49 protein-coding genes, 2 pseudogenes and 1 riboswitch (1 of these 52 only partly in view) are annotated in these 57237 nt (G+C 63.7%); of the genes and pseudogenes, 19 read left to right on the top strand and 32 right to left on the bottom strand.

Annotated elements, in window-relative coordinates:
• The 6 genes from IDM28_RS01655 to IDM28_RS01630 form a co-directional block, all read left to right on the top strand.
• A protein-coding gene (locus IDM28_RS01655) for a class I adenylate-forming enzyme family protein (protein WP_188035226.1) crosses the window boundary here: on the top strand, nucleotides 1-117 show its 3' portion. Its footprint begins 1533 nt before the window's first position; the window shows 117 of its 1650 coding nt (coding positions 1534-1650); its start codon lies beyond the left edge, outside the window; the stop codon is at nucleotides 115-117.
• Nucleotides 118-120: 3 nt separating this feature from the next.
• The gene (locus IDM28_RS01650) at nucleotides 121-1329 is read left to right on the top strand and encodes an acyl-CoA dehydrogenase family protein (protein ID WP_188035225.1); all 1209 of its coding nucleotides are present in this window, start codon (nucleotides 121-123) and stop codon (nucleotides 1327-1329) included.
• Complete coding sequence (locus IDM28_RS01645) at nucleotides 1326-2504, top strand: CynX/NimT family MFS transporter (RefSeq protein ID WP_188035224.1); 1179 nt, start codon at nucleotides 1326-1328, stop codon at nucleotides 2502-2504. The genes IDM28_RS01650 and IDM28_RS01645 overlap by 4 nt, the downstream gene beginning before the upstream one ends.
• Complete coding sequence (locus tag IDM28_RS01640) at nucleotides 2488-3546, top strand: glucuronyl hydrolase (RefSeq protein WP_188035223.1); 1059 nt, start codon at nucleotides 2488-2490, stop codon at nucleotides 3544-3546. The genes IDM28_RS01645 and IDM28_RS01640 overlap by 17 nt, the downstream gene beginning before the upstream one ends.
• 135 nt (nucleotides 3547-3681) lie before the next feature.
• A complete protein-coding gene (locus IDM28_RS01635; RefSeq protein WP_101315923.1) occupies nucleotides 3682-4695 on the top strand; it encodes an extracellular solute-binding protein in 1014 nt (337 codons plus the stop codon).
• Nucleotides 4695-6260 (top strand): ABC transporter permease, encoded by a 1566-nt coding sequence (locus tag IDM28_RS01630; RefSeq protein WP_101315921.1) that lies wholly within the window; start codon nucleotides 4695-4697, stop codon nucleotides 6258-6260. Before IDM28_RS01635 ends, IDM28_RS01630 begins: the two co-directional genes overlap by 1 nt.
• A gap of 103 nt (nucleotides 6261-6363) precedes the next feature.
• Here the strand turns inward: IDM28_RS01630 and IDM28_RS24105 are convergent.
• From IDM28_RS24105 to IDM28_RS01570, 13 genes and pseudogenes are all read right to left on the bottom strand, one after another.
• Nucleotides 6364-6879 (bottom strand): annotated as a pseudogene (locus tag IDM28_RS24105) (methyl-accepting chemotaxis protein); the annotation flags it as partial.
• A 390-nt stretch (nucleotides 6880-7269) separates the two neighbouring features.
• Nucleotides 7270-7482: pseudogene (locus tag IDM28_RS24100) on the bottom strand (methyl-accepting chemotaxis protein); the annotation flags it as partial.
• A 999-nt stretch (nucleotides 7483-8481) separates the two neighbouring features.
• Entirely contained in the window at nucleotides 8482-9774 is a 1293-nt protein-coding gene (locus IDM28_RS01620; RefSeq protein ID WP_101315917.1) for an adenylosuccinate synthase, read from the bottom strand.
• Between the two features lie 62 nt (nucleotides 9775-9836).
• Nucleotides 9837-11024, bottom strand: coding sequence for an ATP phosphoribosyltransferase regulatory subunit (locus IDM28_RS01615; RefSeq protein WP_188035221.1), 1188 nt, complete (start codon nucleotides 11022-11024; stop codon nucleotides 9837-9839).
• A gap of 267 nt (nucleotides 11025-11291) precedes the next feature.
• Nucleotides 11292-12161: a protease modulator HflC gene (gene hflC, locus IDM28_RS01610; RefSeq protein WP_150571120.1), complete on the bottom strand. Its 870-nt coding sequence runs from the start codon at nucleotides 12159-12161 to the stop codon at nucleotides 11292-11294.
• Nucleotides 12161-13354, bottom strand: coding sequence for an FtsH protease activity modulator HflK (gene hflK / locus IDM28_RS01605; protein WP_101315911.1), 1194 nt, complete (start codon nucleotides 13352-13354; stop codon nucleotides 12161-12163). Before hflK ends, hflC begins: the two co-directional genes overlap by 1 nt.
• A 96-nt stretch (nucleotides 13355-13450) precedes the next feature.
• The gene (gene hflX, locus IDM28_RS01600; protein ID WP_188035220.1) at nucleotides 13451-14752 is read right to left on the bottom strand and encodes a ribosome rescue GTPase HflX; all 1302 of its coding nucleotides are present in this window, start codon (nucleotides 14750-14752) and stop codon (nucleotides 13451-13453) included.
• A gap of 13 nt (nucleotides 14753-14765) precedes the next feature.
• Entirely contained in the window at nucleotides 14766-15026 is a 261-nt protein-coding gene (hfq, locus tag IDM28_RS01595) for an RNA chaperone Hfq (RefSeq protein WP_060480687.1), read from the bottom strand.
• A gap of 93 nt (nucleotides 15027-15119) precedes the next feature.
• Entirely contained in the window at nucleotides 15120-16091 is a 972-nt protein-coding gene (gene miaA, locus IDM28_RS01590; protein WP_101315907.1) for a tRNA (adenosine(37)-N6)-dimethylallyltransferase MiaA, read from the bottom strand.
• 1 nt (nucleotide 16092) lies between these two features.
• Entirely contained in the window at nucleotides 16093-17976 is a 1884-nt protein-coding gene (gene mutL / locus IDM28_RS01585) for a DNA mismatch repair endonuclease MutL (protein WP_150571118.1), read from the bottom strand.
• On the bottom strand, nucleotides 17973-19418 hold the full coding sequence (locus tag IDM28_RS01580; protein WP_188035219.1) for an N-acetylmuramoyl-L-alanine amidase: 1446 nt from the start codon (nucleotides 19416-19418) through the stop codon (nucleotides 17973-17975). The genes mutL and IDM28_RS01580 overlap by 4 nt, the downstream gene beginning before the upstream one ends.
• Entirely contained in the window at nucleotides 19419-19892 is a 474-nt protein-coding gene (gene tsaE, locus IDM28_RS01575) for a tRNA (adenosine(37)-N6)-threonylcarbamoyltransferase complex ATPase subunit type 1 TsaE (RefSeq protein WP_101315901.1), read from the bottom strand.
• The gene (locus tag IDM28_RS01570) at nucleotides 19880-20740 is read right to left on the bottom strand and encodes an NAD(P)H-hydrate dehydratase (protein WP_262499955.1); all 861 of its coding nucleotides are present in this window, start codon (nucleotides 20738-20740) and stop codon (nucleotides 19880-19882) included. Before IDM28_RS01570 ends, tsaE begins: the two co-directional genes overlap by 13 nt.
• A 65-nt stretch (nucleotides 20741-20805) precedes the next feature.
• On the opposite strand from IDM28_RS01570, the gene queG reads away from it, so the two are divergent.
• Nucleotides 20806-21888: a tRNA epoxyqueuosine(34) reductase QueG gene (gene queG, locus IDM28_RS01565; RefSeq protein WP_101315897.1), complete on the top strand. Its 1083-nt coding sequence runs from the start codon at nucleotides 20806-20808 to the stop codon at nucleotides 21886-21888.
• Nucleotides 21889-21892: 4 nt separating this feature from the next.
• Here queG and IDM28_RS01560 read toward each other — a convergent pair whose 3' ends face one another.
• Complete coding sequence (locus IDM28_RS01560; protein WP_101315895.1) at nucleotides 21893-22504, bottom strand: trimeric intracellular cation channel family protein; 612 nt, start codon at nucleotides 22502-22504, stop codon at nucleotides 21893-21895.
• Between the two features lie 94 nt (nucleotides 22505-22598).
• The gene (orn, locus tag IDM28_RS01555; protein ID WP_103435846.1) at nucleotides 22599-23141 is read right to left on the bottom strand and encodes an oligoribonuclease; all 543 of its coding nucleotides are present in this window, start codon (nucleotides 23139-23141) and stop codon (nucleotides 22599-22601) included.
• Between the two features lie 186 nt (nucleotides 23142-23327).
• Here orn and rsgA point away from each other — a divergent pair, with 186 nt between their 5' ends.
• Nucleotides 23328-24359 (top strand): small ribosomal subunit biogenesis GTPase RsgA, encoded by a 1032-nt coding sequence (gene rsgA / locus IDM28_RS01550; RefSeq protein WP_101315891.1) that lies wholly within the window; start codon nucleotides 23328-23330, stop codon nucleotides 24357-24359.
• A gap of 59 nt (nucleotides 24360-24418) precedes the next feature.
• Here rsgA and motB read toward each other — a convergent pair whose 3' ends face one another.
• Together motB and motA are read right to left on the bottom strand one after the other, a co-directional pair.
• Nucleotides 24419-25441, bottom strand: a complete 1023-nt coding sequence (gene motB / locus IDM28_RS01545) for a flagellar motor protein MotB (protein ID WP_188035217.1) — start codon at nucleotides 25439-25441, stop codon at nucleotides 24419-24421.
• A gap of 3 nt (nucleotides 25442-25444) precedes the next feature.
• Nucleotides 25445-26296, bottom strand: coding sequence for a flagellar motor stator protein MotA (gene motA / locus IDM28_RS01540; RefSeq protein WP_101315887.1), 852 nt, complete (start codon nucleotides 26294-26296; stop codon nucleotides 25445-25447).
• Between the two features lie 130 nt (nucleotides 26297-26426).
• On the opposite strand from motA, the gene IDM28_RS01535 reads away from it, so the two are divergent.
• The 3 genes from IDM28_RS01535 to asd are packed head-to-tail and all read left to right on the top strand — an operon-like array spanning nucleotide 26427 to nucleotide 29691.
• Nucleotides 26427-27962 (top strand): HDOD domain-containing protein, encoded by a 1536-nt coding sequence (locus tag IDM28_RS01535; protein WP_181107302.1) that lies wholly within the window; start codon nucleotides 26427-26429, stop codon nucleotides 27960-27962.
• 46 nt (nucleotides 27963-28008) lie between these two features.
• Complete coding sequence (locus IDM28_RS23715) at nucleotides 28009-28818, top strand: rhodanese-like domain-containing protein (RefSeq protein ID WP_218195358.1); 810 nt, start codon at nucleotides 28009-28011, stop codon at nucleotides 28816-28818.
• Nucleotides 28819-28827: 9 nt separating this feature from the next.
• Nucleotides 28828-29691: an archaetidylserine decarboxylase gene (asd, locus tag IDM28_RS23710; protein ID WP_186700664.1), complete on the top strand. Its 864-nt coding sequence runs from the start codon at nucleotides 28828-28830 to the stop codon at nucleotides 29689-29691.
• Between the two features lie 91 nt (nucleotides 29692-29782).
• Here the strand turns inward: asd and serB are convergent, their stop codons facing one another.
• Nucleotides 29783-30997, bottom strand: coding sequence for a phosphoserine phosphatase SerB (serB, locus tag IDM28_RS01525; protein WP_101315883.1), 1215 nt, complete (start codon nucleotides 30995-30997; stop codon nucleotides 29783-29785).
• A 135-nt stretch (nucleotides 30998-31132) separates the two neighbouring features.
• Here serB and IDM28_RS01520 point away from each other — a divergent pair, with 135 nt between their 5' ends.
• Nucleotides 31133-32605, top strand: coding sequence for a histidine kinase (locus tag IDM28_RS01520; protein ID WP_188035216.1), 1473 nt, complete (start codon nucleotides 31133-31135; stop codon nucleotides 32603-32605).
• Nucleotides 32606-32719: 114 nt separating this feature from the next.
• On the opposite strand, the gene IDM28_RS01515 is transcribed toward IDM28_RS01520, so the two are convergent.
• The 9 genes from IDM28_RS01515 to IDM28_RS01475 form a co-directional block, all read right to left on the bottom strand.
• A complete protein-coding gene (locus tag IDM28_RS01515; RefSeq protein WP_101315879.1) occupies nucleotides 32720-33430 on the bottom strand; it encodes a membrane integrity-associated transporter subunit PqiC in 711 nt (236 codons plus the stop codon).
• A gap of 173 nt (nucleotides 33431-33603) precedes the next feature.
• On the bottom strand, nucleotides 33604-35862 hold the full coding sequence (parC, locus tag IDM28_RS01510; RefSeq protein ID WP_188035215.1) for a DNA topoisomerase IV subunit A: 2259 nt from the start codon (nucleotides 35860-35862) through the stop codon (nucleotides 33604-33606).
• A 10-nt stretch (nucleotides 35863-35872) separates the two neighbouring features.
• Nucleotides 35873-36391, bottom strand: coding sequence for a TIGR02281 family clan AA aspartic protease (locus IDM28_RS01505; protein WP_103435839.1), 519 nt, complete (start codon nucleotides 36389-36391; stop codon nucleotides 35873-35875).
• Entirely contained in the window at nucleotides 36388-37371 is a 984-nt protein-coding gene (locus IDM28_RS01500) for an esterase-like activity of phytase family protein (protein WP_401181842.1), read from the bottom strand. The genes IDM28_RS01505 and IDM28_RS01500 overlap by 4 nt, the downstream gene beginning before the upstream one ends.
• Nucleotides 37371-39275, bottom strand: coding sequence for a DNA topoisomerase IV subunit B (gene parE, locus IDM28_RS01495; protein ID WP_101315871.1), 1905 nt, complete (start codon nucleotides 39273-39275; stop codon nucleotides 37371-37373). Before parE ends, IDM28_RS01500 begins: the two co-directional genes overlap by 1 nt.
• Nucleotides 39276-39309: 34 nt before the next feature.
• On the bottom strand, nucleotides 39310-39918 hold the full coding sequence (locus IDM28_RS01490) for a YqiA/YcfP family alpha/beta fold hydrolase (protein ID WP_101315869.1): 609 nt from the start codon (nucleotides 39916-39918) through the stop codon (nucleotides 39310-39312).
• A 134-nt stretch (nucleotides 39919-40052) separates the two neighbouring features.
• On the bottom strand, nucleotides 40053-40862 hold the full coding sequence (gene cpdA, locus IDM28_RS01485) for a 3',5'-cyclic-AMP phosphodiesterase (RefSeq protein WP_188035213.1): 810 nt from the start codon (nucleotides 40860-40862) through the stop codon (nucleotides 40053-40055).
• An 85-nt stretch (nucleotides 40863-40947) separates the two neighbouring features.
• The gene (locus IDM28_RS01480; protein ID WP_101315865.1) at nucleotides 40948-41400 is read right to left on the bottom strand and encodes a DUF1249 domain-containing protein; all 453 of its coding nucleotides are present in this window, start codon (nucleotides 41398-41400) and stop codon (nucleotides 40948-40950) included.
• The gene (locus IDM28_RS01475; RefSeq protein WP_101315863.1) at nucleotides 41391-42008 is read right to left on the bottom strand and encodes an NUDIX domain-containing protein; all 618 of its coding nucleotides are present in this window, start codon (nucleotides 42006-42008) and stop codon (nucleotides 41391-41393) included. Before IDM28_RS01475 ends, IDM28_RS01480 begins: the two co-directional genes overlap by 10 nt.
• A gap of 184 nt (nucleotides 42009-42192) precedes the next feature.
• On the opposite strand from IDM28_RS01475, the gene IDM28_RS01470 reads away from it, so the two are divergent.
• Entirely contained in the window at nucleotides 42193-42939 is a 747-nt protein-coding gene (locus tag IDM28_RS01470; RefSeq protein ID WP_150571107.1) for an RsiV family protein, read from the top strand.
• Here IDM28_RS01470 and cytX read toward each other — a convergent pair.
• Nucleotides 42908-44191, bottom strand: a complete 1284-nt coding sequence (gene cytX, locus IDM28_RS01465; RefSeq protein WP_188035212.1) for a putative hydroxymethylpyrimidine transporter CytX — start codon at nucleotides 44189-44191, stop codon at nucleotides 42908-42910. The two genes, IDM28_RS01470 and cytX, sit on opposite strands and share 32 nt — an antisense overlap.
• Nucleotides 44192-44337: 146 nt before the next feature.
• On the bottom strand, nucleotides 44338-46224 hold the full coding sequence (gene thiC, locus IDM28_RS01460) for a phosphomethylpyrimidine synthase ThiC (protein ID WP_101315857.1): 1887 nt from the start codon (nucleotides 46222-46224) through the stop codon (nucleotides 44338-44340).
• A gap of 155 nt (nucleotides 46225-46379) precedes the next feature.
• Nucleotides 46380-46486, bottom strand: a riboswitch (TPP riboswitch).
• 156 nt (nucleotides 46487-46642) lie between these two features.
• Here thiC and IDM28_RS01455 point away from each other — a divergent pair.
• On the top strand, nucleotides 46643-48079 hold the full coding sequence (locus IDM28_RS01455; protein WP_101315855.1) for a TolC family outer membrane protein: 1437 nt from the start codon (nucleotides 46643-46645) through the stop codon (nucleotides 48077-48079).
• Between the two features lie 44 nt (nucleotides 48080-48123).
• Here IDM28_RS01455 and waaA read toward each other — a convergent pair whose 3' ends face one another.
• Entirely contained in the window at nucleotides 48124-49395 is a 1272-nt protein-coding gene (waaA, locus tag IDM28_RS01450) for a lipid IV(A) 3-deoxy-D-manno-octulosonic acid transferase (RefSeq protein WP_188035211.1), read from the bottom strand.
• A 133-nt stretch (nucleotides 49396-49528) separates the two neighbouring features.
• Here waaA and IDM28_RS01445 point away from each other — a divergent pair, with 133 nt between their 5' ends.
• The 4 genes from IDM28_RS01445 (at nucleotide 49529) to IDM28_RS01430 (ending at nucleotide 52924) form a co-directional block, all read left to right on the top strand.
• Complete coding sequence (locus IDM28_RS01445; protein ID WP_103435831.1) at nucleotides 49529-49861, top strand: DMT family transporter; 333 nt, start codon at nucleotides 49529-49531, stop codon at nucleotides 49859-49861.
• Nucleotides 49862-49937: 76 nt separating this feature from the next.
• Nucleotides 49938-51113 (top strand): FAD-dependent oxidoreductase, encoded by a 1176-nt coding sequence (locus IDM28_RS01440; RefSeq protein ID WP_101315849.1) that lies wholly within the window; start codon nucleotides 49938-49940, stop codon nucleotides 51111-51113.
• A complete protein-coding gene (locus tag IDM28_RS01435) occupies nucleotides 51110-51922 on the top strand; it encodes an aldo/keto reductase (RefSeq protein ID WP_188035210.1) in 813 nt (270 codons plus the stop codon). Before IDM28_RS01440 ends, IDM28_RS01435 begins: the two co-directional genes overlap by 4 nt.
• A gap of 39 nt (nucleotides 51923-51961) precedes the next feature.
• Nucleotides 51962-52924 (top strand): metal ABC transporter ATPase, encoded by a 963-nt coding sequence (locus IDM28_RS01430; protein WP_101315845.1) that lies wholly within the window; start codon nucleotides 51962-51964, stop codon nucleotides 52922-52924.
• Nucleotides 52925-53107: 183 nt separating this feature from the next.
• Here IDM28_RS01430 and hldE read toward each other — a convergent pair whose 3' ends face one another.
• Together hldE and msbA are read right to left on the bottom strand one after the other, a co-directional pair.
• Complete coding sequence (gene hldE / locus IDM28_RS01425; protein ID WP_101315843.1) at nucleotides 53108-54529, bottom strand: bifunctional D-glycero-beta-D-manno-heptose-7-phosphate kinase/D-glycero-beta-D-manno-heptose 1-phosphate adenylyltransferase HldE; 1422 nt, start codon at nucleotides 54527-54529, stop codon at nucleotides 53108-53110.
• Between the two features lie 127 nt (nucleotides 54530-54656).
• Nucleotides 54657-56459 carry a lipid A export permease/ATP-binding protein MsbA gene (gene msbA, locus IDM28_RS01420; RefSeq protein WP_103435826.1) on the bottom strand — a complete coding sequence of 601 codons (1803 nt, stop codon included), beginning with the start codon at nucleotides 56457-56459 and terminating at the stop codon, nucleotides 54657-54659.
• Between the two features lie 113 nt (nucleotides 56460-56572).
• On the opposite strand from msbA, the gene IDM28_RS01415 reads away from it, so the two are divergent.
• Nucleotides 56573-57211 (top strand): toluene tolerance protein, encoded by a 639-nt coding sequence (locus IDM28_RS01415; protein WP_150573081.1) that lies wholly within the window; start codon nucleotides 56573-56575, stop codon nucleotides 57209-57211.
• The last annotated feature ends 26 nt before the right edge of the window (nucleotides 57212-57237 follow it).

Here is a 57237-nt window from a genome sequence, read left to right as displayed (position 1 = left end):
CCAGAGTACCTGCGCTTTTACCGCCATCTACCACTGACTCCTGCCGGCAAGATCGACAAGCGCGCGCTTGCCGAAGATGCCGCTGGGCTCACCGAACCCGTACGGCAGGTGGGCTGAGCCATGCCAATCAATCCTGACCAGCTGCAACTCGCGCCGCGCGTACGCAGCTTCGTCGAGCAGCACATTCTGCCGCGCGAGCTTGAACTGGGCGCCTGTAATGCGGCCGCCGCCACGCTCGCAGCCAGCCTGCAGGACCAAGCCAAGGCCGCCGGGGTATTCGGTAATTTCTACCCGCACGCTGATGGTCGACGGTCGCTGACCCTGCGCGAGTATCTGCCCATCGCAGCTGAAGAGGGCCGCAGCGAGTTCGCGCCGGCGATTCTGGGCGGCGATGCCAGCCTCGACGCCTACATGCTCAGCCGCCATGCCAACGCCGAGCTACGCGAACGCTATCTGCTGCCGTTGCTGCGCGGTGAGCGGGTGCCGTGTTACGCCATGTCCGAGCCGGATAGCATCGGCTCGATCCCGGCAACCATGACCAGCCACGCCCAGTGGCAGGGCGATCACTGGACGCTGAACGCCCGCAAGTGGTTCATCTGCCGGGCCGGCCGGGCCGACTTCGCCACTGTTATCGCGCGCACTGGCGATGGCCCGCTGCAGCAGTCGCTGTCGATGCTGCTGGTCGCCACCGACAGCCCAGGCTTCGAGTGGGTGCGCCCGCTGGCCCTGCTTGGGCGTCAGCAAGGCCAGGGCGAATTGCTGTTCAAGGACGTGCGCGTCGAGCCTGAGCATGTGCTCGGGGAAGCCGGCCAGGGCATCGCGCTGATGCAACAGCGGCTCGGCCTTGGCCGCCTGCTGCGCGCTGCGCATTGGCTGGGCCTGGCCCAGCGCTGTTTCGACGACCTGTGCAAGCGGGTGCATTCGCCCCGCGGCGAGCTGGCGCGCTTGGCCGACAAGCAGCTGGTGCGCGCGCGGGTCTACCGGGTGTTTCGCGATATCGCTGCGGCCCGTGGCCTGCTCGAAGATGCTGCCGACAAGTTCGATCGTGGCCAGGCCAATGCCATCGAGGTCAACCTGGCCAAGCTGGCGGCATCCGAGGCACTGTCCGCTGCGGTCGATTCGGCAGTGCAGATCATGGGCGCCGAGGGCCTCAGTGACTTGTCGCCTTTATCCGGGATCTATCGCTGTGCGCGCACGACCCACATCCTTGATGGCACCGACGACGCGCTGATCAGCAACCTCGGCCGCGACCTGCTCAGCGCTACCGCGCCGGGTCGTACTTTCGACTACCGCTCGCCGTCGCTGAGCCTGGACAAGGTGGCGCCATGAGCAAGCACGCGCCACTGGCCGTTCTGTTGATCTGCGCCATGGGCCTGCCGATGATGGTGTTCTACGCCCTCGGCGTGCTCGGACCACAATTGATTGCCGAACTCGGTATCGGCCGTGATCAGTTGGGCTGGCTGACCACCAGTGCCTTTGGCCTGGCGGCAGTACTGTCGCCATGGGCTGGCACGCTGGTGCAGCGGATCGGTTCGCGCGCAGGTTTGATGGCGCTGTTCCTGCTGGTGGCGCTGTCGTTCAGCCTGATGGCGGTGCTGCCTGGCTTCGCTGGCGTGGTCATCGCGCTGCTGTTCTGTGGCATTGCCCAGGCGCTGGCCAACCCCGCTACCAACCAGGCCATCGCCCTCACTGCCAATGCACCCAAGGCCAAGCTGGTGGGCCTCAAGCAGGCTGGCGTCCAGGCATCGGCGCTGATCGCCGGGCTGGCCTTGCCGCCCCTCAGCGCCTGGCTCGGCTGGCGTCTGGCACTGGCCTGCTGGGTGCCGCTGGCCGTATTGCTGGCGATGCTGGTGCCCTTGCGCATCCCGCCGCCGGCGGCAGGGCCAAAACCACCGCTGCGCCTGATCAGAACCAACGGCTGGCTGCTGCGGCTGATGGCGATTCAGGCCTGCGCCGGGCTGTGCCTGTCGGGTTTCATCAGCTATTTCGGGGTGTATGCCAACAGCCTTGGCGTCGATCCTGCCGCCATCGGCCTGATGGTCAGTGTGTTTGGTCTGATGGGCATCCTTTCGCGCTTGCTGTTGACCCCACTGGCCGCTGGCCTGAAGGACGAAACAGTGCTGTTGGGCGGGCTGTTCCTATTTGCCCTGGTTACGCTGCTGGTCATGCAGCAGGCCACAGCGGGGCGCCACTGGCCGCTGTGGGCAGGCGTGAGCGGTATGGGCCTGAGCCTGGTGGCGAGCAATGCGGTGGCGATGAGCATGTTGTTGCGCGAGCCACGTTTCGGCGCTGCAGCGAGCAGCGCAGGCATGCTGTCGCTGGGGTTCTTTGGCGGTATCGCGCTCGGCCCACCGCTATTCGGCCTGCTGCTGCGCCAGCCAGGTGGTTTTTCTGCAGCGTGGTCGTTGCTGCTCGTCGCCCTCTGCGCAGGGGCTGCGCTGTGCCGCAGCCTGTACCGTGCGCGCCGTGCCGAGGAGGCCTGCAAGCATGCCGGAACAGCGTAAACGCCACGCCACGATCAACGCACTGCTCAAGCAGCTGGAGGCGGTTTCACGCCAGTGCGGCGAGCAATTTCCACTGTACCGCCTGGCGCGGGAAAAACAGTGGAAGCTGTCCCGCCGCGGCTCCTGGCTTGGCGGCTTCTGGGCGGCGCTGTGGTGGCGCCGTGCGGCACTCACCGAGCTTAGTGAGGACTTCGACCAGGCCTCGTTCTGGAGCCGGCAACTGGCCGCTCAACTGGACGAACCGAGCGTCAATCGCAGTTTCGTATTCTGGTACGGCGCCGCGCTTGGCGGCCGCCTGAGCGCAGCCAACGACGCACGCCAGTTGGCTTGCCGCGCGGCAAATACCCTGGCCCGGGATTATCGCCCAGACCTCGGCGGCTGGCCGCTGGGCCCCGGCATGGGCGCAGGCGACAAAGGCCAGCTGAGCCTGGATATCGACGCCTTGGCACCAACCCTGGCGCTGATGCACCTGCAGCGCGATCCCGAGCAGATGGCCATGGCCCGCAGCCACCTGCAGTTGTGCCTGCGCACGTTGCGGACCGGGTCTGGCGCGTGGGCCAGCCATGCCCGCTGGCACGCCGAAGGCTGGGTCGTGCAGGGCCCGGCCGGGCAGTGGGCGCGTGGGCAGGCCTGGGCCATGCTAGGTCTGGCAGAAGCGGTCGGCTTATACGGCGGGGCTTATGCCGAGCCGGCACGCGAGGCCTGTGAGTACTGGATCCGGCGCTGGGGCCAGGCTGCCGGCCAGGGCACGCTCAAGGCCGAAGAGGCCGACCCCTGCGCGGTAGCGATTGCGTCGCTGGCGCTGCTGCGCTTGTGGCAGTGCCTGCCGGGGTTGAACCACTGGCGCGAGCAGGCCTGCCGGCAACTTGCCACGCTGCTGTCCGCTCCGGTGCAGCAGGGCTGCTTCGTCGGCCACTTGTACCGAATCGGGCCAGATCAGGAGCAACTGGTCGAATCAGCCTGTGCGAGCTATTTTCTGCTAGAAGCGCTGATCGCTCAGGATCAGGTGTTGGCACTACGCGGCGGCATTGCCGGTTGGTGAGTACCACCGGAGCGGGGCGCGCAGCACTGGTCAGGCGCTAGACCGCCCATGAATTTCTCGTCACTCGGCCACATGAGAAACGATTTCGTTTACCATTGTTTCCAAATATGTAGCCGTAAGCGAGGAAGTACCCGCATGACGATCCGTCCGCAACCGCTGATGCGCACCCTGGCCGCCGCTGTTCTGAGCCTGGTGATTGGCGCACCGGCCGCCATGGCAGACGCGCCGGTCAGCCTGACCCTGTACAACGGTCAGCACAAGGAAATTGGCGAAGCCATCGCCAAGGCCTACGAGGCCAAGACCGGCATCCATATCAATATCCGCAAGGGCAGCAGCAACCAGCTGGCCAGCCAGATCATCGAAGAAGGCGACCGCTCGCCCGCCGATGTCATCTATACCGAAGAGTCGCCACCGCTGAACAACCTCGGCGAGCTCGGCCTGCTGGCCAAGATCGACGACGCCACCCTGAACATGCTGCCCAAGGAATACGTGGCCAGCAACGGCACCTGGATGGGCGTGACTGCGCGCACCCGCGTGGTGGTGTTCAACCCGAAGAAAATCGACGAGAAAGACCTGCCGCAATCGGTCATGGACTTCGCTGACCCTGAGTGGGACGGTCGCGTCGGCTTCGTGCCCACCAGCGGCGCGTTCCAGGAGCAGGCAGTCGCCATCCTGAAAATGCACGGCCGTGAAGCGGCCGAAGAATGGCTGACCGGCCTCAAGGCGTTCGGCAAGACCTACACCAACAACATGGTCGCGCTGAAGGCCGTGGAAAAAGGCGAAGTCGCCGCGGTGCTGGTCAACAACTACTACTGGTACGCGCTTGAGCGCGAGCGCGGCAAGCTCGACTCCAAGCTGTACTACCTGGCCGATGGCGATGCCGGCGGCCTGGTGACCATTTCGGGCGCTGCCGCGGTGAAAGCCAGCAAGCATCCCAAGGAAGCCCAGGCACTGCTGAACTGGATGGCCAGCGAAGAAGGCCAGCGCGTGATCACCCAGACCACCGCCGAATACCCGCTGCACAAAGGCATGGTCTCGGACCGCGGCCTGAAGCCGTTCGAAGAGCTGCGCCCGCCGCAGATCACCCCCGCCGACCTGGGCAATGCCGAGGAAGCGCTGGAGCTGGAACGTGAGGTCGGTCTGCTCTGATGACTGCCGCCCTGCCCCAAGCGGCCCAGGCGCGTTTCGTGCCTCGCCGCAAGCGCCCATCGATCTGGGTGCTGCTGCCGGTTCTGTTTCTGGTGGCGATGAGCTTGCTGCCGTTGCTGTACGTCGCCATGAAAGCCTGGGAAGCCGGCTGGCAGGAGGCATTGCATCTGCTTTGGCGGCCGTTCGTCTGGGGCTTGCTGCGCAATACCCTGCTGCTGATGGTTGGAGTCACCGCCGTGTGCATGGTGCTCGGCCTGGCCCTGGCCTGGCTGCTGGAGCGCAGTGACCTGCCAGGGCGGCGCATGTGGGGCGTGGTGCTGTGCCTGCCGTTTGCCGTGCCGTCGTTTGTCAGCAGCTTTACCTGGGTATCGCTGAGCTCGGACTTCGAGGGCCTGGGCGGGGCAATCATGATCATGGCACTGTCCAAGTACCCGCTGATCTTCTTGCCGGTTGCGGCGACCTTGCGCAATGTCGACAGCTCGCTGGAAGAGTCGGCGAGGACCCTCGGCTGCAGCCGCTGGGGGGTGTATCGCAAGGTCACCCTGCCGCTGCTGTGGCCGGCGATGCTCGGTGGCGCCTTGCTGATCGCGCTGCACATGCTGGTCGAGTTCGGTGCCCTGTCGATTCTTGGCCTGCAGACCTTCACCACGGCGATCTATCAGCAGTTCGAACTGGAGTTCAGCAACGCCAACGCGGCGATGCTCTCGGCAGTGCTGCTGGCGCTGTGCCTGATCATGCTCACGCTGGAGCTGCGCGTGCGCGGCAAGGCGCGCCATGTGCGCATTGGCCAGGGTGTGGCGCGGCGGGCGCAGCCGATCAAGCTGGGCAGCTTCACGGCTGTCGGCCAGTTGTTCTGCCTGGCGTTGGCGGTGCTCGGTAGTGGTATTCCACTGGCGATGCTCGGCTACTGGCTGAGTGTCGGCTCGTCGGCAGCGTTTCCTGTGGGCGAGATCAGCCAGGCGCTGCTCACCTCGCTGTCGGTGTCGCTGGGCGGCGCCGGGTTCTGCGTCGTGCTGGCACTGCCGATCAGTTTCCTGGTGGTGCGCTACAAGGGCCGCCTGGCGATCTGGGCCGAGCGCCTGCCGTACCTGCTGCATGCCCTGCCGGGCCTGGTGATTGCCCTGACGCTGGTATTCTTTGCCCTGCACTACGTACCGGCGCTGTACCAGACTACGGCGTTGTTGTTGCTGGCGTATGCCTTGCTGTTCCTGCCTCTGGCCCAGGCGCCGGTGCGCACGGCGCTGAACAAGGCCTCGCCGACGCTTGAAGAGGCGGCCCGGACCTTGGGTGCGAGCAGCTTCAGCGCGTTTTGCCGGGTGACTCTGCCGATCATCTTCCCGGCGCTGGCAGCGGCCTTTGCGCTGGTGTTCCTGGATGCCATGAAAGAGCTGACCGCGACCCTGTTGCTCAGCCCGACCGGAATGACCACCCTGGCCACCGAGGTGTGGGCGCACACGGCCAACGTCGAGTTCGCCGCGGCAGCGCCCTATGCCGCGCTGTTGATCGTGGTTTCGGGCCTGCCGGTGTATCTGCTGACCACGCGGATGTACCTGAACCGGGCCTGAGGTTTCTGAAATTGCGCTTGTCGTGAGTTTGCTGGGGCCGCGTAGCGGCCCCCGACGATCTCACTACACGTGCAGCTTCAGAACACCTTGAAAGGGATGACTCTTACGCCCGGAACTGACCAAGGCTGGCGCGCAGCTGCGCCGCCAGATCATCCAGCACCTTGCCGCTGGCGGTCGTCTGCATCACCACCTCGGCCGAGCGCTCGGCCTGGGCATGAATCGTCTCGACCCTGCCGCGTACCGCTTGCGCACCGTGTGCCTGCTGCTCGGCAGCACGGGTCGCCAGGCCAATCGCCGCATGCACTTGTTCGACGGCGGCCTGCACCGATTGCTGGCGGCGTTCGTTATCGCGCAGCACCAGCAAGCCTTCGCTGGCCTGGCGCCCTGCCTGGCTGATGGTTGCCACCGCCTGCTTGGCGCCTTGCTGCAGGGCAACGATATGCGCCTGAATGTCCCCGGTCGAACTCTGGGTCTTGCTCGCCAGCGCCCGCACCTCGTCGGCCACCACCGCAAAGCCACGCCCGGTCTCGCCGGCGCGGGCGGCTTCGATTGCCGCGTTGAGGGCGAGCAGGTTGGTTTGCTCGGCAATGCCGTGGATTACCGTCAGCACCACCTCGATCTGTTCGCTCTGCTTGGCCAGCCGCTCGATCACCTGCGAGCCGGCATCGACCTGGCCCGCGAGGTTTTCGATCAAGCCAGCAAGCTGGGTCGAGGTGCGGCTGTTTTCGTCAGTGGCCTGGCGGATGTCGACCACCTGCTGCAAGGCAGCCTGCATCGCATGGCTCTCGGCCTGGGCTTCGTCGGCCATGCCGGACAGGTCGCGCAAGCTGGCCGCCACTGCGTCACGCTGCAAGGCTGCGGCAGCGTCGGCACCGGCGCTGCGCTGGGTCATGACACCGATTTCGACGCCGGTGCGCTGGGCGACTTCACCCGCCTCGCGGACGATCGGCTGCAGCTTGTCGACAAAGCGGTTGACCGCTGCCGCCATGTCGCCGATTTCATCACGGCTGTCGAGGCTGACCCGTTTGGTCAGGTCACCGTCGCCCGCAGCCAGGTCATTGAGTGCCGCAATCAGCAGGCGCAGCTTGTTGACCACGCGCCGGCCGAGTACCACTGCCACTACCAGCAGTACGCCAAGCCCCACCAGCACCAGGCCCAGGCCAATCCGCCAGCGCAGCTCGGCGGCCGCATCGCGGACGGTTTCGGCGGTGTTGGCCTGCATCGCGGTGGCGCTGTTCTGCGCAGCTTCCAGACGCGCACGCAGGGCCTTGCCGCTGTCTGCGGCGGCCGCCCCGAGGCTGTCGCCGACCAACTGCTCGCTGCTGCCGATCAATGCCGCGAAGCGTGCATCGAGGGCCTTCAGTTCCTGTTCGACGGATGCGGTGGAAACGCCCATCAGCACCTTGCCGATCTCGGCACCGTTGGGGCTGATCGGTGCTTCGACGAAGTACACCGCAGGGTCCTTGCGCGCAGCGTTGAGCACTTTGTCCAGCGCCCGCTCACCCTCGCCCTTGTCCATCAGCGCCTGGTTGATCGGGTTTTGCCGGTTGAGGTAGCGCGTCAGGTGCTGGCCCTGAGCATCGTCATAGATCACGAACAATACATTGGGATTGCGCTGGGCACGGCGGGCAAAGTCGGAGAGCACCGGCACGTCGTTGTCCCAGATCGCTCGCGGGGCAACCGAGGCGAGCAACTCGGCCATGTCGTTGGCCGAGTCCTTGAGGTTCTTCTCCAGGGTGGCGCGCAATTGCTGTTGTTCACTTTGCAGGCGCGTCGACAAACCGCTGCTCAAACGCTGCCGAGTGCTGCTGGAGAGGCCTTCAAGGCCGGCGCGGACGTCCTGCCCGGCCAATTCCAGTTCACCCGCAAGCTTGCGGCTATCGCTGCCCAGGCGCTCACCCAGGTTCGCCTCAAGGGCGCTCACTGTGCTCCGGGTCAGCGCAACGGCCACCAGCACCTGCACCAAAAGGGCGATACCCAAGGCAACAAACACAGGCCGCAACAGGCGGCTTCGTAACAATGAAAGAATGGCAGACACGGTGAACCCTCGTGTTTCTGGCGCCACTATTTTGATGGCATCGACAAGGGCATTCTTACAGCAAGGGTTGTGCCGTCGCAGCAGGCATAAACGCCAAGTTTATTCACCGACGATACAACGTGTGCAAAAAAAACGCCGCGCTCCCTTGCGGGAACGCGGCGCTGGATCAGCCTGGCAGGCTAATCAGGCAAACGGATGACGCAGCACGATGGTCTCGTTGCGATCCGGGCCGGTCGAAATGATATCGATCGGCGCGCCGGTCAGCTCCTCGATGCGCTTGATGTAAGCGCGAGCCGCTTCTGGCAACTCTTCGAGGGTCTTAGCGCCCAGGGTCGACTCGCTCCAACCCGGCATTTCTTCGTACACCGGCTCCAGGCCGATGTAGCTGTCGGCGTCGGAAGGCGCTTCGAGCACTGCGCCGTTGGCGTTCTTGTAACCCACACAGATGTTGATGGTTTCAAGACCGTCGAGCACGTCCAGCTTGGTCAGGCAGATGCCCGAGATGCTGTTGACGTCGATGGCGCGACGCAGGATGACCGCATCGAACCAGCCGCAACGACGGGCACGGCCGGTGGTCGAGCCGAACTCGTGGCCACGCTTGGCCAGGGTTGCGCCAGTGTCATCGAACAGTTCGGTCGGGAACGGACCGGAACCGACACGGGTGGTGTACGCCTTGGTGATGCCGAGGATGTAATCCAGGTACATCGGGCCAACGCCGGAACCGGTGGAGATGCCGCCGGCAGTGGTGTTGGAGCTGGTCACGTACGGGTAGGTACCGTGGTCGATGTCCAGCAGCGAGCCCTGGGCGCCTTCGAACATGATGTCCTTGCCAGCGCGACGCAGGTTGTGCAGCTCGGCGGTGACGTCGAGCATCATCGGCTTGAGCTGCTCGGCGTAGGCCATGCACTCGTCCAGGGTCTGCTGGAAGTCGATGGCCGGCTCTTTGTAGTAATTGACCAGCTGGAAGTTGTGGTAGTCCAGCAGCTCACCGAGCTTGGCAGCGAAGCGCTCACGGTGGAACAGGTCACCGATGCGCAGGCCACGACGAGCGACCTTGTCTTCGTAGGCCGGGCCGATACCACGACCGGTGGTACCGATCTTGGCTTCGCCACGGGCCTTCTCGCGAGCCTGGTCCAGTGCTACGTGGTAGGACAGGATCAGCGGTGCAGCCGGGCTGATGCGCAGGCGCTCACGCACCGGTACACCCTTCTCTTCGAGCTTGGTGATTTCCCGCATCAAGGCGTCCGGTGCAACCACTACACCGTTGCCGATCAGGCACTGCACGCCTTCGCGCAGGATGCCCGACGGAATCAGGTGCAGCACGGTTTTTTCACCGTTGATCACCAGCGTGTGGCCGGCGTTGTGACCGCCCTGGTAGCGCACTACGGCGGCAGCATGTTCGGTCAGCAGATCAACGATCTTGCCTTTGCCCTCATCACCCCATTGGGTGCCCAGGACGACGACATTCTTACCCATAACACTTGTCCTCATTCACGCAAACTTGGTTGCCGACCCTGATGCGGGCCGCGCGAGCTGTCTCAATGGGTCAGAGGCAGGATCTGCCAACGCCCTTCTTGCTGAATCAATTGCCGATCACAATCCGCCTCGAGGGCAGCACTCAGCGGCTGGCCAGGCAATGCCTGGACCACTCGCTGGCCCTCGTTGCGCAACTGGCAGACCATCTGCCAGAGGGCCGCGTCGCCGCTGTCGGGCATCCATATGCCGCCAGAAGGCAATACGACCTCCGCTCGCCCCAGTGTGACCAGGGTCTTCAAATCCGTGGAGAAACCAGTGGCCGGACGCGCCCGGCCAAAGTCGGCACCGATGTCATCGTAGCGACCGCCCTGAGCGATCGACTGACCGACCCCAGGCACGAACACCGCGAACACCACACCGGTGTGATAGTTGTAGCCGCGCAGCTCGCCGAGGTCGAAGTACAGCGGCAGCTCCGGGAAGCGCGCTGCCAGCCGATCAGCGATCGCCAGCAAGTCATCCAGTGCAGCCAGGACGCTGGCCGGGGCACGGCCAAGACGCACACGCGCCTGAGCCAGCACTTCACGGCCACCGCACAGCTCAACCAGGGCACGCAACATGCCGCCCAGGTCCTGCGGCAGGTCAGCGGTCAGTGCGAACACTTCATCGCGGGCCTTGCGCTGCAGCGCATCGAACAGCTGCTGCTCGACATCGCCGGACAACCCGGCAGCACGCGCCAGACCACGGTAGATACCGACGTGGCCGAGGTCCATATGCACGTCCGGCACATCGGCCAGGCGCAGCATGGCCAGCATCAGGCTGATGACTTCGACATCGCTGGTCGGGCTGGCATCGCCATACAGCTCGGCGCCGAGCTGGATCGGGCTGCGCGAAGTAGACAGCTGGCGCGGCTGCGCATGCAGCACGCTACCGGCGTAGCACAGGCGGCTCGGACCTTCACGGCGCAGGGTGTGGGCGTCGATGCGCGCTACCTGCGGGGTGAAGTCGGCACGGAAGCCCATCAGCCGCCCGGACTGCGGGTCGACCACCTTGAAGGTATGCAGGTCGAGGTCCTGGCTGGCACCGGTGAGCAGCGATTCCAGGTACTCGATATGCGGAGTAACGACCAGTTCGTAACCCCAACTCTGGAACAGGTCCAACACCTGCCGCCGCGCGACTTCAATGCGCGCAGCTTCAGGTGGCAGTACTTCCTCGATGCCATCTGGCAGCAGCCAGCGGTCTACCGTTGCCATTACGCCTTTTCCCCTTTGGTCCGAGCGGCCAACCCATAGGCAAGCCGTGAATACAGGCATTGGCACACAACAACAGGCAGCACTAATCCCAGCGCTACCGCCGTACCAACACCCTCGAATTACTAGCGCCGGGCTGACCCAATGCGAGCCAATCAACCTTGCAGACGCAAAAAAGCCGGGAAATTTCCCGGCTGACTCATCATACACCCCTTTTCCTTCGGGATGCACCCCGCCGGCAGTTTTACCTGCCAGGCGGGGCCTTGTCGCTTACGGCCGGCTCTTGTCCAGGTACCGGAAGAACTCGTTCTTCGGATCCAGGACCAGCACGTCGCTCTTGCTCGAGAAGCTCGCACGGTACGCTTGCAGGCTACGGTGGAACGAATAGAAATCCGCATCCTGGTTGTAGGCCTTAGCGTAGATGGCGGCCGCCTGGGCGTCACCATCACCGCGGGTTTCCTCGGATTCACGATAGGCTTCGGCCAGCAGTACTCGACGCTGACGGTCGGCATCCGCACGGATACCCTCGGCCAGCTCGTTACCTTTGGCGCGATGCTCACGGGCCTCACGCTCACGCTCGGTGCTCATACGATCGAACACGCTGCGGTTGACTTCCTTCGGCAGGTCGATGGCCTTGACGCGAACGTCGACCACTTCGATACCCAACTCCTTGTTGGCCATGCGATTCAGCGATGCAGTGATGTCAGCCATCAGTGCGTCACGCTCACCGGATACCACTTCGTGCAGGGTGCGTTTACCGAACTGGTCACGCAGGCCGCTTTCCAGACGTCGCGACAGACGCTCGTCGGCGATCTGCTTCATGCCCGAGGTTGCGGTGTAGAAACGGTCGGAATCTTTCACCCGCCATTTGGCATAGGCGTCGACCATTACCGCTTTCTTTTCCAGGGTCAGGAAGCGTTGCGTCGGTGCGTCCAGGGTCATCAGCCGCGCGTCGAACTTGCGCACCTGGTTGACGTACGGGATCTTCACATGCAGGCCGGGCTGAACATCAGCCTGAACCACACGACCGAATTGCAGCAGTACCGCACGTTCGGTCTGGGACACGATGTAGAAGCTGTTCCAGGCCACGACAGCCAGCACGACTGCGGCGATCAGGGCGATCAGCGATTTATTGCTCATCAGCGGCTCTCCCTAGTACGCAGTGCCTGTTGTTGCTGTTGCAGGTCCTGCGCTGCGCGCACGGCTGCGTCGTTGACCGACGGCGACGCGCTGCTGCTGCCGGCAGAAGCCGACGTGTTGCGACCGCCTTCAACCATCTTGTCCAGCGGCAGGTAGAGCAGGTTGTTCTGCCCATCCTTGGTTGCCACCATGACCTTGCTCGAATTGCTGTAGACCTCTTGCATGGTCTCCAGGTACAGACGCTGACGGGTTACGTCCGGCGCCTTGCGGTACTCGGTGACCAGCTTGGTGAAGCGATCGGCTTCACCCTTGGCGCGGGCAATCACTTCATCGCGGTAGCCGTTGGCGTCTTCGATGATGCGCTGCGCCTGACCACGGGCCTCTGGCACCACGCCGTTGGCGTAGGACTCGGCCTGGTTGCGCGCACGCTGCTCGTCTTCACGGGCACGGATCACGTCGTCGAAGGCTTCCTGCACTTCACGCGGGGCTGCCGCGCTCTGTACGTTGACCTGAGTAACGGTGATACCGGTACGGTAAGTGTCGAGGAAACGCTGCAGACGCTCGCGGATGTCCACGGCCATCTGCTCACGACCTTCGGTCAGCACCTGGTCCATCGAGGTCGAGCCGACCACGTGACGCAGGGCACTATCGGTCGCATGCTGCAAGCTCACTTCCGGCTGGTCGACGTTGAGCACGAAGTCCTGCAGGTTGGTGATCTTGTACTGCACGGTCAGCGGCACTTCGACGATGTTCTCGTCTTCGGTGAGCATCTGCCCCTGCTTGGTGTACGCACGCTCACGCGTCACGTTTTCCATGTACTTGCGATCGATCGGCGGGAAATAGATATTCAGGCCTGGACCCACGGTCTCGTAGTACTTGCCGAAGCGCAGCACAACCGCCTGCTCCTGCTCGTCGACCACGTACACGGCACTGTACAGCCAGATCGCAGCCAACACCGCCAGGCCTATGCCCAGCAGGCCGTAGCCGCCACCCTTGCCGATATTGCGGTCACCACCGCCGCGTTTCTTGCCGCCACCGAACATGCCGTTCAGGCTGTCCTGCAGCTTGCGGAAGGCCTCGTCGAGATCAGGTGGGCCTTTTTTGTCGCCACCGCCACCACTGCCGCCGCCGCCACGGCGACCGCCCCAGGGATCCTGGTCTTTCGAGTTGCCACCCGGCTCATTCCAAGCCATAGCGCTCTCCATCTGATAAAGCAAAGACGCGCCCACGGCGCGCCGTCCAATGCTACAGAATGCCTGTCACGGCTGCCCGGCGACCTCGACGGGCATTTATTGCAAAGTGTGTTGCGCGATAAACGTCTGCGGCTCGATCCCGGCACGACTGACCAGGCGATTAAGCTCGATCATCGGCAGGCGCACGCTGAGCAGGCTGCTGCCCTCTTCATCATGTTCCTCGCCCTGCACCGCGCCCAGTTCGAACAGCTGCGCGCGCAAGCGAGCGAAACGCTGATCAAGGCGCAGGGTGGCGACAAACAGATCATCCCCCAGCAACTCGGCAATTGCCTGGCCAACCAGCTCCAGGCCACGTCCATCACGTGCCGACACCCAGACCCGTTCCGGCTTGCCATCGGCATCGCGCTGGATCTGTGGCTCGACATCTTCAAGCAGGTCGAGTTTGTTATAGACCTCGAGGATCGGCAAGCCTTCTGCGCCGATCTCGCCCAATACCGCCAGCACCTGCTCGATCTGCTCCATGCGCTCTGGCTCATGGGCGTCGATCACGTGCAGCAGCAGGTCGGAGTTGCTCGACTCTTCGAGCGTAGCCCGAAATGCCTCGACCAGCTTGTGCGGCAGATGGCGAATGAAGCCCACGGTATCGGCCAGCACGATCGGCCCCAGGTCGTCGAGTTGCAGGCGGCGCAGGGTCGGGTCGAGGGTGGCGAACAGCTGGTCGGCCGCGTACACGTCGGATTGGGTCAGGGCGTTGAACAGGGTCGACTTGCCGGCGTTGGTATAACCCACCAGCGACACCGACGGGATGTCCGCACGTCTGCGCCCGCGCCGCGCTTGCTCACGCTGGCTGCGGACCTTTTCCAGGCGCGCCTTGATCTGCCGCAGGCGGACCCGCAACAGGCGCCGGTCGGTTTCAAGCTGGGTCTCCCCCGGACCGCGCAGGCCGATACCACCTTTTTGCCGCTCAAGGTGAGTCCAGCCGCGCACCAGCCGCGTGCTCATGTGCTCAAGCTGGGCCAGTTCGACCTGCAGCTTGCCTTCATGGGTACGCGCCCGTTGGGCGAAGATATCGAGGATCAGCCCGGTACGGTCAAGCACGCGACACTCGAACACACGTTCGAGGTTACGCTCCTGACTGGGCGTGAGGGTGTGATTGAAAATCACCAGATCGACATGCTCGGCACTGACCAGGTCGCGTAACTCCTCGACCTTGCCACTGCCAATCAGGAATTTGGCGCTGGGCTGATGCCGTGTCACCGTAGACAGCAAGACGATTTCAGCACCGGCCGACAGGGCCAGCTCCTGGAACTCCTGCGGGTCTTCGCGCGCCTCAGGGTTCTGACCTTCCAAGTGAACGAGCAACGCTCGTTCACCACCACCGTGGCGCTCAAAGAACAATGCAGGCTCCTAATCAGGCGTTGCCTGGCTCGCTGTCACCGTTCTCGGAATCGGACGGGCTTGGCAGACGAACCGGACGTGCAGGTACGACAGTCGAAATGGCGTGTTTATAGACCATTTGGCTGACGGTGTTTTTCAGTAGAACTACAAACTGGTCGAAAGATTCGATCGAGCCCTGCAGCTTGATCCCGTTGACCAGATAGATCGAAACCGGGACCTTTTCTTTTCTCAAGGTGTTCAAGTAAGGGTCTTGTAGCGAATGCCCTTTTGACATATGCCGCACTCCTGTAAGGATAAATAATAAAAAACGAGAAAATTCTATGATTACGCCGCCCACTCGCAAGAGTAGACGGCAATTAGCAGGGACTCAGCTCAATATGGAGATGGCCCCAAGGTATTTCAAGGTGCGGGACAGATTGTCGCAGGCCAGGCTGTCCAGCCAGTGCACGTCGGACCAACCGCGCAACCAGGTGAACTGCCGCTTGGCCAGCTGGCGAGTCGCAATGATACCGCGTTCTCGCATCTCATTCTCATCTAGCTTGCCGTCTAGGAAATCCCAGACCTGCCGATAGCCCACTGCCCGTATAGACGGCAGCCCGGCGTGCAAGTCACTTCTGGCTCGCAGCTCTCGGACCTCATCGATGAAGCCCTGTTCCAGCATCTGTGAAAATCGTAACGCAATTCGCTCATGCAGAATGTGACGATCTGCAGGAGCGATCGCCAGACTGGCCACAGTATAGGGCAAATGGCCGGCCGCGCCTGCGTCTGCGCCGCTACTTTCGGCTGATTGGCGCTGGCGGTGGGCAGTCATGCTCTCACCACTCACCCGATACACCTCCAGCGCTCGGATCAAGCGCTGCGGGTCGTTGGGGTGGATGCGCGCCGCCGACACCGGATCGACCTCGGCCAACTGCCGGTGCAATTCGCCCAGGCCCAGTGCGCTGGCCTGGGCTTCCAGCTCGGCGCGCACGGCCGGGTCAGCCGCCGGCATGTCGGCCAGGCCTTCAAGCAAAGCCTTGTAGTAGAGCATGGTGCCGCCGACCAGCAGCGGGATCTTGCCGCGTGCGGTAATCTCGGCCATGGCCGCCAGGGCATCGCTGCGAAACTGCGCCGCGGAGTAGCTCTCGGCGGGGTCGATGATATCGATCAAGCGGTGCGGGTACGCCGCCAGGATGTCTTTCGACGGTTTCGCAGTGCCGATGTCCATGCCGCGATAGACCAGCGCCGAATCGACGCTGACCAGCTCGCAGGGCAGCACTTTGCTCAACTCGATGGCGAGATCGGTCTTGCCCGCCGCAGTCGGGCCCATGAGGAAGATCGCTGGAGGTTTGCTGCTCATGTCACCGACCGCGCAGGAAGAGTTTGTCCAGATCGTCCAGGCCCATCTGGGTCCAGGTCGGTCGGCCGTGGTTGCACTGGCCGCTGCGCTCGGTGTTTTCCATGTCGCGAAGCAAGGCGTTCATCTCGGGGATCGCCAGGCGCCGGTTGGCGCGCACGGCGCCGTGGCAGGCCATGGTCCCGAGCAGCTCGTTGAGGTGCGCCTGGATGCGGTCGCTGGTGCCGTATTCCATCAGGTCAGCAAGCACGTCCTGCACCAGCCGATTGGCTTCGGCCTGTTTCAGCAACGCCGGGATCTGGCGAATCGCGACCGTCTCCGGGCCTAGCCGCTGCAGCTCGAAGCCGAGGCGCTGGAACCACTGTGCATGCTCTTCGGCGCAATCGGCTTCACGCTGGCTCATCGCCAGGGTTTCCGGCACCAGCAGCGGCTGGCCACTGAGGCCTTCGCTGGCCATGGCCACCTTGAGCCGCTCGTACATGATCCGCTCGTGGGCGGCATGCATGTCGACCAGCACCAGGCCTTGGGCGTTTTCGGCAAGGATGTAGATGCCCTTGAGCTGCGCCATGGCGTAGCCCAGCGGCGGTATATCGCCCTGGCCGTCGGGCAGCGCGACCGGCGCGGCGCTGTTCAGCGGCGCATAGAATTCGCGGTAAGCGGCCTGCGCTTCGGCCACCGGCAGTGGCTGCGAGGGGCGCGGCGTGTACTGGTACTGGTAACCCGCACCAGCGCCGGAGCCGGCTGGAGCAGGCTGCTGCTGTTCGAGCACAGGCGTGGCCAGGCGCATCTCGCCCTGAGGGCCGAACTCGCCAGCCAGCTGGCCACCAGCACGCACCAGCTCGGCGGCTGCGGCAGGCGCGGCCACCTGACCTTCCGGGCGCACATCGGCCAGCGCGCGATGCAGAGTGCCGTAGAGAAAATCGTGAACCGTACGCCCTTCACGGAAGCGTACTTCGTGCTTGGTCGGGTGCACGTTGACGTCGACGCCGTTCGGCTCCAGCTCAAGGAACAACACAAAGGTCGGATGGCGGCCGTTGAACAGCACGTCGCGATACGCCTGGCGTACCGCATGGGCCACCAGCTTGTCGCGCACCGCCCGGCCGTTGACGAAGAAGTACTGCAAGTCAGCCTGGCTGCGCGAGAAGGTCGGCAAGCCGACCCAACCCCATAGGCGCAGGCCGTTGCGCTCGACGTCGATCGGCAGCGCCTGCTCAAGAAAGCCCGGGCCACAGATCGCGCCGACTCGCCGCGCCCGCGACACATCATCGGCGGCCTCGTGCAGGCTGAGGATGCTCTTGCCGTTGTGACGCAGGTGGAAGCCGACATCGAAGCGTGCCAGTGCCAGGCGACGGATGACTTCCTGCAGGTGATCGAATTCGGTTTTCTCGGCCTTGAGGAACTTGCGCCGGGCCGGGGTATTGAAGAACAGGTCGCGCACTTCTACCGAGGTGCCGACCGGGTGCGCCGCAGGCTGTACCCGCGGGGTCATGTCGCGGCCTTCGGTCTCGACCTGCCAAGCTTCGCTGGCATCGGCGGTGCGCGAGGTCAGGGTCAGCCGTGCAACCGAACTGATCGACGCCAGTGCTTCACCCCGAAAGCCCAGGCTGAGTACGCCTTCAAGGTCTTCCAGCTCGCGAATCTTGCTGGTGGCGTGCCGTGCCAAGGCCAGCGGCAGGTCATCCGGAGAGATGCCGCTGCCGTCGTCACGCACACGCAGCAGCTTGGTGCCACCCAGCTCGACCTCGACATCGATGCGCCGGGCACCGGAGTCGAGGCTGTTTTCCAGCAGCTCCTTGGCTACCGACGCAGGTCGCTCGACTACTTCGCCGGCAGCAATCTGGTTGGCCAGCCGCGGGCTGAGCAGCTCGATGCGCGAACCACCGGTCATTGCTGCGACGCCAGGGTGGTACCCGGAATATCCAGATGCTGGCCGACCTTCAGCTCATCGGTTTTCAGGCTGTTGCTGCTGCGCAGGGCAGCCACGCTGACCTGGTAACGCACGGCGATCATCGCCAGGGTTTCACCCGGACGCACGGTATGGTCACGCGGGCCTTGGGCAATCTTGCCGCTGTCACGCAGCCAGGCGATGTAGGTGCCAGGCGGCGGGCTCTGTTGGAAGTACTGGCGCAAGCCGGTGTGGATCGAGCGCGCCAGCGCCTGCTGGTGGCTCTTGGTAGCCAGCTTGGCGGCTTCGTTGGCGTTGGAGATAAATCCGGTTTCGACCAGGATCGACGGAATATCCGGCGATTTCAGCACCATGAAGCCCGCTTGCTCGACCCGGCGCTTGTGCAGCGAGGTGATGCGGCCCATGTTGCCCAGCACTTTTTGCCCGACATCCAGACTGGAGCTGAGCGTAGCGGTCATCGACAGGTCGAGCAGAACCCCGGCGAGCATGCGGTCCTTGTCGTCGAGGCTGACGTTGCCGGCACCGCCGATCAGGTCGGAGCGGTTTTCCGTGTCGGCCAGCCAGCGCGCGGTTTCCGAGGTAGCGCCGCGGTCAGACAAGGCGAACACCGAAGCGCCAAAGGCGGCCTTCGACGGCGCGGCGTCGGCATGGATCGAAACGAACAGGTCTGCACCCTTCTTGCGGGCGATCTCGGTGCGTTTGCGCAGCGGGATGAAGTAGTCGCCGGTACGGGTCAGCTCGGCGCGGTAGCCTTTCTCGCTGTTGATCTGGCGCTGCAACTCTTGAGCGATCTGCAACACGATGGTTTTTTCGTGCTGACCGCGCGAGCCGGAAGCGCCCGGGTCTTCGCCGCCGTGACCGGCGTCGATGGCAACCACGATATCGCGCTTGCCACTCGGTGCTGGCGGCAGCTTGATCGCGGGCTGGGTCGGCGTTACCGGGATGGCCGGCGTGGTGGCCGGCGGCTGCACCGGCGTCGGCGCGGGCGTCGGCGTAGTGGCGGCGATGGCGTCGGCTTCCTGATCGTACAGGTCGACCACCAAGCGGTTACCGTACTGGGCATTGGGCGCCAGAACGAAGCTTTTCGGGGTGACGGCCTTTTTCAGGTCGATGACCACGCGCAGGTCGGTCGGCGTGCGTTGCGCCGAGCGGACACTGCTGATCGGGGTGTTGGAGGTGGCCACGTTGAGCGGCGCGCCGAGGGTCGCACCATTGATATCGATAACCAGCCGATCCGGTGCGCTCAGCGTAAACACGCTGTGCTGCACGGGCCCGGAGAGGTCGAACACCAGTCGTGTGTTGTCCGGCGCGCGCCACAGACGCATGCTTTTTACTTGTGTGGCGGCCAGAGCGTTGACAGTCACTGCGCTGAGCAGCAGACCGACAACGGCGACCAGTGCGCGTATGCGCATACCTAACCCCATTTACTGTTGAATTTTGTTGGCCAGCGCGGTGCACCAGGCTTGGCCACGAGCGCCCTGCGGCAACAGGTTAAGCGAGCGTCCGCCCGCTTGCGGGCTTATGGTAATGGTCAGGTCGGGCTTTGGCAAAACGCCCGCACCTTTATCGGGCCATTCGAACAGGCACAGGGCGTCACCTTCGAAGTAATCGCGAATGCCCAGGTACTCCAGCTCTTCCGGATCGACCAGCCGGTACAGGTCGAAGTGAAACGCCCGCACATCGCCGATTTCGTAGGGTTCGACCACGGTAAAGGTCGGGCTCTTGACCGGCCCGGTATGGCCCAGGCCACGGATCAGGCCACGCGACAGGGTGGTCTTGCCGGCGCCGAGGTCACCCTCGAGAAATATCACGCCATGACCGCCGGTCACTTCGGCCAGTCGCGCGCCGAAGGCCACAGTGGCTTCTTCGTCGGGCAGAAACAGGGTTACACCTGACACGCTGAATGCTCCTCCAATAATTCACGAATGACCGGCAGCAGATCACTGGCTGCCAGGCCCCTGCCCTTCACGCCCAGGCGCTCGCCAGCGCAGGCATGCAGCCACACGCCCAGGCATGCCGCCGACCAGCCATCCAGACCCTGCGCCAGCAATGCGCCAAGCACACCAGTGAGCACATCGCCCAGCCCTGCACCGGCCATCGCCGGGTGGCCTCGCTGGCACAGCGCCAACTGTCCGTCCGGATCAGCCACCAGAGTACCCGCGCCTTTAAGCACGCAGATGCTGGCGTACCTGCGCGCCAGCTTGCGCGCAGCGCCGGCACGGTCAGCCTGCACCGCCTCGGTGGAAATCCCCAACAAGCGCGCCGCCTCCCCTGGGTGCGGGGTGAGGATGCTCGCGCCGGGCACGGCCAACGGGCTGCTGGCGAGCATGTTCAACGCATCGGCATCCCACACCTGCGGCACATCGCTGTTGGCCACAGCCGACAGCAGGCTGCGCCCCCATGCGGCCTGGCCAAGCCCGGGGCCGACCACCAGCACGGAAGCGCGGGCCAACACCTCGATCAGCTGATTGGCCGATGACACGCCCAGGCACATGGTCTCGGGCAGCCGGGTCAGCGCCGCTGAAACATGCTCAGGGCGCGTGGCGATGCTGACCAGGCCAGCACCACAGCGCAGCGCGGCCTCGCCACTGAGCAGCGCGGCGCCGCCGGTGCCGAGGTCGCCACCGACCACCAGCACATGGCCGAAGACGGTCTTGTGCGCGTCTGCACGGCGCGCCGGCAGCCGGGCGAGGTTGCCTCGGCTGAGGGTTTTTACCGCGTTGTCGGGGTGTTTGGTCTGGGGCATGGGGTCAAAGGCTCCGATGTCTGGCAGAATTATACGCACCTGAGCCTGTAATGCCTTGCCCATCCATGTCCGTTTGTATTCCTGACCTCGCCGCGCTGGCCCAATCGATCAAGGATTGGGGCCGCGAACTCGGCTTCGCCCACGTCGGTATCGCTGGTGTAGACCTGGGCGAGCATGAACAGCACCTGGAGCGCTGGCTTGCCGCCGGCTATCACGGCGAGCTGGACTATATGGCCGCGCATGGCAGCAAACGTTCCCACCCCGAGCAGTTGATCCCGGGGACACTGCGGGTGATCTCGCTGCGCATGGACTACCTGCCCGGCGATACGCGCATGGCGCAGGTGCTCGCACAGCCGGAAAAAGCCTACGTGTCGCGCTACGCGCTGGGCCGCGACTACCACAAGCTGGTGCGCAAACGCGTGCAGCACCTGGCCGACCGCATTCAGGCAGACATCGGCCCGTTCGGCTTTCGTGCTTTTGTCGACAGCGCGCCGGTGCTGGAGAAAGCCATCGCGCAGGAGGCCGGGCTGGGCTGGATCGGCAAGAACACCCTGCTGCTCAACCGCAAGGCCGGCAGCTACTTCTTTCTGGCTGAGTTGTTCGTCGACCTGCCGCTGCCGGTGGATGAAGCCCAGACCAGCGAGCACTGCGGCCGCTGTCAGGCGTGCCTGGACGTGTGCCCGACCAATGCCTTCGTCGGCCCGTATGTACTCGACGCACGGCGCTGCATTTCCTACCTGACCATCGAGCTGAAGCAGGCGATCCCGGTCGAGCTGCGCGCGATGATCGGCAATCGGGTGTTTGGCTGCGATGACTGCCAGATCGTCTGCCCGTGGAACCGCTTCGCCCGCCCCACCCAGGAAAACGACTTCAAGCCGCGTCACGGCCTGGACAATGCCGGCCTGGCCGAACTGTTCATGTGGGATGAGGCGACCTTTCTGGGCAATACTGAAGGCTCGCCGCTGCGCCGCGCCGGCTACGAACGCTGGCTACGCAATCTGGCCGTCGGGCTGGGCAACGCACCGTCGACCATTCCGGTGCTGGAGGCGCTGCAGGCACGCCGCGAGCACCCGTCCGAACTGGTCCGCGAGCATGTCGAGTGGGCGCTGGCCCAGCACGCAGAACGGCAGGCGCAGCCAGCGAGCTGAGTGACTACTGCTGGTCGTTATAGTGAAACTTGGGCATTTCCCAGTGAAAGCGGATCGCCAGCAAACGCACGAGAAAACCACCAAACAGAGTCAGCAGCGTGGCCTGCTCGGCCGGCAGATTGAAGTGCACGCAGCCCAGATAGAACCACGCCGCCGCAAACGACACGCTGGCATACAGCTCGCGGCGAAACACCAGCGGGATGTCGTTGCAGAAGATATCGCGCAGAATCCCGCCGAACACCCCAGTGATCACCCCACTGATCGACGCCACCAGCAGGCCTTGGCCCATCTCCAGCGCAGTCATGCAGCCAATCAGGGTAAACGCCACCAGCCCCAGCGCATCGAGCACCAGAAACAGCGAGCGCAGATGGCGCATCAGTGGCGCGATAAAGATCGTCAGCAGTGCGGCAAAGCTGGTCAGCACCAGGTACTCGGGGTGTTTCACCCAGGTCAGCGGATAGTGCCCCAGCAGCACGTCGCGCACCGAGCCACCACCCAGCGCCGTCACGCAGGCGATCAGCACCACACCGAACCAGTCCATGCCGCGACGGCCGGCGGACAAGGCCCCGGTCATGGCTTCGGCGGTGATAGCGACGAGGTAGAGCATCAGCAACATGGTGCGAGTCCGTGCGAGAAAGGCGCGCAGTCTACCCAGTTGCACCCCGCACCAGAAGGGGGCGCACCGACTATCGTCAGCCGGCGCAGCACGCTTAAAACTTGATGAAGTGTTCGCGGTAGTGGCGCAGTTCGGCAATCGACTCGCGAATATCGTCCAGCGCCAGGTGGGTGCCACCCTTCTGGAAGCTGTCGCGCACCTCAGGGGCCCAGCGTGCAGCCAGTTCCTTGAGGGTAGAAACGTCGAGGTTGCGGTAGTGGAAGTAGCTTTCCAGCGACTTCATGTGGCGGTACAGGAAGCGCCGGTCCTGGCAGATGCTGTTGCCACAGATCGGCGACTTGCCCTTCGGCACCCACTGCTGCAGAAACGCGATGGTCTGGGCCTCGGCTTCGGCCATGCTGATACGGCTGTCACGCACACGCTGGGTCAAGCCCGAGCCGCCGTGGGTTCGGGTGTTCCACTCATCCATGCGCGCCAGCACTTCATCGCTGTGGTGAATGGCGATCACCGGGCCTTCGGCCAGGGTGTTGAGGTTGCTGTCGGTAACGATGGTCGCCATCTCGATGATGACGTCGCTGTCCGGATCCAGACCGGTCATTTCCAGATCGATCCAGATCAGGTTCTGTGTGTTGTCCATGAAAGGCTCCTGAGATAGGCCGTCATAGTAGCTTAGTGGCCCGACCGGGTAATTGGCTTTGCTCGCTAATTCACTTTGTTCAACGATTCCACAGGCACCGCCCCAACCAAGGTTAACGAATAGGCCACAACAGGAGCATGCTAAACTGTCAGCCGTTTTCCAACCGCAAGCCACCACGGAACATTCATGGCCAAACGCCAGCTCAACCGCCGCCAAAACTGGCGCATCGAAAAAATCCAGGGCGAACGCGCCGAACGCGCCGCCAAACGCGAGCAGCACGTCTTGCAGGAACTGGAAGGCGGCGACCTCGGACCCGAGCAATTCGGCCTGGTCATCGCCCACTTTGGCGTCCAAGTCGAAGTCGAAGCCCAGGACGGCGACACAGTTGGCCAGATCTTCCGCTGCCACCTGCGCGCCAACCTGCCTGCACTGGTCACCGGTGACCGCGTGGTATGGCGAGCAGGCAACCAGGGCATCGGCGTCATCGTCGCGCAACTACCGCGCTCGACCGAGCTGACCCGCCCCAACAACCAGGGCGTGCTCAAGCCGGTAGCCGCCAACGTCGATCTGATCGTGATCGTCTTTGCCCCCGCCCCTGAGCCCCACGCCAACCTGATCGACCGCTACCTGGTCGCCGCCGAGCACGCCGGCATTCGCCCGTTGCTGTTGCTGAACAAGGCCGACCTGATCAACGAGCAAAATGCACCGGCGCTGAATGCCTTGCTCGAGGTCTACCGCGACCTGGGCTACCCCCTGCTGGAGGTGTCGGCGCACCACGGCGACGGCATGCAGCAGCTGCAGAAAATGCTCGATGGCCACGTCAGCGTGTTTGTCGGCCAGTCCGGTGTCGGCAAGTCGTCGCTGGTCAACAGCCTGCTGCCGCAGGCGCACACGCGGGTGGGTGATCTGTCCGAGTGGTCTGGCCAGGGTACCCATACCACCACCACTGCGCGGCTTTATCACTTCCCCAACGGCGGTGACCTGATCGACTCCCCCGGTATCCGTGAATTCGGCCTGGTGCACGTCAGCCGCGATGATGTCGAAGCCGGCTTCATCGAGTTCAGCGAACTGTTCGGCACCTGTCGCTTTCGCGACTGCAAGCACGACCGCGAGCCAGGCTGCGCCTTGCTCAAGGCGCTGGACGAAGGCCGGATCAAGCCACAGCGTATGCACAGCTACCGCTCGATCATCGCCAGCCTGACCGAAGACAGCTATTAACAGCTGGGGCAGGTAAGTCGGGGCTGCTTTGCAGCCCTTTTTTGCTGTGCCGCAGGCGGTTATTCCTTCGGCTCGTCCATCTTCAAGGTACCGTCCTCGAAGAGATTGAGCTTCTGCCGTAGCTCACGCGGCTGCATCGGTGCCTCGCCGGCACCAGCGGGCGCTGCTGCACCTGGCGCTGCCGAGCCTGGCGCCGCGGGTGCGTCAGATGCCGGCGGTGCATCCGGAGTGCCCTGCTCGCCCTCGATATTGCGCTGGGCCTTCTTGGTCAGGACGATGATGTCGATGCGCCGGTTGACCGGGTTGAACGGGTTCTTGCGGTCGAACAGCGACGACGATGCATAACCCACCACCCGCGCCACCTGATCATCCGGATAGCCGCCCGCCACCAGCGCACGTCGCGCGGCGTTGGCACGGTTGGCCGACAGCTCCCAGTTGCCGTAGTCACCGCTGCCGGCATAGGCCTTGGCATCGGTGTGGCCGCTGACGCTGATCTTGTTCGGCACCGCTTTGATGGTGTCGGCCATGGCCAGCAGAATGTCCTCGAAGTACGGCTGCAAACGCGCGCTGCCGATGTCGAACATCGGCCGGTTCTCGGCATCCATGATCTGGATACGCAGGCCGTCCTGGGTGATCTCGAACAGGATCTGATCCTTGAACTTCTGCAGTTGCGGGTTTTCTTCGACCTTGTTCTGCAGCTCCTGCAAGAGCAGGTTCAGGCGTTCCTTTTCAACCTGCTCGGCCATGGTCTCGACCTGATCCTTGTCCAGCTGCACGCTGGTGTCGGGAGTCGGCTCGGACTTCACCTCAGGGTTGATGGTCTTGTCCGGCGCCAGCTCCGGCGAGCCACCCAGGTCAATCACATAGGGCGTACCGCTTTCGGAGAAGCCGATCGGGTCCTTGAAGTAGCCGGCGATGGCGATCTTCTGCTCTGGGGTGGCCGTCGACATCAGCCACAGCACCAGGAAGAACGCCATCATCGCCGTCGCGAAGTCGGCAAAGGCGATCTTCCAGGCGCCGCCATGGTGACCGCCGCCAAAGCGCTTGACGCGCTTGATGATTATCGGCTGATTGTTTTCCATGAATCAGCGACCGCGAACTGCTTGTTCCAGCTCGGCGAAGCTCGGACGGTGCTTGGGGTACAGCACCTTGCGCCCGAATTCCACGGCCAGTGACGGCGGCATGCCCGAGGCCGAAGCCACCAGCGACGCCTTGATCGACTCGTACAGATTGACCTCTTCCTTGGCATCGTGAGCCAGGCAGGTAGCCAGTGGGCCGAAGAAACCGTACGCAGCAAGAATACCGAAGAAGGTACCCACCAGCGCCGCACCTACGTGCATGCCGATGGCAGCCTGGTCGCCCTCACCCAACGAGGCCATGGTGACGACGATACCCAGTACCGCCGCAACGATACCGAAGCCAGGCATGCCGTCGGCGATCCCGGTGACCGCGTGCGAAGGGTGGTCGAGTTCTTCCTTGAGGCTCAGCAGCTCCATGTCGAACAGGCCTTCGAGCTCGTGCGGAGCCATGTTGCCGGTGGACATGATGCGCAGGTAGTCACAGATGAACGCAGTCATGCGCTCATCACCCAGCACTGCCGGGTACTTGGCGAAGATCGGGCTGGCCGAGGCGTCTTCGATATCGCCTTCGATCGCCATCATGCCTTCGCGGCGGCTCTTGTTGAGGATCTCGTAGACCAGGCCCAACACCTCCAGGTAGAAGGTATGGGTGAAGCGCGAGCCGAACATCTTCATCGACTTCTTGATCACGTGCATGGTCATGTAGCCAGGGTTGGCCTGCAGGAACGCGCCAAACGCAGCCCCGCCAATGATGAGCACTTCGAACGGCTGGATCAGCGCCGCAATCTTGCCGTGGGAAAGCACGTAGCCTGCGATCACGCTCGCGAAGACGACGATGATGCCGATAATTTTAGCCATAGGTTCAAAGCACTTGAAGTCGAGGTCAGGGTCGGGGACGGGAGCTTGAAAACTCTTCTTCTACTTATCGGCAGAACTGCGCCAGACTATAGCCACTCCAAGTGAAAAGCCAGTTCGGACTGATGTCAAAATGCCAATTGAAACCAAGGTACCAAGTCAGACGCCACGCACTTTAGACCGCTGGATAAAACTGCTGGATGACGTGCGCCTGCCCGTGCCCAAGGAAAGCCACGACCGGGTACTGGCGGCCATCAATGACAACCGTCGGTCATTGCGCGACATCGCCGAACTGATGCAGGACAGCCCCGCCTTGGTGCTGTCGGTCATGCGTGAGGCCAATCACTCGGCCAACGCCAGCCAGGCCGAGCCGGCCGAGAGCCTCGAAGTTGCCCTCAATCGCCTCGGACTTGAGCGCAGCGCACAGCTGCTGGCGCGCCTGCCGGCCTTGCCCGGCGATGACATTCCGCCAGTACTGCGCCAGTTTCTGTTGATCAGCCAGCATGCCGCGCAGCAGGCCAGTGGCCTGTTCGCCAGCCGCCTGGCGCGGCTGTGGCAGGAGATTCACTGGGGCAGCTTGCTGTTCCTGTCGCCGCTATGGCCGATGGCCGTGACCTACCCCAAGCTGCTCGACACCTGGGAGCTGCGGGTCATCCACAAGGGCGAAAACGCTGCCGAGGTCGAGATCGAGCTGTTTGGCGTACGCCTGATGGAGCTGTGCCAGGCGGTCGCCCTGCACTGGCGCCTGCCGGAGTGGGTAACCCAGGGCTACCGCCTGCTTACCAGCGAACGCGAACAATTGGCTCAGGTATTCAACATTGCCCGCGAGACGGACAGCCTCGAGCAGCAGCATCGGCTGGATGAAGAACCAGGCCTGCGCCGCTGGTTCAACCAACCGGCCAACACCGTATTGCTGGCCAACGGCCTGGCACTGGCGGCGCAAGTCGGCTGGGACAACCCGCACCTGCTGCGCTGGCAACTGCTGACCGCGCTGTATTTGCAGACCTCGCTGGACGACGTCCAGCAGCAGGTTCACCAGCAAGCCGCCGCGAGTGCCCGCCATCACGCCCGTCACGCCCTGTTCCACCCGGCCGAAGCGTTGATCTGGCCATGGCAGCAGCGCCGTCCGCACCCGGACATGCTCACACCACCGCCGCCGCCTGCAGAAAACCTGGAGCGCTGGCGCTCGCTGTGCGCCGAAATGCTGGCCCAGCCCAGCCGCTTCAGCAATGCCGTGCACCTGGCTACCCACGCCCGCGATGCACTGCTCGCCTGCGGCATGCAGCGGGTACTGCTGCTGACCTACGACAAGGCCACTGATGCCTTGCGCGTGCAGCAGACTGCTGGCCTGCCCAAGGAAGCAGCTGCACTGAACCTGGCAGTCAAACAGAACAAACTGTTACAACGCTTGACCAGTCAGGCCGGGCAATTGCGCTTGACGCCGGACAACCACGCCCAGTTCGCCGCCCTGCTGCCAGCGCCGATCAATGCCCTGTTCCCCAGCGAGCACCTGCTGCTGCGCTCGCTGGCGGTCAATGGCCAGGTAATCATGCTGCTGCTTGCCGATCAGGCGGGCCGCCCGCTGGCCGACGTCAGCGTGCAGGCACTGGGCAAGACCGCCCAGTGTATCGAGCGCGCTCTGGCTACCTTCGCCACCCGCAGTAGCTGAGCCTTACGCTACAATCGCCCCCTCGCGTTCCACCTGGAGACTGTGGATGACTGATTTTTCCGGCTTGCCGCTGGTTATCGAAGCGCAGGACCTGTTGCCACGCCTGGGCTCGCCCGCGCTGATCGTGGTCGACCTGACCAGCGCCAACCGCTATGGCAGTGGCCACGTACCCGGTGCGCGCTTCGTCGACCCCAAGCGTACCCAGCTGGGCCAACCGCCGGCGCCTGGGCTACTGCCGGCGCGCGCCGACCTGGAAAAGCTGTTCGCCGAACTCGGCCATCGTGACGATGCCGTCTATGTGGTCTACGACGACGAAGGCGGTGGCTGGGCCGGGCGTTTCATCTGGCTGCTGGATGTCATCGGTCATGCGCAGTATCACTACCTCAACGGTGGTATCCAGGCCTGGCCGGCTGATCAGCTGTCGACCGAGACGCCCGCCAGCGCCACCGGCTCGGTCAGCCTGACCATAAAAGACGAGCCGACCGCCACCCGCGAATACCTGCAGAGCCGCCTCGGCGCTGCCGACCTGGCCATCTGGGACGCTCGCGCGCCGGGTGAATACCGGGGCGAGAAAGTGCTCGCGGCCAAAGGCGGGCACATCCCCGGCGCCGTCAACTTTGAGTGGACCGCAGGCATGGACATGAATGACCACCTGCGCATCCGCAAGGACATGGCCGAGATCCTGCAAAATCTGGGTATCACTCCCGACAAGGAAGTGATCACCCATTGCCAGACCCATCACCGTTCAGGCTTTACCTATCTGGTGGCCAAGTCCCTCGGCTACCCCCGGGTCAAGGCGTACGCCGGCTCGTGGGGCGAATGGGGCAACCATCCGGACACGCCCGTAGAGGTTTAAGGAAATTCAATGAAATCGCGTTTGTTCATCATCAGTCAGTACCTGCTGCCGCACCATCTGCTGTCACGCCTGGCCGGTTGCGTTGCCGAGTGCCGCGCGCGCTGGTTCAAGAATGCCTTCACCGCCTGGTTCGCCAAGCGTTATCAGGTCGATATGTCCGAAGCGCTGGTCGAAGACCTCAGCGCCTATGAGCACTTCAACGCCTTCTTCACCCGCGCCCTGAAGCCAGGTGCGCGCCCGCTGGATGAAACTCCAGGGGCCATTCTGTGCCCGGCCGATGGCGCCGTCAGCCAACTCGGGCCGATCGAGCACGGCCGCATCTTCCAGGCCAAGGGCCATGGTTACAGCGCGCTGGAGCTGCTCGGCGGCGATCCGGCGCTGGCCGCACCGTTCATGGGCGGCGAGTTCGCCACCATCTACCTGTCGCCGAAGGACTACCACCGCGTGCACATGCCGCTGGCCGGCACCCTGCGCGAGATGGTCTACGTGCCAGGCCGGCTGTTCTCGGTCAACCAGACCACTGCCGAAAACGTACCGGAGCTGTTTGCCCGCAACGAGCGCGTGGTCTGCCTGTTCGATACCGAGCGCGGGCCGATGGCCGTGGTGCTGGTCGGGGCGATGATCGTGGCTTCGATCGAAACCGTCTGGGCGGGGCTGGTCACGCCGCCCAAGCGTGAGCTGAAGACCTTCCGCTACGACGAAGCCAGCCGCACACCGATCCACCTGGAAAAAGGCGCCGAACTGGGCCGTTTCAAGCTCGGCTCCACTGCCATCGTGCTGTTTGGCCCGGAGCAGGTGAAGTGGGCTGAAAGCCTCGGTGCCGGCTCTGCCGTGCGCATGGGTGAACTGCTGGCGGTACCGACCGCAGTCTGATCCGCCGCCTACGAAAAGGCCCCGCATGGCGCAAACCATGCGGGGCCTTTTCGTTTGTCGGGACCGCTCTGCGGCCCCTTACGGGCTCAGATCAGCCGCGAGCGTCGCGGTCGCGCAAGCCGAGCAGATACAGCACACCATCCAGACCAAGGGTCGAGATCGCCTGTTTGGCCGACTGGCGCACCAGTGGTTTGGCGCGGAAGGCCACGCCCAGCCCTGCCAGCGACAGCATGGGCAGATCGTTGGCGCCGTCGCCTACAGCGATGGTCTGTGCCAGTTGCAGGCCTTCCTTGCTGGCCAGCTCCTGCAACAGGTCAGCTTTACGCTGGGCATCGACAATTGGCTCGATGGCCACGCCTGTGACCTTGCCGTCGACCACTTCCAGCTCGTTGGCGAACACATAGTCGATACCCAGCCGCGCCTGTACCTGCTTGGCGAAGTAGGTAAAGCCACCGGACAGGATGGCGGTCTTGTAACCCAGGCGCTTGAGCTCGGCGAACAGGTTTTCGGCGCCCTCGGTCAAGCGCAGCGATGCGCCGATCTCGTCCAGTACCTTAACGTCCAGGCCTTTGAGCAACGCCATGCGCTCCTTGAAGCTGGCGCGAAAATCCAGCTCGCCGCGCATGGCCCGCTCGGTAATGGCGGAAACCTGCTCGCCGACGCCGGCGGCCTTGGCCAGCTCGTCGATGACTTCGGCTTCGATCAGCGTCGAATCCATGTCGAACACCGCCAGCCGGCGGTTGCGGCGGAACAGGTCATCCTTCTGGAAGGCGATATCCACGGCCAGCTCTTCAGACAACGTGAAGAACGCGGCACGCAGGGCCTGAGCATCACTCGGCTCGCCGCGCACAGAAATCTCCAGACACGCTTTGCCGTGCTCGCTGTCGGCGTTCAGCGCCACCCGCGCCGACAGGCGTTCGATGCGCTCGATGGTCAGGCCATACTGGCTGATGATCGCACTGACCCGCTGCAGCTGCTCGGGGGTGACCTTGCGGCTGAGCAAGGTGACAATCTGCCGGGCGTCGCCCTGGCCATCGGCCCAGTGCTGGTAGTCAGCCTCGGAAATCGGTGTGTAGCGTGCCTGCAGATTGAGCTCGTGGGCCTTGCTCTGCACGCTGTGCAGCAACTGCGTGGCGACTTCGTTATCCGGGATATCGACGAGGATACCGAACGACAAAGTGCCGTGCATCACGGCCAGGCCGATGTCGAGAATGTTCACACCGCCCTGGAGCAGGACGCCGGTGATGGCGGCAGTGAGACCTGGGCGGTCTTCACCGGTGATGTTGATCAGAACGATTTCGCGCACAACCTGGCTCCGACTTCGATGAAAAATGCGCATTCTACCGACTTTCGGTGACTATCGGGCGCCACTTGCACTTTGCCGACAAATGCCGGGTCGCTATACTGCGCAGCACTTTCTCGTCATAAAGAGCCGCGCTCTGTGAACCGGCCCACGCCAGTTAAATCCGATAACTTCTTCCTGATGCTGTTCCATGCTCTGCGCCAACGCCGCGTACCCTTGGCATTGCGTATCGCCAGCACCAATATTTTCCTGGTGGCCATGGCGCTGGTGATCTATGCCTGCGTGATGGGCCTGCAGTTCAAGCAGGCCATGCATGAGCAGGCGGACGCCCTGGGGCAGAGCCTGACCATCCAGACGGCCACCTCGGCGACCGAGCTGCTGGTGTCCAACGACATCCTCAGCCTCAACGTGCTGCTGGGCAATCTGGTGAAGAACCCGCTGGTGGCCCACGCCGCCATCTACAGCGTCGACAACCGCATCCTCGCCGAGGCCGGTCAGCGCCCGAAAAACACCCTGCTGGGTGAAGCCGAAGGCCTGTACCAGACCAAGATCACCTTTCAGGACGTGACCGCCGGGCAACTGCGCATCAGCCTGGACATGAGCGAGTTCCAGCAACCGATGCTGATCAGCTTGCAGAGCATGGGTATTCTGGCGGGGATCCTGCTGGTCTTGGCCCTGACCCTGAGCCTGCGCCTGGGCCGCTACATCTCCACGCCGCTGCTGCAGCTGCGGGTCTGGCTGCGTGATCCGCACCCGTACACCCCGGCCATCGATCGTCAGGACGAGATCGGCGACCTTGCCCGTCAGTTGCATGCCCGCCTCGCGCCACCGCCGCCGCCTGAGCCGGAAGAAGAGGAAGAGCACGACGACGAGCATGACTTCGCCGACCTTGATCACGCCCCGGCAACCACCAGTGTCGCTGCCCGCAGCCGGGCTATTGCCCAGCAGGATGAGGAAGACGATGAAGCCTTTGCCGGCCTGATCGACGTCGAGCAAAGCAGCGCCAAGCCGGTTGTGGCCGCGCCCGTCTCGACCGAACCGCAGTTCAGCGCCGTACTGGCCGTACAGCTGGGTTCGCAGGAGCAACTGCGCCGCCTGCCGCGCACGCGCCTGACCGAGCTGCTCGAGCGTTATCGCGACTGCCTCGAGCAGGCTGCTTCGCTGTATGAAGGTGAAACCTTCACGCTGACCGACGGCAGCACCTTGCTGCTGTTCCACAGCCGCGAGACGGGTGAAGACTACCTGACCAATGCCATCTGCTGCGGCGAGCTGCTGCGCGCCCTGGGCCATGCCCTGCAGATCGAAGTGGCCGATAGCGGCATCACCTTGCAGCTGCAACTGGGGCTGACCGTGGGTGATGACCTGCAAGGACTCGAGCAGGTCGATCTGCTGATGACCGAAAAAGCCCAGGATGCCCTGGCCCTGTCGCAGCACAGCCGCAACCTGCTGTTGGTCGAGCGCAAGATCACCGATGATGCGCTGGTCCGCCAACGCGCCCGCATCCGCCCGATTGCCAGCCCTGAGGGTGCGTGCTGTGTCGAGCGGTTGATGGAGCCGTACCCGTCGATGCTGGAGCGGCAACTGGCGCGCATGCACGAGCGCCGGGCCTGAGGATTGGTCCACCCAGTGGGAGCGGGTGAACCCGCTCCCACAACCCGCACAAACAAAAAGGCCGCCCCCACAGATCTCTGCAGGGGCGGCCTTTGCAAGCGCCTCAATTCAAACTCAGAACCTGAACACTTCCATATCGGTACGCACCGGCGAAGCAATCGGGATCTTCGACTTCTCTGGGGTCTTCTTGACCTGCACCGGCGCCGCCGGCTTCTTGCGGGTTTCTTCAGCCAGGGCCGGCTGATTGGCAAGCGGCTTGACCGCGTTGCTCAACTGCTCGGCCAGCTTCTGCAACAACTGCCCTTGCGCCTGCACCTGGGAAGACTCGCTGCCCTCATGCGGTTGCTCAAGGTGCACTATGCGGTTGTCACGCACGTTGCCGCGGCGATCCAGCAGGCGCCACTGTGCATCCAGAATGGCCGGCTGATCCTTGCCCGAATCCAGGCGAGTGATCGACAGCAGCACCTGCACGTCCGGCGCAAAACCACTGCTCGCCGGCGCCAGCACCACCCGTTGGCTGTCCAGGCGCCAGGCCAGCTGGCGCACCAGCAGCTGGTCAATATCCGAAGACAGGCTGCCCGCCCAACGACCGTCCGTCGCCGAAGTCAGGCTGCCGTCTGCCTGGCGCTGCAAAAAGGTCTCGCGCTGCAGGTAGTCAGCCACCGAAACCGGGCCCAGCACCACAGCCATACCGGCACTCTGCGAAGGCTGGCCAGGTTCACCACTGTCCAGCTGATACAGGGCTACCGGCTGGTGCACACTGCACCCGCCCAGGCCCAGCAGGCCGGTCATCAACAGCGCAAATGGAAAGCGCGGAAATTTCATCATCCCATCCAGGTGGCAGCCATTCGGCATACCGCAGTGATACACATGTAGAGTCTTTGGGGCGCTCGGCCACGCCGGCGCCGCGAGCGCCTATCATCCGCGAAAAGGTCGTCCGACTCCAGTAGTTCCGCCGCGAACAACGCCGAAAGTGCCGGTTCAGACGACTCGCCTGGTTAGCTCGAAGCTTCCACCAGCAGCCCATCGACGCGCTGGAAGCCGCGGGGCAGCTTGCTGCCTCGCCGACCGCGTTCGCCCTTGTAATGCTCCAGATCATCTGGTTTGAGCGACAGGGTACGCTTGCCAGCCTGCAATACAAGGGTCGAACCCTCGCTGATGACGGCCAGGTCGGTGACGTACTCCTCGCGACTGGCAACCCGGTCGCCCGGTACGCCAATGATCTTGTTGCCCTTGCCCTTGCCCAGCTGCGGCAGGTCGGCGACCTTGAACACCAGCAAGCGGCCTTCGGTGGTCACCGCCGCCAGCCAGTCCTGCTCGCGGTTGCTCACCGGCCGCGGCGGGATCACCTTGGCGCCATTGGGCAGGCTGAGCAAACCCTTGCCGGCCTTGTTCTTGGCCTGCAGGTCTTCGCCCTTGACCACGAAGCCGTAACCCGCGTCGGAGGCCACCACATACAGGGCGTCGTCCTCGGGCAGCAGCACGCACTCGAAGGTCGCCCCCGGCGGCGGTGTCAGCCGCCCGGTCAGCGGCTCGCCCTGGCCACGGGCCGAGGGCAACGTGTGCGCGGCCACCGAATAACTGCGCCCGGTGGAGTCGATCAGCACGGCAAACTGGTTGGAGCGCCCAGCCGCAGCGGCCTTGAAGCCGTCACCGGCCTTGTAGGAAAGCCCTGTGGCATCGATGTCATGGCCCTTGGCGCAACGCACCCAGCCTTTTTCCGAAAGCACCACGGTGACCGGCTCGGTCGGCATCAGCTCGTTTTCCGAGAGTGCCTTGGCTTCGCTGCGCTCGACAATTGGCGAACGGCGGTCGTCGCCATACTTCTCGGCATCTTTGATCAGCTCGCTGCGCACCAGCTTTTTCAGCTTGGCATCGGTACCCAGCAGGGCCTGCAGCTTGGCCTGCTCTTTAAGCAGTTCGTCCTGCTCACCGCGGATTTTCATTTCTTCCAGGCGAGCCAACTGGCGCAGGCGCGTCTCAAGGATGTATTCGGCCTGGATCTCGGTTAGTTCAAAGCGGGCAATCAGCGCCTGCTTGGGGTGCTCTTCGGTACGGATGATGTGGATAACTTCATCCAGGTTGAGAAACGCCGTGAGCAAGCCGTCCAACAGGTGCAGGCGCCGCTCGACCTTGTCCAGGCGGTGCTGCAGGCGCCGGCGCACGGTGCCGACGCGGAACTGCAACCACTCCTGCAGCAACAGCCGCAGGTTTTTCAGTTGCGGCCGGCCATCGAGGCCGATGATATTGACGTTGACCCGGTAGCTGCTTTCCAGATCAGTGGTGGCGAACAGGTGCTGCATCAGCTCGTCGGCATCGACCCGATTGGAGCGCGGGATGATCACGATTCGGCATGGGTTCTCATGATCGGACTCGTCGCGCAGGTCAGCCACCATTGGCAGCTTCTTGGCCTGCATCTGCGCAGCGATCTGCTCGAGCACCTTGGCCCCGGAGACCTGGTGCGGCAAGGCGGTGACGACAATGTCGCCATCCTCGACGCGGTACACCGCACGCATGCGGATCGAGCCTTTGCCGCTCTCGTACATCTTCAAGATGTCGGCACGCGGCGTGATGATCTCGGCTTCGGTCGGATAGTCCGGGCCTTGAATGTGCTCGCAAAGCTGCTCGATGGTCGCTTTCGGCTCGTCGAGCAGGCGCACACAGGCGCTGGCGACTTCGCGCAGGTTGTGCGGCGGCACATCGGTGGCCATGCCCACAGCAATACCGGTGGTGCCGTTGAGGAGGATATTCGGCAGCCGCGCCGGCAGAACCGACGGCTCCTGCAGAGTGCCGTCGAAGTTGGGCACCCAGTCGACCGTGCCCTGGCCGACTTCGTCGAGCAGCACTTCGGAGTAGCGCGACAGGCGCGCCTCGGTATAACGCATGGCCGCGAACGACTTCGGATCGTCCGGCGCACCCCAGTTGCCCTGGCCGTCGACCAGGGTATAGCGGTAGCTGAACGGCTGCGCCATCAGCACCATGGCTTCATAGCAGGCCGAGTCGCCGTGCGGGTGGAACTTGCCGAGCACGTCGCCGACGGTACGCGCCGACTTCTTGTGCTTGGAATCGGCATCCAGACCCAACTCGCTCATGGCATAGACAATGCGCCGCTGCACAGGCTTGAGGCCGTCGCCGATATGCGGCAGGGCGCGGTCCATGATCACGTACATGGAGTAGTTGAGGTAGGCCTGTTCGGTGAAGTCAGCCAGGGAACGGCGCTCGACGCCGTCGAGACTGAGTTCCAGTGAGTCGCTCATGCGGGCCTCGTCATTTCAGGTTCTGGCGCAACAGCATGCTGCCGCCGCGCTGGGTAAATTCAAGTTGTTTGAGGGCGCTCATGCCGAGCAGCACGGTTGTGCCGTCAAGGCCGGGCACCACCAGGGCGCGTACGCCCTGCAGGCGGATATCACCCAGTTGCAGGCTGTCCAGACGGGTCCGGTAGCCTTCAGTGCGGCCATTGGCGGTACTCACCAGCACAGGCGCACCGCGTTGCAGCTCAAGGCCTTTGGCCAGCGACTCGGGGATGGCGACATCGGTCGCGCCGGTGTCGAGCATGAAGTGCACGGTCTGGCCGTTGATTGCGCCGTCGGCGACGAAGTGGCCCTGACCATTGCTCAGCAAGCGAACTTCGATGAAACCATCACCATGGGCCGACTCGGGTTGCGCATTGGGGTTGCGCTGCTGATCCTCCCAGACGCCAAAAAAGCGCGTGGCAAGAAACATCGCCGCCGCCCAGGCGAGAATCATCAGCACCCTGCCCGCGCGCTTGCCGGCCGGCTGGCTCATGGTTTGCCACTCCAGCCGCCTTGTGGCGCAGCAAAGCGCCAGACGATCGGCCGTACTTCGCCATCGCCGCGGGCGCCGTTGTTGTTGTCCACGCCAATCCAGGCGCCCTCGTCATCGATGATCAAGGCTTCGGCGACGCCAAACAGCTGGTCATAGCGGCGCGCCTCGGTCAGCGCATCGGCGGCAAACGACCAGCAGCGCTCGACGGCGCCGCTGTCCACGTCGCGCCGGCATACCCGGTAGGCATTACGCTCCAGGGTAAACAGCTTGCCGGCATACAGCGCCAGGTCGGCAAAATCGCGCGACACCGGCCGCGGCTTGTCCACTTGCGGCGGCTGCATCTCGACCCCAGCCTCGCTGAACAGCACACAGCTGCGCACGCAGGTCCACAGCGACTGCTGGCGTTGCAACGCAACCAGGCCGCGCCGCTCCCGTTCGGCGGCCAGCCATAGGCGATCGCCCGCCGGGTTGATCACCACCCCCTCGAACAAGCCATTGAAGCGCAGCAGCATGCCGCTGGCACGTGCCCGGCCAACCATCAACGGGTCGATCTTCAACCAGTTCGGCTCACCTTGCAGCGGCACCTGCAGCACCGCCGCATGGGATTCGCTGACCAAGTAGAAGTTACCCGCCTGATCGCAGCTGATACCTTCAAAGTCCAATTCACCACCGCGCACTGCGGCGACCGCCCAACTGCGCACCTTCAAGCCTAATGGCAAGCCACTGTCAGGTGCTGGCGGCGCGCTGAAGGGCATCGCTTCGGCCTGCCAGACGCCATCGCTCTGCTCGAAGCGGTAGATCCGGTCGTCATCGCGGTCGGATACACCCCAGAGCGCGCCACGGCACATCGCCAGGCCCGAGAGGTTGCCGCTGGGCATGCCGTCAATGGCGTGCTCGCTGCTCAGCTTCAGCTCCGGCCAGTCGCTCGCCAGACTCGGCAAAGCGACCAGGGCCAGTACTGCGGCAAGCAACCGAACAATCAAACCATGACCTCAGCCAGGTTGCCTTTGGTTTCCAGCCAGCTCTTGCGATCACCGGCGCGCTTCTTCGCCAGCAGCTTGTCCATCAGCTCGCAGGTGGCCTCGACGTCATCCAGAGTCAACTGCACCAGGCGCCGGGTGTTCGGATCCATGGTGGTTTCGCGCAACTGCGGCGGGTTCATCTCACCCAGGCCCTTGAAGCGGGTGACCTGCGGCTTGCCACGTTTTTTCTCGGCGACCAAACGGTCAAGAATGCCGTCACGCTCCGCTTCGTCGAGGGCGTAGTAGATCTCCTTGCCCAGGTCGATGCGGTACAGCGGCGGCATGGCGACGTAGACGTTGCCCGCCTCGACCAACGGCCGGAAGTGCTGCACGAACAAGGCGCAGAGCAAGGTGGCGATGTGCAGGCCGTCGGAGTCGGCGTCGGCGAGGATGCAGATCTTGCCGTAGCGCAGCTGCGACAGGTCGGTGGCACCCGGATCGACACCGATGGCCACGGCGATGTTGTGCACCTCCTGGCTGGCCAGCACTTCGCCGCCGTCGACTTCCCAGGTATTGAGGATCTTCCCGCGCAGCGGCAGGATGGCCTGGAATTCCTTGTCTCGCGCCTGCTTCGCCGAACCGCCGGCGGAGTCACCCTCGACCAGGAACAGCTCGGAGCGCATCGGGTCCTGGCCAGCGCAGTCGGCCAGCTTGCCGGGCAGTGCCGGGCCCTGGGTAATGCGCTTGCGCTCGACCTTCTTGCTCGCCTTGAGGCGGCGACCCGCGTTGCTGATGGCAAGCTCCGCCAGCTGCATGCCCAGTTCAGGGTGCGCGTTGAGCCACAGGCTGAAGGCATCCTTGACCACGCCGGAGACGAACGCCGCCGCCTCGCGCGAGGACAGGCGCTCTTTGGTCTGGCCGGAGAACTGCGGCTCCTGCATCTTCATCGACAGGACGAAGCTGATCCGCTCCCAGATGTCTTCCGGCGCCAGCTTGACCCCACGCGGCAGCAGGTTGCGGAACTCGCAGAACTCGCGCATGGCATCCAGCAGGCCCTGGCGCAGGCCGTTGACGTGGGTACCCCCTTGCGCCGTCGGGATCAGGTTGACGTAGCTTTCCTGCACGCTGTCGCCGCCCTCGGGCAACCACAGCAGGGCCCAGTCGACCGCTTCCTTGTTACCGGCCAGGCTGCCGCAGAACGGCTCGTCGGGCAGCCGCAGGAAGTCGCTGACCGAATCGACCAGGTACGAGCGCAGGCCGTCTTCGTAGTGCCACTCGACTTTCTCGCCGCTGGCCTTGTCTTCGAAGCTGATCGACAAGCCCGGGCACAGCACGGCCTTGGCCTTGAGCACATGCTTGAGGCGGCTGATGGAAAACTTCGGCGAGTCGAAGTACTTCGGATCTGGGCTGAAATACACGCTGGTACCGGTGTTGCGCTTGCCGACCGTACCGATCACTTCCAGCTCGGTGGCCTTGTAGCCGTCGGCGAAGGTCATCTGGTATTCGTTGCCGTCACGCTTGACCCGCACCCGAACCTGGGTCGACAAGGCGTTGACCACCGAGATACCAACGCCGTGCAGACCACCGGAGAACTGGTAGTTCTTGTTCGAGAACTTGCCGCCGGCGTGCAGTTTGGTGAGGATCAGTTCGACACCCGAGACGCCCTCTTCTGGGTGGATGTCGACCGGCATGCCCCGGCCATCGTCGCTGACTTCCAGCGAGTGGTCGGCATGCAGGATGACCTGCACCGAGCGGGCGTGGCCGGCCAGGGCTTCGTCGACACTGTTGTCGATGACTTCCTGGGCCAGGTGGTTGGGCCGGCTGGTGTCGGTGTACATACCGGGCCGTTTACGCACCGGATCGAGGCCGGAGAGGACTTCGATGGCGTCGGCGTTATAGGCGCTAGCGCTGGGGTTGGCCATGGGTTCTCGTCGTCAGTCTGGTGAATGCGAAAAATCAAAATACAGAAAAATCGAGCGCCGCATATTGCTCGCGGGCAATGCCGGCAAAAGCCAGCAACGCCGGCAGGCGCTTGGTGAAGCCCTGGAAACTGTGGTCGCCACCGGCTTCGATACGCAGCGCGCAGGCCTGGTAGTAGGCAGCGGCGTGGCGGTAGTCGAGGGTTTCATCGGCGGTCTGCAACCACACCTGGTAGCGCGCGGCGTCGGTTGGCGGCGCCACTTCGAGCTCGGCCAGGGCCTGCACGTGGTCCAGGGTCAGCTCCCAGGGCTCATCGGTATACAGGTTGCGCTGGGTGCCCAGGTAGCCGTCGAACAAGCGGTGCGGCGCTACCGCCGGGTTGATCAGCAGGGCCTTGAGGCCATGCCGCTCGGCCAGATGGGTCGCATAGTAGCCGCCCAGCGAACTGCCTACCAGCAAGGGCGCGCCCAGCTCGGCAATGGCGGCTTCGAGCTGGCCAATCGCCTCACGCGGATGATGGTGCAGCGCGGGGATGCGCAACTGGCCAGCCAGGCCCAGTTGCTGCATCACAGCCTCAAGCTGGCGCGCCTTGGTCGACAGCGGCGAGCTGTTGAAGCCGTGGATATAAAGGATGGAACCCGACATGCTGCCCCCAGTGTCTGCTGCGGCGCGCCCGCCAGTTGGGGCGCAGGGACGCGCAGTGTAGCGTGTTCGCCGAGCATTGGCGCTGCTTCGGGATTTTCGTAATACATTGTTCAAGGTGGCTGGGGGCTGCGCGCTCAATAACCGGGGCTGTTGAAATCCAGCTGCAGCACATAATCCAGCGCCCGCTCTACGCCTGTTTCCAGCTGACCGTCTGCATGCAGGCGCAACCAACGGTATCCCGGCAACTCTTCACTGACCTTGAAGTCGACGCTACCCGGTGCGAACTGGATGCAGGTCGACGGTGTGGCCATGTAGCGCACGCCGTCACGCGTCTGCTCGAAGGCCTGGTGCACATGCCCCCAGAGCACCGCGCGCACCTGCGGGTGAGCCTGCACCCGTTGCAGCAACTCATCGCTGTTGCGCAGGCCGATCGGCGCCATCCAGGCGCAGCCGATGTCCACCGGCTGGTGGTGACAGCAGATCAGGCAATGGCGCTGGGGGACACTGTTCAGGGCTTGATCGAGGACGGCAAGCTGCGCCGGCGCGAGCAGGCCATGGGTCGCGCCCACCACTGCCGAGTCGAGCATGATGATGCGCCAGTTGCCCACATCGGTTACCGACTGCAACAAATCCGTACCTTGCGCCACCTCGGCCATCACTCGCGCCTGATCATGGTTGCCCGGTAGCCAGCGGGCTGGCGCGCGCAGCGTCGCCGTCATCTCGGCAAAGGCGCGATAGGCCGTCGCGCTGGCATCCTGCGACAGGTCGCCGGTGCACAGCAGCAAGTCGATTGCAGGTTGTTCGCGATGCACCTGGTCGATCACATGCTGCAGGCTGCCGCGGGTATTCAGGCCCAGCAGGGTGCCTGCCGGATCAGCAAACAGATGGGCGTCGGTCAGTTGCACGACATTGATCGGTGCGTGGGGATGGTTGGGCTGCGGCAACGGCCGTCTCCTCGAGCGAGTTCTGCGCGATTATCGCCGCTGACAGCTTTCACGCAAGCCGGCGAAGCCGACTCGCATCACATTTTCAGCGTACTGCCGCCAGTTCATGGCCGCAGGCCAGGCAGTGGCTCAGCCATTCGCCGAGAAACAGATTGAGCTGGGCCTTCTCGTCGGGCTGGTGCATGGCTTCGTTGGGGTACGGGTAGATGCTGCGAAAGCGCCGTGCATGCTCGGCGCTGACCACTTCGGCCATGCGCGCATCGTGGTACACCTGCACTTCCAACTGCGGCACCGGCAGCCAGGGCAGGCTATGTTCCTGACGCACGCGCAGGGTGGTGGTGTATGGGCACGTCAGCAGCACGTCCAGCACCAGCACGCCAAGCATCTGGTCGCCCTGGGTCATACCGATGCGCCGCGAGCTCTGGGTAGTACGCATGTCCGGCAGCAGGCGCATCAAGCGAGCGTAGTTGGCCTCGCAGGCACTTTGCAGCCCGACCAGATCGACCCGATAACGCTCGCGCAGCAGGTTCACTTCCACATCCCCCGTACTTCGTCGCGGTTCAGCGCCAGCCATTGCAGGCCGATGATGCTGGCCGCGTTGCAGATGCGCCCGTCACGTACCGCCTGCAGGGCGTCCTCGAACGACCAGGCGCGTACGCGGATATCCTCGCCCTCTTCCTCCAGCCCATGCAAGCCGCCGGCACCTTCGCTGACGCAGCGGCCGAGAAACAGATGCACGAACTCGTCGCTGCCGCCCGGCGATGGGAAGTAGCGGGTCATCGGCCACAAGGCCGAGAAGGTCAGGCCGGCTTCTTCTTCGGCTTCGCGATGGGCAACCTCTTCAGGCTGCTCGTCCTTGTCGATCAGGCCCGCGACCATTTCAATCAGCCAGGGATTGGCCACCTTGCCCATGGCGCCAGCGCGGAACTGCTCGATCAGCACCACCTCGTCGCGCAGCGGATCGTACGGCAGCACGCACACTGCATCGTGGCGCACGAACAGCTCGCGGCTGATCTCACGGCTCATGCCGCCGGCGAACAGCTCATGGCGCAGGTGCAGCTTGTCGAGCTTGTAAAAGCCCTGGAAGCAGTTCTCGCGCTTGACGATCTCAACCGTCTTGGGCACCGAATTGGACGTGTCTGTCATGGAAATCCTCATTACCTCAACTACCGCATCGCGCCATCCTACTCTGCGTTTGACCGGGTTTCACCCCTTTCCGTTGACCGTTCAGGCTGCTGGAAGCGGGTGCGCCATGTCTGTTAGCTTAGTGGCGAACCGACGGCTTTGCCGACGGTCCAAGGCCGACTATCCAAGTTCTGCAAGGATCATCATGACGCTAGTCAAACTGACTTCCGTGGCTGTGCTGGCGGTGGCACTGAGCGCCTGCCAGAGCCTGTTCGCGCCCAATTACCGGGCCCCACTCGAGGTCAAGCGCGATGCCTGGGAGCACGTCAAGCCGGGCTGCAGTGCCAGCGACTGCCCGCTGGTGAACATCGACACCGTGCACTTCCCGGCGCTGCCCAAGCTCGACGCCATCGTCGAAAGCCGCCTGCTGCAACTGACCACCGACAACGCCCGCAGCAGCGCGCCGACCTCGCTCAAGGCCTACGAGGATCAGTACCTGGCCAGCGCCGACAAGCGCAACAGCAGCTACCTGCAAGCCAAGGTACGTGAACAGCATGACGGCTTGGTGATCATCGAGCTGTCCAGCTACCTCGACAGTGGTGGCGCCCACGGCATGCCCGGCCGCGCGTTCATCAACTACTCGCGCAAGCAGGACAAGGTCCTGACCCTGCAGGACATGCTGGTGCCAGGCCAGGAAGACACCTTCTGGAAAACCGTCGAAGAGTCGCACCGCGCCTGGATGATCAGCACCGGCATGGACAAGGACGCCGAATTCGTCAAGACCTGGCCGTTCAAGAAGTCCCCGCACATCGCCCTGACCTACGGTGCGGTCGTGGTGAAGTACGAGGTGTATGCCATCGCGCCCTACTCCATGGGCCACGTCGAGCTGAAAATCCCCTACCCGCGCCTGAATGGCGTGATCAAGCCTGAGCTGTTTCCCGGCCGCGGCTGACACTCAATAGCCCGTACAGCAGCCCTGCCAGCACCAACGCCGGCAGGGTTGCACCGACCTCCGGGGCCAGGTTGGCAATGCCATGATAGGCCGCGACGCCCACCGCCCAGGCCAGCAGCGCCTGCCAGTGCAAGCCGTCGACACGGGTCGGCAACTGGCGCTGGCGGATCACGAAGTGGTCCGTCAGCACCACGCCGAACAGCGGCGCGAACACCGAACCGATCAACAGCAGGAAGTTCTCGTACTGGGCCAGCGGCGCCAGACAGGCGATCAGCGTGCACAGCAGGCCGATCGCCAGGGCCAGGTGTTCGACCTTGATCGGCAGCAGCAAGCCGGTGGAGACCGCGCCGGAATGGATATCGGCAAAAGCGTTCTCGGTCTCATCCAGCAGAATCAACAACAGCGGGATACCCAAGCCGGCGCCGGCCAGCGCCAGCAGCAGGGCATTGGCCTCACCGCTTGGCGCAAAGGCCAGGGTGTAGGCAACGCCAAGGCTCATCAGCCAGGCATTACCAAGCAGATAACCGAGCACGGTGCCACTGAACACGCGGCCCGCATGCTGGGCGAAGCGCGAATAGTCGGCAATCAACGGCAACCACGACAGCGGCATGGCGATGACGATGTCAAAACCGACTGCCAGCGACATCGAGCCATCGCCGGCACGCTGCCAGATAGCGCTCAGATCGGCCTTGGCAAACAGGTTCCAGGTCAGCCACAGGCAGGCGCCGATCAATAGCCAGATACCCCACTTGCGCAAGATCTTGCGCACGAAGGTCAGCGGGCCGCAGATTGCCAGCAGCGTTGCCAACGCGCCAAAGCACAGCGTCCACAGCAGCGGGTTGGTCCAGGCACTATCGGCTCCGAACGCCCGCGCGCCGAGCAGGCTGGCGGCGTCGCGCATGACGATGATTTCGAACGAGCCCCAGCCAATCAGCTGGAGCAAGTTGAGCACTGCCGGCAGGCGCACGCCGTGCCGGCCAAGGCTCAAGCGCAAGGTGCCCATGGCCGACAGGCCGGTGTCACTGCCGATCACCCCGGCGGCAGCCAGCAGCAGCACGCCAACCGCAGTGCCGAGCACGATTGCCAGCATCGCGCCGGCCAGGCCCAGGCCCGGCGCGAGCATGGCGCCGACCTGCAGGACCATCAAGCCAGTGCCAAGGGAGAACCACAGGACAAACAGGTCCCGCCCGCCAAACAGGCGCTGGCTGGCGGGGATCGGATGATCGGGGGAGAAGTTGCTGGGGGTGGTCATAGTTGATGCTCGCCGGAGTTATTGTGGAGATGCGAGGGCTTCGCGCTCGTTCGCGGGTAAACCCGCTCCCACAAGGTTTTGCAGCGCCGCCTAAACCTGTTGGAGCGGGTTTACCCGCGAAGGGCTGCAAAGCAGCCCCAGTTGCATCACACCTTCTGGTACAGCTGGCTGCCGGTCTGACGGAAGCGCTCGGACTGCTCGCGCATGCCCTCCTCGACCGACATGTCGACCGCCTCGATACGCTGATTGGCAGCGTACTCGCGCACTTCCTGGGTGATCTTCATCGAGCAGAACTTCGGCCCGCACATCGAGCAGAAGTGAGCGACCTTGGCCGATTCCTTGGGCAGGGTCTCGTCGTGGTAGGCACGGGCGGTGTCCGGGTCCAGGCCAAGGTTGAACTGGTCCTGCCAGCGGAACTCGAAGCGCGCCTTGGACAGCGCGTTGTCGCGGATCTGCGCGCCGGGGTGGCCCTTGGCAAGGTCGGCGGCGTGGGCGGCGATCTTGTAGGTGATGATGCCGGTCTTGACGTCATCCTTGTTCGGCAGGCCGAGGTGTTCCTTGGGCGTGACATAGCAGAGCATGGCGCAGCCAAACCAGCCGATCATCGCCGCACCGATGCCCGAGGTGATGTGGTCGTAGCCCGGCGCGATGTCGGTGGTCAGCGGGCCGAGGGTGTAGAACGGCGCCTCGTCGCAGCATTCCAGCTGCTTGTCCATGTTCTCTTTGATCAACTGCATCGGCACATGGCCGGGGCCTTCGATCATGCACTGCACGTCGTGCTTCCAGGCGATCTTGGTCAGTTCGCCCAGGGTCTCCAGCTCACCGAACTGGGCGGCGTCGTTGGCATCGGCAATCGATCCCGGACGCAGGCCGTCGCCGAGCGAGAAGCTGACGTCGTAGGCCTTCATGATTTCGCAGATTTCATCGAAATGGGTGTAGAGGAAGTTCTCCTGGTGATGCGCCAGGCACCACTTGGCCATGATCGAACCACCACGGCTGACAATGCCGGTGACGCGCTTGGCGGTCAGCGGCACGTAGCGCAGGAGCACGCCGGCATGGATGGTGAAGTAGTCCACGCCCTGCTCGGCCTGCTCGATCAAGGTGTCGCGGAACAGCTCCCAGGTCAGGTCTTCGGCAACGCCGCCGACCTTTTCCAACGCTTGGTAAATCGGCACGGTGCCGATCGGCACCGGCGAGTTGCGGATGATCCACTCGCGGGTTTCATGGATGTGCTTGCCGGTGGAGAGGTCCATGACCGTGTCCGAACCCCAGCGGATGCCCCAGGTCAGCTTGGCCACTTCTTCTTCGATGGACGACCCCAGCGCGCTGTTGCCGATGTTGCCGTTGATCTTCACCAGGAAGTTACGGCCGATGATCATCGGTTCGAGTTCGGTGTGGTTGATGTTGGCCGGGATGATCGCGCGACCACGGGCGATTTCGTCGCGAACGAACTCTGCGGTGATTTCCTTGGGCACGCTGGCGCCGAAGCTGTGGCCGGCGTGCTGCTGCTCAAGCAGGCCGGCAGCGCGGGCCTCTTGCAGCTTCATGTTTTCGCGGATGGCGACGTATTCCATCTCGGCAGTAATGATGCCCTGCCGCGCGTAGTGCATCTGCGTAACGTTGGCGCCGGCCTTGGCCCGGCGCGGATTGCGCACGTGGGCAAAGCGCAGTTTGGTCAGTTCGGCATCGCTCAGGCGCTGCTGGCCGAAGTTCGAGCTCAGGCCCTCCAGGCGTTCGGTGTCGCCCCGCGCGTCGATCCAGGCCGAGCGGACATCGCCCAGGCCCTTGCGCACATCGATGCTGACAGCAGGGTCGGTATACGGGCCCGAGGTGTCGTACACCAGCACCGGCGCATTGGCTTCGCCGCCAAAGTCGGTAGGGGTGTCATCCAGGCTGATTTCGCGCATGGGGACACGGATATCCGGGCGCGAACCCTGGACATACACTTTGCGCGAACGGGTGAAGGGTTGCACAGACTGCTGATCGACTTGCGCCGATTCGCTGAGGTTGATCGCTTTTTCTTGTTTGCTCATCACAGGCTCCAGACAGCTTCCTAGCGGCGGAATGTCGGGGAGAACCTGAATGACGCGGACACACCCTTGATGGGTGCAGTGCCGGATACCTGGAATGCCAATGCGCGGCTGCGCTGCTCGACAAATCCCGGACCTGACACAAGAGACTCGCCGGGAAAGCGAGAAATCTTGTTCCCTACGCAGGCGCTAACCTGATCAGGTTCAACGGGATCCGGAAACTTCCGATCTCAGCCTTTGCATCAAGGCACCCCGACAAGAACATGCGCAGTCTAGACTGGAGTTGCGCGCAAAGCCAAGGGTGCTTGCAGCGCGGCGATCAAAGGCGCCAATCAGCGATTGTTGCCGGCCGTGCACAGCCTTACACTGGCGCACCGATACTCAACGGTTCAGTAATTAAAACTCGTACAAGGATTGCCCTATGCTGCGCAAACTTTCACTGGCGGTTGCCGTGTCTTGTGCGTCCAACGGAGTGGTCTGGGCGGCTGACCTGCCCGCGCCGGTGAAGACCGACCTGATCAGCGTCTATCAGGAAGCGGCCAGCAACAACGCCGACCTTGCCGCTGCCCGCGCCGATTATGGCGCACGCCGCGAAATCGTGCCGCAGGCCCGCGCCGGGCTGCTGCCGAACCTGTCGGCGGGTGCCGAAATGATGAACACCCGCACCAAGCTCGACGAGCCGGCGATCACCTCCAATCGCAGCGGCAATTCGTGGAGCGCGACCCTATCGCAGCCGATCTTCCGCGCCGATCGCTGGTTCCAGTTGCAAGCCGCCGAAGCGGTCAACGAGCAGGCGGCGCTGGAGCTGTCGGCCAACGAGCAGAACCTGATTCTGCAGACCGCCGAGAACTATTTCTCGGTACTGCGTGCACAAGACAATCTGGCCTCGACCAAAGCCGAGGAAGCCGCCCTCAAGCGCCAGCTGGATCAGTCCAACGAGCGCTTTGACGTCGGCCTGTCGGACAAGACCGACGTGCTCCAGTCGCAGGCCAGCTACGACACGGCGCGGGCCAACCGGATCATCGCCGAACGCCAGGTAGCAGATGCCTTCGAGGCATTGGTAACGCTGACCAACCGCGACTATGGCTCGTTGCAGGGCGTGGTCCACAGCCTGCCGATCCAGGTGCCGATGCCCAACGATGCCAAGGCCTGGGTCGAGACCGCCGCACGGCAGAACCTCAACCTGCAGGCGACCAACTACGCTGTCGATGCCGCCGAAGAAACCTTGCGCCAGCGCAAGGCCGGCCATGCCCCGACGGTCGACGCGGTGGCGCGTTACCAGAAGGGTGACAACGATGCGCTGGGCTTCTCCAACCCGGCGCCGCAGCCCGGCGTGCGCTACGGCGGCGACGTCGAACAGACCAGCATCGGCCTGCAGTTGAACATCCCGCTGTACAGCGGCGGCCTGACCAGCTCGCAAGTGCGCGAGGCCTATCAGCGCTTGAGCCAGAGCGAGCAACAGCGCGAAAGCCTGCGCCGCCAGGTGGTGGAAAACACCCGCAACCTGCACCGCGCGGTGAATACCGATGTCGAACAGGTGCAGGCGCGCAAGCAGTCGATCATCTCCAACCAGAGTGCGCTGGAGGCGACCGAAATCGGTTATCAGGTCGGCACCCGCAACATCGTCGACGTGCTCGATGCGCAACGCCAGCTGTACACCTCGGTGCGTGACTACAACAACAGCCGCTACGACTACATTCTGGATAACCTGCGCCTGAAGCAGGCTGCCGGCACCCTGAGCCCGCAGGACCTGTCCGACCTGGGCCGTTATCTGAAAGCCGATTACAACCCGGACAAAGACTTCCTGCCACCGGATCTGGCAGCAGCGGCGGCGAAGAACTTCGAACGCCGGCCCTGATCTGCGACTGCTGCGCCGGGCTCGCCCGGCGCCGCGATCTATCGCTAGCCCAGCAGCCGAGCCAGGCCATCCAGCAAGCGCTGCAACGCGCCCTGGTTGGCCTGCATCACCGCCCTGCCCGCTTCGCCCATGCGCCTGGCGTCCTGCGGCAACTCGACCAGCCGCTGCACGGCGGCGGCCAATGCCTGGCTGTCGTCAACTGAGTGCAACGCGCCGGCATCTTTCAGCATTGCGCTGATATCGAGGAAGTTGAACACGTGTGGCCCGCTGATCACCGGCAAGGCCAGCGCAGCCGGTTCCAGCGGGTTGTGCCCGCCTGTTGGCACCAGGCTGCCGCCGACGAAAGCGATGTCTGCCAGCGCATAGAGGAACAGCAGTTCGCCCATGGTATCGCCGAGCAGCACCTGGGTTGCGTCGGTGACCAACTCGGCGCTGGAACGGCGCACGGTAGCGAACTGTTCGGCACACAACGCATGCACGGCGTTGAACCGCTCAGGGTGACGCGGCACCAGAATCAGCAGCGCATCGGCATGCACCTGCAGCAGGCGGCGGTGCGCCTCCAGCACCTGCGCATCCTCGCCTTCATGGGTGCTGGCTGCGATCCAGACCGGGCGTTGGCTGGCCTGCCATTGCTCGCGCAACTGGCGGGCACGGGGCAGCAGCTGTTCGTCGAGCTTGAGGTCGAACTTGATCGAGCCGGTCACCTGCACGCATTCAGGCCGCGCGCCGAGGCTACGAAAGCGCTCGGCTTCGGTTTCGGTCTGCGCCGCGATCAGGCTCATCTCGGCGAGCATTGGCCGGGTCAGTTTGGCGAAGCGGCCATAGCCGCGCGCCGACCGCGCCGACAAGCGCGCATTGGCCAGCGCCACCGGGATGCCGCGCCTGGCGCACTGGTGGATATGGTTGGGCCACAGCTCGGTTTCCATGATCACGCCCAGCCGCGGCCGCACATGGTCGAGAAAACGCGCCGCCGCCCAGGGCAGGTCGTACGGCAGGTAGCAATGCTGAATGCGTGGCTCATCGGCAAACAGCGCGCGAATCCGCTCCGAACCGGTAGGGGTCATGCAGGTCACAGTGATCGCCAGCTCGGGGTAGGCCTTGAGCAATGCGCGCACCATCGGCGCCGCCGCGATGCTCTCGCCGACCGACACCGCATGCACCCAGATGCCGCCCTGACGCATCGGCGGCAGCTTGATGGCAAAGCGCTCGGCGACGCGTTGGCCGTAGGCCGGCGCCTTGCGCGCACGCAGGAACAGGCGCAGCGCTACCAGCGGCAGGCCCAGGTGAAACAGCAGGGTATAAAGGGTTCTGTTCATGGCGGCGCAGTTTACTAGGAACTGCCTGAAAAGGCCTGCCCATGTCCGCCCAAGCCATAAAAGCGGCGGACATAGTGTGAAAGCTGGCAAGCGGATCGCCTAGAATGGCCGCCAGTCAATCGAGGAACGCAGCGTGAACGCATATGTTTATCTGGCCATCGCCATTTGCGCCGAGGTCGTCGCCACCGCTTCGATGAAGGCGGTCAAAGGCCTCAGTACGCCGCTACCGCTGTTGCTGATGATCGCCGGCTACACCGTGGCGTTCTGGATGCTGACCCTTGTGGTACGCAGCATTCCGGTAGGTATTGCCTACGCCATCTGGTCGGGGCTGGGCATCGTCCTGATCAGCATCGCCGCTTGGCTCATCTATGGGCAGAAACTGGACCTGCCGGCCGTGCTCGGCATGGCCATGATCGTCGGCGGCGTGGTGGTCATTCAGGTGTTTTCCAACAGCAGCGGGCACTGACCGCTGCGTTGCGCGGTCAACGGCAAAGACATCAGCCTGTATACTGCTGGCCTGTCCCTGTCTTTGAGGTGCCCGCATGCCATCTGCCATTTCCACTGACGTACTGATCGTCGGCGCCGGGGTCGCAGGCCTCTGGCTCAATGCCCGGCTGCAGCGCCTGGGCTATTCGACGGTGCTGGTGGAACGCGCAAGCCTGGGCGGCGAGCAGACCATCAAGTCGCAGGGGATCATCCACGGCGGCATCAAGTACGCTCTGCACGGCAGCCTGACCGGCGCCTCCGAGGCGATCGCCGACATGCCGCGGCGCTGGCGCGAGGCGCTGGCCGGCAGCGGCGAGCTGAACCTGGACAAGGTGCGCTTGTTGTCCGATGCACATTACCTGTGGTCGCCGGGCGGCCTGCTTGGCAATGTCACCAGCTTTTTTGCCAGCAAGGCCATGCGCGGCCGGGTCGATCAGGTCAAGGGCGAACAACTGCCGCCTGCCCTGCAAGACCGCGCCTTCAAAGGCAAGGTCTATCGCCTCGCCGAGCTGGTCATCGACGTGCCCAGCCTGCTCGCCAACCTCGCTGCGCTGGCCGGTGACAGCTTGCTCGCCGGCGAGCAGATCGAGCCGTTGCGCGAAGGCGATGAACTGGTCGGCCTGCGTGTCGACGGGCGCGAGATTCACGCCCAGCGCATCGTGCTGAGCGCCGGTGGTGGCACCGCCGAGCTGCTTCAGGCCCTCGGCCTGGACCAACCGGCCATGCAGCGCCGACCGTTGCACATGGTTCTGGCCAAGGGCCCCAACCTCAAGCCTTTGTACGCGCACTGCCTCGGCGGTGGGCCCAAGCCGCGCATCACGGTCACCACTCATCCCGGCGCGGATGGCCAGTGGGTGTGGTACCTGGGTGGTGATTTGGCTGAAGCCGATGGCGTTGCCCGCGAGCCAGCGGCGCAGATCGCTGCCGCGCAGAAAGAAGTCGCCAGCCTGTTGCCATGGGTAGATCAAAGCCAGCTGCGCTGGGCCACCCTGCGGGTTGATCGAGCCGAGCCAGCGCAGTCTGGCCAGGTGCGGCCGGACAACGCCTTCCTCGCCGAAGAGCAGCGCCTGCTGGTGGGTTGGCCGACCAAACTGGCGCTGGCGCCGGACTTCGCCGATCACGTGCTGGCCAAGCTCGACCGCGATGGTATTCGCCCTCAAGCCAAGCCTGACTTGTCCGGCCTGCCCCGGCCTGCGCTCGGCGTACCGGCCTGGGAGCAACTGCTGCCATGAGCCTGCCCGATCTGCATGACCTGCACCGAGCGCTGGGCAGCACTGGCCTGACGGTTTCGCCGCTGGGCCTGGGCACGGTCAAGCTGGGCCGTGATCAAGGCGTCAAATACCCCACCGGGTTCACCATCCCAGGCGACGACGAGGCACGCATGCTGCTGGCCCAGGCGCGTGAACTGGGGATCAACCTGATCGATACCGCGCCGGCCTACGGTCGCAGTGAAGAGCGCCTTGGGCCGCTGCTGCGCGGTCAGCGTGACGAGTGGGTGATCGTCAGCAAGGTCGGTGAAGAGTTCAACGATGGCCAGTCGCACTTCGACTTCTCTGCTGCGCACACCCGGCGTTCGGTCGAACGTAGCCTCAAGCGTCTTGAAACGGATCGAATCGAGCTGGTGCTGGTCCATTCAGATGGTAATGATCTGGCGATCCTCGAGCAGGAAGAGGTCTACCAGACCCTCGCCGCGCTCAAGCAGGAAGGCAAGATTCTCGGTTTTGGCTTGTCTGGCAAGACCGCGGCAGGTGGGCTCAAGGCGTTGCAGGAGGGTGACTGTGCGATGGTTACCTACAACCTCAACGAGCAAACCGAACGCCCGGTACTGGATTACGCCGCCGAGCATGGCAAAGCCATTCTGGTGAAGAAGGCCCTCGCCAGCGGGCATGTCTGCCTGGCGCCGGGGGTGGATGCGGTACAGGCCAGCTTCGAGCTGCTGTTTGCCCACCCAGGCGTGAGCAGTGCTATCGTCGGCACCATCAACCCGCTGCATCTGGCCCATAACGTGGCCACCGTTGCCCGTATCTTGAGGCAGCAATAAGGCCGCTGGCACGGCTACACAAGCGCAAGGAGGAGCCTCGTGGCACGTACGCTGATCCGCAAGAACCCGAGCAACTTCAAAACGCTGCCGCTGCATGTCGAAGCCACTGCCGAGGGCCTGAGTTATCAGACTATCGGCATGCCGCTGAACTTCGCCCAGACCCTGCAACGACGCAAGGCGGTGCAGGTGGCCGATAGCGAGCGCTTCGTAGTTGAGCTGGCCAACCTGGGCGTGTCGGTGCGGCTGACGCTGCAGTGGCAGAACCGCGAATACTGGGTGCTGGTGCGTCAGCGCCGGCAAGACCGTGGCGATGTGGTGCTCAAGCTGATTTCCGGCTATGTGCCGGCGCAGGAGCTGAACCTGCCGCTGCATACCGCGATTCAGGAGGTAGCCGAAGAGTGCCTGCTGGAGACGCCAGAGGGCTGGCTGGGCGGGCGCTTCAACGATACCTGGTTGCCCGCGCCCTACGCGGCGGCGCTGCATTATCGGGAGGCGTTGCCGTTTGTGCTCACCTCACAGGCGACGGCGGCGCGGCCGGTGCAGTCGGGCAACCTGGTGTTGATCGAACAGCCGCGGGCCTATGTGCATTTGCCTACAGCGTCGTTGCAGCTGATCTATGACTTGCGCTTGCAGGTGCCGCGGGAGGCCAAGTCGCTGAGTCTGTTTCATGTGGATGAGCGGCTGGAAGGGGATCAACTGGTGGCGCGGCTTAATCGCAAGCGGCCTGATCTGTACTTGATGCCGTTGGTGGATGGGCGGCCTACGGCTGAGCTGTTCACGCTGAAGAAGGACACCTTGGTGCCGGCCAGTACCCGTGGGATCTGGCTGGCCGAGAGTTTTGCCCGGCAGGAAGGCTGGGTGGTGCGTGATGAGCGAGTGCGCTGGAAGGATTGGCTGCGCCAGCAGGGGCTGGTGGAGCCTAGGCCTGCTTCGCGGTTGCAGCGGCTGACGGGCAAGGCGCGGGCTCTGCTGGCTCGGGCGCGGACTTCGCTGCATAAATAGTTACGCGGACTGCTCTTTGTAGGAGCGGCCTTGTGTCGCGAGAGGCCCGCAAAGCGGGCCCAGCAATGTCGGCGGCGGAGCTGAAATTTGGGGGGCGCTTCGCACCCCCTTCGCGACACAAGGCCGCTCCTACAGGGGATCGGGGCATGCCGAGAATGAAAAGGGCCGCTAAGCGGCCCTTTTTCAGTTCTTGCGGATCTTTTCCACTATTGCAGTGGTGGAGCTGTTTTCCACAAGGCCGAGCACTTTCACCGTCCCGCCGTAGCTGGTAACGATGTCGGCGCCGACGACTTGATCGATGCCGTAGTCGCCACCTTTGACCAGCACATCAGGCTTGACCTGGCTGAGCAGGTTTTCTGGAGTGCCTTCCGGGAAGCTGATGACCCAGTCGACGGCGCCCAAGCCTGCGAGAACTGCCATGCGCCGGTCGACGCTGTTGATCGGGCGGCCAGGACCCTTCAGGCGACTGACCGAGGCGTCGTCGTTGACGGCGACGATCAGGCGATCACCTTGAGCGCGGGCTTGCTCCAGGTAGGTCACGTGGCCGGCATGAAGGATGTCGAAACAGCCGTTGGTGAACACGATCGACTCGTTGTGCGCGCGCGCATCGTCGATCGCCAGCAACAACTGTTCGATGGTCAACACGCCGCGCTCCGAACCTTCTTCGCGCTGAATCGCACGGCGCAGTTCAGGGGCGCTGATCGCCGCGGTACCGAGCTTGCCGACCACGATGCCGGCGGCAAGGTTGGCCAGGGCCACGGCATGGGGCAGGTCTTCGCCAGCAGCGATAGCGGCGGCCAGGGTCGAGATGACCGTGTCGCCGGCACCGGTGACGTCGAACACTTCACGGGCCCGGGCCGGCAGGTGCAGCGCCGGGTGGTCGGCGCGCAGCAGGGTCATGCCATGTTCGCCACGGGTCACCAGCAATGCACCCAGGTCCAGCTCCTGCATCAATTGCAGGCCTTTGCCGACCAGGTCGGCTTCATCGACGCAGCGGCCGACAATGGCTTCGAACTCGCTCAGGTTGGGCGTGATCAGGCTCGCGCCGCGGTAGATCGAGAAGTCCTTGCCCTTGGGGTCGGCCAATACCGGAATACCGCGGGCACGCGCCGCCTGGACCAGGCTCTGGTGGTTTTTCAGGGCGCCCTTACCGTAGTCGGACAGGACCAACACCTTGACCCCATCCAGCAGCTTTTCAACCTCGACACCCAATGACAGCGGGTCGGTGGCGAACGGTTCTTCGAAGTCGATGCGCAGCAGTTGCTGATGACGGCTCATGACCCGCAGCTTGACGATTGTCGGCTGGTGGGCAATGCGCTGGAAGATCGAGCGTACGCCCGCAGCCTGCAAGCTGTTGCTCAGGCTCTCGGCCGCTTCGTCCTGGCCGGTCACACCGACCAGCGAGGCCGGCGCGCCCAGGGCGGCAATATTCAAGGCCACGTTGGCCGCGCCGCCGGGACGGTCTTCGATCTGTTCGACCTTGACCACAGGCACCGGCGCCTCCGGGGAAATACGTGAAGTACCACCATGCCAGTAGCGGTCGAGCATGACATCGCCGACCACCAACACCGGGGCTTGATCGAAACTCGGCATGGACAACTTCATGGGCAACCCATATGGAAAAATTAACAGGGGCAGGATATTAGCACAGGCCAGACGATGGCTTTAGCGCCAAGCTGGCCTGGACAATTCCGGTGACAATCGGGGCCGGATCGGCCCCGCAACAGCCGACTCAGGTGATATCGACTTTCTCTGGCTGATCAAGGCCCATCGCGTGCAGGCGGGCATAATGGCCATTAGCCTCAAGCAGTTCGGCGTGAGTACCGCGCTCGACCAGACGGCCTTGGTCCATGACCAGGATCATGTCGGCCTTTTCGATGGTCGACAAGCGGTGGGCGATGACCAGCGTGGTGCGACCTTGCATAACATGATCCAGCGCGGCCTGGATGTGCCGCTCCGACTCGGTATCGAGCGCCGAAGTGGCCTCGTCAAGAATCAGCAGCGGGGCGTTTTTCAGCAAGGCCCGGGCAATCGCCAGGCGCTGGCGCTGGCCGCCGGACAACAGCACACCGTTCTCGCCGACTTCGGTGTCGAAGCCCTTGGGCAACTGATCAACGAATTCCTTGGCGTAGGCGTCGGCGGCGGCAGCCTCGATGGCCTCGCGCGGCGCACCAGCCAGATCGCCGTAGGCAATGTTGTTGGCGACGGTATCGTTGAACAGGGTGACGTGCTGGGTGACCTGCGAGACATGCCGGCGCAGGTTGCGCAACTTGTACTCTTCGATCTCCACGCCATCGAGCAGAATCTGCCCTTCATTGTGGTGATAGAAGCGCGGGATAAGCGCTGCCAGGGTCGACTTGCCACTGCCGGAGCGACCAACCAGGGCGATCATCTGCCCAGGCTCTGCGGTAAAGCTGATGTCGTTCAGCACCTGGCGCTCGGTACCGGGGTAGGTGAAGCTCAGGTTGCGCACCACCAGACGACCCTCGACGCGGTCCTTTTCAACCGTGCCAGCGTCCACTTCGGCAGGCTCGTCGAGCTGCTCGAAGATACTCTCGGCACCGGCCAGGCCTTTCTGGATGGTCGAGCTGACTTCCGAAAGCTGACGAATCGGCTTGGGCAGCAGGCCAGCGGCAGTAATGTAGGCCACCAGATCGCCGGCCGAAGCGTCGCCGCGCAGGAACAGCACGAGGAACATCAGCGACGCCATGGCGGTGTAGATCACCAATTGCAGCGCCGGCGTGTACAGCGCGCCAGTCTTGGTCATGCGCAGCTGTTTGTCGGTGTTGCTCTGGCTGGCCGCGTTGAAACGGCGCTGCTCGTAGGCTTCGCCGCCGAAGCTGCGCACCACACGGTAGCCTTGAATGGTCTCGGAGGCGACATGGGTCACATCCCCCATCGCGACCTGGATCTTCTTGCTCTGCTTGCGGAATTTCTTGCTGGCAGTACTGACCATCACCGCGATGATCGGCAGGATCGCCAACATCACCAGGGTCAGTTTCCAATTCATCCACAGCAGGTAGGCGAACAGGAACACCACCGTCAGGCCTTCACGGATCACCACCTTGATTGCATCGGTGGCAGCACCGGTGACCATGGTCACGTTGAAGGTGATGCGCGAGATCAGGTGGCCCGAGTTGTGGCTGTCGAAATAGCGGTTGGGCAGCACCAGCAGCTTGTTGAAAAGCTCGACGCGCAGGTCGTGGACCAGGCCCAGCGAGACCTTGGCCAGAAAGTAGTTACCCAGGAACGAACCAAGGCCCTGCCAGGCGGCGATCAGAATGATCAGCAGCGGCACTGCCTGCAGCAGTTTCAGGTCGCGCAGGTACGGCACGGAGGGGAACAGCACGGCTTGAGAATCGCTCAGGCCGTCGACGAAATACTTGAGGATGCCGGCCAGCATGGGCTGGGTCGAAGCAAAGATCACGAAGCCGAGGATGCTGAGCATGAAGATGCCGAGATAGGGCTTCACATAGCTGAGCAGGCGGAAATAGATCTTCAGGCTCGAGGGCGCGGACGATTCGGGAACTGTCATGACAATCCGTCGGGTGAAAAAGAGTCGGGATTATACCACACGCGGTGTTGCCGACCGCCTGCTGCAGGTAAGATAGGCGGCTGCCCTGCCCTTGGCCACACTCTGGAGACTTGATGCAAGCGCTTGAACAGGCACGTTATCTCGCACTGCGCGAAGGCGCCACTGTGCTCGAAGCCGATGGCACCGGCGACAAGGTCCTGCGCCTGGCCGATGGCAGCATGCTCAAACTGTTTCGTCGCAAGCGCCTGCTCAGCTCTGCTGCGTGGTATCCGTATGCGCAGCGCTTTGCCGACAACTGTCGGCACTTGCAGGAGCGGCAGATTCCGTGTCCAGTGGTGAAGGCGGTATACCGTATTGGCGCAATCGAGCGCGATGCCGTGCACTATGCGCCACTGCCTGGGCAGACCTTGCGCCAGGTGCTTGAGGAGCCTGCCGATCACGACCAACTGCGTGCGCAGCTGGGCCGGTTCATTGCGATTCTGCATGAGCGCGGGGTGTACTTCCGCTCGGCGCACATGGGCAATGTGGTGCTCACGCCTGAGGGTGAGCTGGGCTTGATCGACATCGCCGACCTGCGCATCTTCCGCCGGCCGCTGCGCAAATCGCAGCGGCTGCGCAATTTCAAGCACATGCTGCGCTATCCTCAGGATCGCCAGTGGCTACTCGACGCCGGCGACAGCAGCTTTGTCGACGGCTATCTGGCCGCTCAGCAGCTGTGCAGTCGCGAAGAGCTGACCAGGGTTCTGGCCTGAAACCGCGCAAACCTTGAATTCACCGC

It is taken from the genome of Pseudomonas sp. EZ-C24, assembly GCF_014525325.1.
In the GTDB taxonomy this organism is placed as follows: domain Bacteria; phylum Pseudomonadota; class Gammaproteobacteria; order Pseudomonadales; family Pseudomonadaceae; genus Aquipseudomonas; species Aquipseudomonas shirazensis.
The sequence above is the reverse complement of the archived record's forward strand: the minus strand, read 5'-3'. Positions and strand labels throughout refer to the sequence as shown.

Excerpts from the sequence above, each read along its gene's own strand:
- hflC (WP_150571120.1), bottom strand. The coding sequence starts at position 12,161 with ATGAGCAATAAATCGCTGATCGCCCTGATCGCCGCAGTCGTGCTGGCT.
- motB (WP_188035217.1), bottom strand. The coding sequence starts at position 25,441 with ATGGAAAACAATCAGCCGATAATCATCAAGCGCGTCAAGCGCTTTGGC.
- miaA (WP_101315907.1), bottom strand. The coding sequence starts at position 16,091 with ATGAGCAGCAAACCTCCAGCGATCTTCCTCATGGGCCCGACTGCGGCG.
- hldE (WP_101315843.1), bottom strand. The coding sequence starts at position 54,529 with ATGAAGTTGTCCATGCCGAGTTTCGATCAAGCCCCGGTGTTGGTGGTC.
- IDM28_RS23715 (WP_218195358.1), top strand. The coding sequence starts at position 28,009 with ATGACTGATTTTTCCGGCTTGCCGCTGGTTATCGAAGCGCAGGACCTG.
- IDM28_RS01415 (WP_150573081.1), top strand. The coding sequence starts at position 56,573 with ATGCAAGCGCTTGAACAGGCACGTTATCTCGCACTGCGCGAAGGCGCC.
- IDM28_RS01580 (WP_188035219.1), bottom strand. The coding sequence starts at position 19,418 with ATGGGGTTAGGTATGCGCATACGCGCACTGGTCGCCGTTGTCGGTCTG.
- IDM28_RS01475 (WP_101315863.1), bottom strand. The coding sequence starts at position 42,008 with ATGACAGACACGTCCAATTCGGTGCCCAAGACGGTTGAGATCGTCAAG.
- queG (WP_101315897.1), top strand. The coding sequence starts at position 20,806 with ATGTCCGTTTGTATTCCTGACCTCGCCGCGCTGGCCCAATCGATCAAG.
- IDM28_RS01560 (WP_101315895.1), bottom strand. The coding sequence starts at position 22,504 with ATGTTGCTGATGCTCTACCTCGTCGCTATCACCGCCGAAGCCATGACC.
- IDM28_RS01435 (WP_188035210.1), top strand. The coding sequence starts at position 51,110 with ATGAGCCTGCCCGATCTGCATGACCTGCACCGAGCGCTGGGCAGCACT.
- cytX (WP_188035212.1), bottom strand. The coding sequence starts at position 44,191 with ATGACCACCCCCAGCAACTTCTCCCCCGATCATCCGATCCCCGCCAGC.
- IDM28_RS01645 (WP_188035224.1), top strand. The coding sequence starts at position 1,326 with ATGAGCAAGCACGCGCCACTGGCCGTTCTGTTGATCTGCGCCATGGGC.
- IDM28_RS01535 (WP_181107302.1), top strand. The coding sequence starts at position 26,427 with ATGCCAATTGAAACCAAGGTACCAAGTCAGACGCCACGCACTTTAGAC.
- IDM28_RS01490 (WP_101315869.1), bottom strand. The coding sequence starts at position 39,918 with ATGTCGGGTTCCATCCTTTATATCCACGGCTTCAACAGCTCGCCGCTG.
- thiC (WP_101315857.1), bottom strand. The coding sequence starts at position 46,224 with ATGAGCAAACAAGAAAAAGCGATCAACCTCAGCGAATCGGCGCAAGTC.
- IDM28_RS01570 (WP_262499955.1), bottom strand. The coding sequence starts at position 20,740 with ATGCCCCAGACCAAACACCCCGACAACGCGGTAAAAACCCTCAGCCGA.
- IDM28_RS01630 (WP_101315921.1), top strand. The coding sequence starts at position 4,695 with ATGACTGCCGCCCTGCCCCAAGCGGCCCAGGCGCGTTTCGTGCCTCGC.
- IDM28_RS01455 (WP_101315855.1), top strand. The coding sequence starts at position 46,643 with ATGCTGCGCAAACTTTCACTGGCGGTTGCCGTGTCTTGTGCGTCCAAC.
- waaA (WP_188035211.1), bottom strand. The coding sequence starts at position 49,395 with ATGAACAGAACCCTTTATACCCTGCTGTTTCACCTGGGCCTGCCGCTG.
- hflK (WP_101315911.1), bottom strand. The coding sequence starts at position 13,354 with ATGGCTTGGAATGAGCCGGGTGGCAACTCGAAAGACCAGGATCCCTGG.
- rsgA (WP_101315891.1), top strand. The coding sequence starts at position 23,328 with ATGGCCAAACGCCAGCTCAACCGCCGCCAAAACTGGCGCATCGAAAAA.
- IDM28_RS01615 (WP_188035221.1), bottom strand. The coding sequence starts at position 11,024 with ATGGCAACGGTAGACCGCTGGCTGCTGCCAGATGGCATCGAGGAAGTA.
- IDM28_RS01440 (WP_101315849.1), top strand. The coding sequence starts at position 49,938 with ATGCCATCTGCCATTTCCACTGACGTACTGATCGTCGGCGCCGGGGTC.
- parE (WP_101315871.1), bottom strand. The coding sequence starts at position 39,275 with ATGGCCAACCCCAGCGCTAGCGCCTATAACGCCGACGCCATCGAAGTC.
- asd (WP_186700664.1), top strand. The coding sequence starts at position 28,828 with ATGAAATCGCGTTTGTTCATCATCAGTCAGTACCTGCTGCCGCACCAT.
- IDM28_RS01470 (WP_150571107.1), top strand. The coding sequence starts at position 42,193 with ATGACGCTAGTCAAACTGACTTCCGTGGCTGTGCTGGCGGTGGCACTG.
- IDM28_RS01635 (WP_101315923.1), top strand. The coding sequence starts at position 3,682 with ATGACGATCCGTCCGCAACCGCTGATGCGCACCCTGGCCGCCGCTGTT.
- IDM28_RS01620 (WP_101315917.1), bottom strand. The coding sequence starts at position 9,774 with ATGGGTAAGAATGTCGTCGTCCTGGGCACCCAATGGGGTGATGAGGGC.
- motA (WP_101315887.1), bottom strand. The coding sequence starts at position 26,296 with ATGGCTAAAATTATCGGCATCATCGTCGTCTTCGCGAGCGTGATCGCA.
- hfq (WP_060480687.1), bottom strand. The coding sequence starts at position 15,026 with ATGTCAAAAGGGCATTCGCTACAAGACCCTTACTTGAACACCTTGAGA.
- IDM28_RS01505 (WP_103435839.1), bottom strand. The coding sequence starts at position 36,391 with ATGAGCCAGCCGGCCGGCAAGCGCGCGGGCAGGGTGCTGATGATTCTC.
- IDM28_RS01515 (WP_101315879.1), bottom strand. The coding sequence starts at position 33,430 with ATGAAATTTCCGCGCTTTCCATTTGCGCTGTTGATGACCGGCCTGCTG.
- msbA (WP_103435826.1), bottom strand. The coding sequence starts at position 56,459 with ATGACAGTTCCCGAATCGTCCGCGCCCTCGAGCCTGAAGATCTATTTC.
- orn (WP_103435846.1), bottom strand. The coding sequence starts at position 23,141 with ATGGACAACACACAGAACCTGATCTGGATCGATCTGGAAATGACCGGT.
- IDM28_RS01650 (WP_188035225.1), top strand. The coding sequence starts at position 121 with ATGCCAATCAATCCTGACCAGCTGCAACTCGCGCCGCGCGTACGCAGC.
- parC (WP_188035215.1), bottom strand. The coding sequence starts at position 35,862 with ATGAGCGACTCACTGGAACTCAGTCTCGACGGCGTCGAGCGCCGTTCC.
- IDM28_RS01640 (WP_188035223.1), top strand. The coding sequence starts at position 2,488 with ATGCCGGAACAGCGTAAACGCCACGCCACGATCAACGCACTGCTCAAG.
- mutL (WP_150571118.1), bottom strand. The coding sequence starts at position 17,976 with ATGACCGGTGGTTCGCGCATCGAGCTGCTCAGCCCGCGGCTGGCCAAC.